General features: G+C 66.3%; 48 protein-coding genes (1 of these 48 running past the window's edge). 16 read left to right on the plus strand and 32 right to left on the minus strand.

Annotated elements, in window-relative coordinates:
• Positions 1-257: 257 nt before the first annotated feature.
• Entirely contained in the window at positions 258-1592 is a 1335-nt protein-coding gene (locus ACQR1Y_RS25440) for a dihydroorotase (protein WP_434876915.1), read from the minus strand.
• Positions 1593-1789: 197 nt separating this feature from the next.
• On the opposite strand from ACQR1Y_RS25440, the gene ACQR1Y_RS25445 reads away from it, so the two are divergent.
• The 7 genes from ACQR1Y_RS25445 to ACQR1Y_RS25475 all read left to right on the plus strand — a co-directional run bounded on the left by ACQR1Y_RS25445 (position 1790) and on the right by ACQR1Y_RS25475 (position 8028).
• Entirely contained in the window at positions 1790-2674 is an 885-nt protein-coding gene (locus tag ACQR1Y_RS25445) for a YgfZ/GcvT domain-containing protein (RefSeq protein WP_434876916.1), read from the plus strand.
• Between the two features lie 9 nt (positions 2675-2683).
• The gene (locus tag ACQR1Y_RS25450) at positions 2684-3310 is read left to right on the plus strand and encodes a DNA-3-methyladenine glycosylase I (RefSeq protein ID WP_434857015.1); all 627 of its coding nucleotides are present in this window, start codon (positions 2684-2686) and stop codon (positions 3308-3310) included.
• The gene (locus tag ACQR1Y_RS25455; protein ID WP_434857016.1) at positions 3307-3921 is read left to right on the plus strand and encodes a YfbR-like 5'-deoxynucleotidase; all 615 of its coding nucleotides are present in this window, start codon (positions 3307-3309) and stop codon (positions 3919-3921) included. The genes ACQR1Y_RS25450 and ACQR1Y_RS25455 overlap by 4 nt, the downstream gene beginning before the upstream one ends.
• Before the next feature lie 5 nt (positions 3922-3926).
• Positions 3927-4166 (plus strand): hypothetical protein, encoded by a 240-nt coding sequence (locus ACQR1Y_RS25460; protein WP_434857017.1) that lies wholly within the window; start codon positions 3927-3929, stop codon positions 4164-4166.
• Positions 4163-4387, plus strand: coding sequence for a hypothetical protein (locus ACQR1Y_RS25465; protein ID WP_434857018.1), 225 nt, complete (start codon positions 4163-4165; stop codon positions 4385-4387). The genes ACQR1Y_RS25460 and ACQR1Y_RS25465 overlap by 4 nt, the downstream gene beginning before the upstream one ends.
• Positions 4388-4487: 100 nt before the next feature.
• Positions 4488-4994: a tyrosine phosphatase family protein gene (locus tag ACQR1Y_RS25470; protein ID WP_434857019.1), complete on the plus strand. Its 507-nt coding sequence runs from the start codon at positions 4488-4490 to the stop codon at positions 4992-4994.
• Between the two features lie 355 nt (positions 4995-5349).
• Positions 5350-8028: a DUF2339 domain-containing protein gene (locus ACQR1Y_RS25475; protein WP_434876917.1), complete on the plus strand. Its 2679-nt coding sequence runs from the start codon at positions 5350-5352 to the stop codon at positions 8026-8028.
• A gap of 3 nt (positions 8029-8031) precedes the next feature.
• Here ACQR1Y_RS25475 and ACQR1Y_RS25480 read toward each other — a convergent pair whose 3' ends face one another.
• The 6 genes from ACQR1Y_RS25480 to ACQR1Y_RS25505 form a co-directional block, all read right to left on the minus strand.
• On the minus strand, positions 8032-9717 hold the full coding sequence (locus ACQR1Y_RS25480; protein ID WP_434876918.1) for a methyl-accepting chemotaxis protein: 1686 nt from the start codon (positions 9715-9717) through the stop codon (positions 8032-8034).
• A 199-nt stretch (positions 9718-9916) separates the two neighbouring features.
• Positions 9917-11605: a methyl-accepting chemotaxis protein gene (locus ACQR1Y_RS25485; protein ID WP_434876919.1), complete on the minus strand. Its 1689-nt coding sequence runs from the start codon at positions 11603-11605 to the stop codon at positions 9917-9919.
• A 649-nt stretch (positions 11606-12254) separates the two neighbouring features.
• Positions 12255-12488: a DUF6894 family protein gene (locus ACQR1Y_RS25490; protein WP_434876920.1), complete on the minus strand. Its 234-nt coding sequence runs from the start codon at positions 12486-12488 to the stop codon at positions 12255-12257.
• Between the two features lie 181 nt (positions 12489-12669).
• Complete coding sequence (locus ACQR1Y_RS25495) at positions 12670-13284, minus strand: hypothetical protein (RefSeq protein ID WP_434876921.1); 615 nt, start codon at positions 13282-13284, stop codon at positions 12670-12672.
• A gap of 114 nt (positions 13285-13398) precedes the next feature.
• Positions 13399-14385 carry an acrylyl-CoA reductase (NADPH) gene (gene acuI, locus ACQR1Y_RS25500; RefSeq protein WP_434876922.1) on the minus strand — a complete coding sequence of 329 codons (987 nt, stop codon included), beginning with the start codon at positions 14383-14385 and terminating at the stop codon, positions 13399-13401.
• Positions 14386-14449: 64 nt separating this feature from the next.
• Positions 14450-15694: an MFS transporter gene (locus tag ACQR1Y_RS25505; RefSeq protein WP_434876923.1), complete on the minus strand. Its 1245-nt coding sequence runs from the start codon at positions 15692-15694 to the stop codon at positions 14450-14452.
• Between the two features lie 335 nt (positions 15695-16029).
• On the opposite strand from ACQR1Y_RS25505, the gene ACQR1Y_RS25510 reads away from it, so the two are divergent.
• Positions 16030-17628, plus strand: a complete 1599-nt coding sequence (locus ACQR1Y_RS25510; protein WP_434876924.1) for an L-aspartate oxidase — start codon at positions 16030-16032, stop codon at positions 17626-17628.
• A gap of 175 nt (positions 17629-17803) precedes the next feature.
• Here the strand turns inward: ACQR1Y_RS25510 and ACQR1Y_RS25515 are convergent, their stop codons facing one another.
• The 3 genes from ACQR1Y_RS25515 to ACQR1Y_RS25525 all read right to left on the minus strand — a co-directional run bounded on the left by ACQR1Y_RS25515 (position 17804) and on the right by ACQR1Y_RS25525 (position 23330).
• Positions 17804-19270 carry a cell wall hydrolase gene (locus ACQR1Y_RS25515; protein WP_434876925.1) on the minus strand — a complete coding sequence of 489 codons (1467 nt, stop codon included), beginning with the start codon at positions 19268-19270 and terminating at the stop codon, positions 17804-17806.
• Between the two features lie 831 nt (positions 19271-20101).
• Positions 20102-23062, minus strand: coding sequence for a pyruvate, phosphate dikinase (ppdK, locus tag ACQR1Y_RS25520; protein ID WP_434876926.1), 2961 nt, complete (start codon positions 23060-23062; stop codon positions 20102-20104).
• A gap of 112 nt (positions 23063-23174) precedes the next feature.
• Complete coding sequence (locus ACQR1Y_RS25525) at positions 23175-23330, minus strand: DUF3096 domain-containing protein (RefSeq protein WP_006613564.1); 156 nt, start codon at positions 23328-23330, stop codon at positions 23175-23177.
• 266 nt (positions 23331-23596) lie between these two features.
• Here ACQR1Y_RS25525 and ACQR1Y_RS25530 point away from each other — a divergent pair, with 266 nt between their 5' ends.
• The gene (locus tag ACQR1Y_RS25530; RefSeq protein ID WP_434876927.1) at positions 23597-23914 is read left to right on the plus strand and encodes a DUF1236 domain-containing protein; all 318 of its coding nucleotides are present in this window, start codon (positions 23597-23599) and stop codon (positions 23912-23914) included.
• Positions 23915-24313: 399 nt separating this feature from the next.
• Here ACQR1Y_RS25530 and glyS read toward each other — a convergent pair whose 3' ends face one another.
• The 6 genes from glyS to ACQR1Y_RS25560 all read right to left on the minus strand — a co-directional run bounded on the left by glyS (position 24314) and on the right by ACQR1Y_RS25560 (position 30283).
• Entirely contained in the window at positions 24314-26419 is a 2106-nt protein-coding gene (gene glyS, locus ACQR1Y_RS25535; protein ID WP_434876928.1) for a glycine--tRNA ligase subunit beta, read from the minus strand.
• Between the two features lie 345 nt (positions 26420-26764).
• Positions 26765-27709, minus strand: a complete 945-nt coding sequence (locus tag ACQR1Y_RS25540; RefSeq protein ID WP_434877152.1) for a glycine--tRNA ligase subunit alpha — start codon at positions 27707-27709, stop codon at positions 26765-26767.
• A gap of 126 nt (positions 27710-27835) precedes the next feature.
• Positions 27836-28024 carry a hypothetical protein gene (locus ACQR1Y_RS25545; RefSeq protein WP_434857032.1) on the minus strand — a complete coding sequence of 63 codons (189 nt, stop codon included), beginning with the start codon at positions 28022-28024 and terminating at the stop codon, positions 27836-27838.
• A 108-nt stretch (positions 28025-28132) separates the two neighbouring features.
• On the minus strand, positions 28133-29044 hold the full coding sequence (locus ACQR1Y_RS25550; protein WP_434857033.1) for a S49 family peptidase: 912 nt from the start codon (positions 29042-29044) through the stop codon (positions 28133-28135).
• Between the two features lie 242 nt (positions 29045-29286).
• Complete coding sequence (locus ACQR1Y_RS25555) at positions 29287-30063, minus strand: tRNA1(Val) (adenine(37)-N6)-methyltransferase (RefSeq protein WP_434876929.1); 777 nt, start codon at positions 30061-30063, stop codon at positions 29287-29289.
• Positions 30056-30283 (minus strand): DUF2007 domain-containing protein, encoded by a 228-nt coding sequence (locus ACQR1Y_RS25560; protein WP_434857035.1) that lies wholly within the window; start codon positions 30281-30283, stop codon positions 30056-30058. Before ACQR1Y_RS25560 ends, ACQR1Y_RS25555 begins: the two co-directional genes overlap by 8 nt.
• 102 nt (positions 30284-30385) lie before the next feature.
• On the opposite strand from ACQR1Y_RS25560, the gene ACQR1Y_RS25565 reads away from it, so the two are divergent.
• Positions 30386-31396, plus strand: a complete 1011-nt coding sequence (locus ACQR1Y_RS25565) for a polyprenyl synthetase family protein (RefSeq protein WP_434876930.1) — start codon at positions 30386-30388, stop codon at positions 31394-31396.
• Positions 31397-31912: 516 nt separating this feature from the next.
• Here ACQR1Y_RS25565 and ACQR1Y_RS25570 read toward each other — a convergent pair.
• The 3 genes from ACQR1Y_RS25570 to ACQR1Y_RS25580 form a co-directional block, all read right to left on the minus strand.
• Complete coding sequence (locus tag ACQR1Y_RS25570) at positions 31913-32815, minus strand: 4-(cytidine 5'-diphospho)-2-C-methyl-D-erythritol kinase (protein ID WP_434876931.1); 903 nt, start codon at positions 32813-32815, stop codon at positions 31913-31915.
• Positions 32816-32978: 163 nt separating this feature from the next.
• On the minus strand, positions 32979-34775 hold the full coding sequence (locus ACQR1Y_RS25575; protein WP_434876932.1) for a tetratricopeptide repeat protein: 1797 nt from the start codon (positions 34773-34775) through the stop codon (positions 32979-32981).
• A 245-nt stretch (positions 34776-35020) separates the two neighbouring features.
• Positions 35021-36679 carry an electron transfer flavoprotein-ubiquinone oxidoreductase gene (locus ACQR1Y_RS25580; protein WP_434876933.1) on the minus strand — a complete coding sequence of 553 codons (1659 nt, stop codon included), beginning with the start codon at positions 36677-36679 and terminating at the stop codon, positions 35021-35023.
• A 306-nt stretch (positions 36680-36985) separates the two neighbouring features.
• On the opposite strand from ACQR1Y_RS25580, the gene ACQR1Y_RS25585 reads away from it, so the two are divergent.
• Entirely contained in the window at positions 36986-37807 is an 822-nt protein-coding gene (locus ACQR1Y_RS25585; RefSeq protein ID WP_434877153.1) for a uracil-DNA glycosylase, read from the plus strand.
• Between the two features lie 146 nt (positions 37808-37953).
• On the opposite strand, the gene ACQR1Y_RS25590 is transcribed toward ACQR1Y_RS25585, so the two are convergent.
• The 3 genes from ACQR1Y_RS25590 to ACQR1Y_RS25600 all read right to left on the minus strand — a co-directional run bounded on the left by ACQR1Y_RS25590 (position 37954) and on the right by ACQR1Y_RS25600 (position 41807).
• Positions 37954-39462: a glycosyltransferase family 39 protein gene (locus ACQR1Y_RS25590; protein ID WP_434857039.1), complete on the minus strand. Its 1509-nt coding sequence runs from the start codon at positions 39460-39462 to the stop codon at positions 37954-37956.
• 225 nt (positions 39463-39687) lie between these two features.
• On the minus strand, positions 39688-40527 hold the full coding sequence (locus ACQR1Y_RS25595) for a ribonuclease HII (RefSeq protein WP_434876934.1): 840 nt from the start codon (positions 40525-40527) through the stop codon (positions 39688-39690).
• Between the two features lie 86 nt (positions 40528-40613).
• On the minus strand, positions 40614-41807 hold the full coding sequence (locus tag ACQR1Y_RS25600; RefSeq protein ID WP_434857041.1) for a PA0069 family radical SAM protein: 1194 nt from the start codon (positions 41805-41807) through the stop codon (positions 40614-40616).
• A gap of 191 nt (positions 41808-41998) precedes the next feature.
• Between ACQR1Y_RS25600 and ACQR1Y_RS25605 the strand changes: the two genes are divergently transcribed.
• The 3 genes from ACQR1Y_RS25605 (at position 41999) to ACQR1Y_RS25615 (ending at position 46161) form a co-directional block, all read left to right on the plus strand.
• Positions 41999-44416: a phosphoketolase family protein gene (locus ACQR1Y_RS25605; protein ID WP_434876935.1), complete on the plus strand. Its 2418-nt coding sequence runs from the start codon at positions 41999-42001 to the stop codon at positions 44414-44416.
• A gap of 177 nt (positions 44417-44593) precedes the next feature.
• Positions 44594-45166: a glycosyl transferase gene (locus ACQR1Y_RS25610; protein ID WP_434857043.1), complete on the plus strand. Its 573-nt coding sequence runs from the start codon at positions 44594-44596 to the stop codon at positions 45164-45166.
• A gap of 65 nt (positions 45167-45231) precedes the next feature.
• Positions 45232-46161, plus strand: a complete 930-nt coding sequence (locus tag ACQR1Y_RS25615) for a bifunctional helix-turn-helix transcriptional regulator/GNAT family N-acetyltransferase (RefSeq protein WP_434876936.1) — start codon at positions 45232-45234, stop codon at positions 46159-46161.
• Between the two features lie 188 nt (positions 46162-46349).
• Here the strand turns inward: ACQR1Y_RS25615 and moaB are convergent, their stop codons facing one another.
• Both moaB and ypfJ read right to left on the minus strand, forming a co-directional pair.
• Positions 46350-46910, minus strand: coding sequence for a molybdenum cofactor biosynthesis protein B (gene moaB, locus ACQR1Y_RS25620; RefSeq protein WP_434876937.1), 561 nt, complete (start codon positions 46908-46910; stop codon positions 46350-46352).
• Positions 46911-46923: 13 nt separating this feature from the next.
• On the minus strand, positions 46924-47850 hold the full coding sequence (gene ypfJ, locus ACQR1Y_RS25625) for a KPN_02809 family neutral zinc metallopeptidase (RefSeq protein ID WP_434857046.1): 927 nt from the start codon (positions 47848-47850) through the stop codon (positions 46924-46926).
• Positions 47851-48236: 386 nt separating this feature from the next.
• Here ypfJ and ACQR1Y_RS25630 point away from each other — a divergent pair, with 386 nt between their 5' ends.
• A complete protein-coding gene (locus tag ACQR1Y_RS25630) occupies positions 48237-49370 on the plus strand; it encodes a site-specific DNA-methyltransferase (protein ID WP_434857047.1) in 1134 nt (377 codons plus the stop codon).
• 3 nt (positions 49371-49373) lie between these two features.
• On the opposite strand, the gene ACQR1Y_RS25635 is transcribed toward ACQR1Y_RS25630, so the two are convergent.
• The 5 genes from ACQR1Y_RS25635 to ACQR1Y_RS25655 form a co-directional block, all read right to left on the minus strand.
• Positions 49374-50414 carry a hypothetical protein gene (locus ACQR1Y_RS25635; RefSeq protein WP_434876938.1) on the minus strand — a complete coding sequence of 347 codons (1041 nt, stop codon included), beginning with the start codon at positions 50412-50414 and terminating at the stop codon, positions 49374-49376.
• Positions 50415-50726: 312 nt separating this feature from the next.
• Positions 50727-53258, minus strand: coding sequence for an HWE histidine kinase domain-containing protein (locus ACQR1Y_RS25640; RefSeq protein WP_434857049.1), 2532 nt, complete (start codon positions 53256-53258; stop codon positions 50727-50729).
• Complete coding sequence (locus ACQR1Y_RS25645) at positions 53255-53848, minus strand: biliverdin-producing heme oxygenase (RefSeq protein ID WP_434857050.1); 594 nt, start codon at positions 53846-53848, stop codon at positions 53255-53257. Before ACQR1Y_RS25645 ends, ACQR1Y_RS25640 begins: the two co-directional genes overlap by 4 nt.
• A gap of 141 nt (positions 53849-53989) precedes the next feature.
• Positions 53990-54430 (minus strand): nuclear transport factor 2 family protein, encoded by a 441-nt coding sequence (locus ACQR1Y_RS25650; RefSeq protein WP_434857051.1) that lies wholly within the window; start codon positions 54428-54430, stop codon positions 53990-53992.
• A gap of 26 nt (positions 54431-54456) precedes the next feature.
• Entirely contained in the window at positions 54457-54882 is a 426-nt protein-coding gene (locus tag ACQR1Y_RS25655; protein ID WP_434876939.1) for a nuclear transport factor 2 family protein, read from the minus strand.
• A gap of 97 nt (positions 54883-54979) precedes the next feature.
• Between ACQR1Y_RS25655 and ACQR1Y_RS25660 the strand changes: the two genes are divergently transcribed.
• A complete protein-coding gene (locus ACQR1Y_RS25660) occupies positions 54980-55912 on the plus strand; it encodes a LysR family transcriptional regulator (protein ID WP_434877154.1) in 933 nt (310 codons plus the stop codon).
• A gap of 29 nt (positions 55913-55941) precedes the next feature.
• On the opposite strand, the gene ACQR1Y_RS25665 is transcribed toward ACQR1Y_RS25660, so the two are convergent.
• From ACQR1Y_RS25665 to ACQR1Y_RS25675, 3 genes are all read right to left on the minus strand, one after another.
• Positions 55942-56559, minus strand: coding sequence for a glutathione S-transferase family protein (locus tag ACQR1Y_RS25665; RefSeq protein ID WP_434876940.1), 618 nt, complete (start codon positions 56557-56559; stop codon positions 55942-55944).
• Positions 56560-56634: 75 nt separating this feature from the next.
• Positions 56635-56973, minus strand: coding sequence for a c-type cytochrome (locus ACQR1Y_RS25670; protein WP_434876941.1), 339 nt, complete (start codon positions 56971-56973; stop codon positions 56635-56637).
• 326 nt (positions 56974-57299) lie between these two features.
• Positions 57300-57671 carry the final stretch of a pyrroloquinoline quinone-dependent dehydrogenase gene (locus ACQR1Y_RS25675; RefSeq protein WP_434876942.1) on the minus strand. 1206 nt of this gene lie beyond the right edge of the window, so only the last 372 of its 1578 coding nucleotides appear in the window; the start codon falls outside the window, past its right edge; it ends in the stop codon at positions 57300-57302.

Genomic DNA, 57671 nt, shown 5'->3' on the forward strand with positions numbered 1-57671 from the left:
CGGCGATAGGACATGCAATTGGGATTGACAAACCAAGGCCCGTTACAGAAGCCCGGATGAGCGCAGCGACATCCGGGGTCTCGCCTGCTGTATTGGTGAACCCGGATGTCGCTGCGCTCATCCGGGTTACGAGCCGATCATCCGAAGCGCCATGCTCCTTCCGCGTCATTGCGAGCGCAGCGAAGCAATCCAGGACCCAGCAAGAACTCTGGATTGCTTCGCTGCGCTCGCAATGACGGAGCACATAGTAAGCGCCGCTACGGCCGCAGCGTCTCCATGAACCTGACCGGCTCACCCGTGGCCGGTGTCAGCAGTTCGCCCTGCCACATCACGCGGCGGCCGCGGACGAAGGTGCCGACCGGCCAGCCGGTGACGCGCACGCCGTCATACGGCGTCCAGCCGGCTTTCGACGCCACCCATTTGTTGGTGATGGTCTCGCTGCGCTTGAGGTCGACGATCGTGAGGTCGGCGTCGTAGCCGGCGGCGATGCGGCCCTTGCGGGCGATGTTGTAGATGCGAGCCGGGCCGGCGCTGGTGAGGTCGACGAAACGCGCGAGCGACAGCCGGCCGGCATTGACGTGGTCGAGCATGATCGGCACCAGGGTCTGAACACCGGTCATGCCGGAGGGCGAGGCCGGATAGGTCTTCGCCTTCTCCTCTGCGGTATGCGGGGCGTGGTCGGAACCGAGGATGTCGACGATGCCCTGATGCACGCCCCACCAGATGACGTCGCGATGGTCGGCCGAGCGCACCGGCGGATTCATCTGCGCATAGGTGCCGAGCCGCTCGTAGCACTCGGGCGCTGTCAGAGTGAGATGATGCGGCGTCGCCTCGACGGTGGCGACGTCCTTGTGGTCGCGCAGATAGACGATCTCTTCCTTGGTCGAGATGTGCAGCACGTGGATTCGCTTGCCGGTCTCGTGGGCAAGATTGACGAGGCGCTGGGTGGCGCGCAGCGCCGCCTCCTCATCGCGCCATACCGGGTGCGAGCGCGGATCGTTCTCGACGCGCAGACCCTTGCGCTCGTTGAGGCGGTATTCGTCCTCGGCGTGGAACGCGGCGCGACGGCGGATGACCTGGAAGATGCGGCGGAGCGAGTCATCGTCCTCGACCAGCAGCGAGCCGGTGGAGGAGCCGACGAACACCTTCACACCGGCGCAGCCCTCGGCGCGCTCGAGCACCGGCAGTTGCTCGACGTTCTCGCGGGTGCCTCCGATGAAGAAGGCGAAGTCGCAATGCATGCGGTGCCGGCCGGCCTCGATCTTGGCGGTGAACGCCTCCTCGGTGACCGTCAGCGGGTTGGTGTTGGGCATCTCGAACACGGCGGTGACGCCGCCCATCACGGCGCTGCGCGAGCCGGTTTCGAGATCCTCCTTGTGGGTCAGGCCGGGCTCGCGGAAATGCACCTGGGTGTCGATCACGCCGGGCAACACGTGCAGGCCCTTGCAGTCGATGATCTCGGCGGCCGAAGCCGCGCCGAGATCGCCGATCTCGACGATGCGGCCAGCGGTGATGCCAATGTCGCGAACGCCCTCGCCGTCCTGATTGACCACCGTGCCGGATTTCAGAATGACGTCGAACCGCTGGCTCATGAACCCCTCTAGGATTTCATTCTCCGCATTCATCGGAGACAGATCGATCATGCTGCGCGCCTGCCCATTTGCTGGCCTGCCAGGCCTCGCGCGGCTTGATCTTTAGGATGAAGCCACCGCAGTGCAGCGTTTCAGCCTTGTGGTTTAAGCCAGGGCGGCTTACGTTTCGGTGCGGCGTGTCGCAAGAGGTTTTTCGAATGAAAGCGACGTTTCTCGACGACCGGGGCGTGGTCCAGGTCAGCGGCGACGATGCACGCAAGTTCCTCAACGGACTGGTCACCACGGACGTCACCAAGCTCGTTCCGGGCGAGGCCCGGTTCGGGGCATTGCTGACGCCGCAGGGCAAGATCATCATCGACTTCCTGGTGGCGCAGGCGCCCACGGGCGAGGCCGGTGAACGCTTCCTGCTGGATTGCCCGCGCGCGCTGGCGCAGGCGCTGGCGGACAAGCTCAATTTGTACAAGCTGCGCGCCAAGCTGACGGTCGCCAACCTGTCGGATCAGGTGGGTGTCATCGCAGTGTGGGACGGCACGCCCGGTGCGGCGCTAGATCTCTGCTTCAGAGATCCGCGTCACGAGGCGATGGGTGACCGCGTCATCGCGCCGCAGGCCGAGCTCGCCGAGATCGCGGCGGGACTCGGCGCCGACATTGTCGCGGCCGCAGACTACGAGGCGCATCGGATCGATCATGCCGTGCCGCGCGGCGGGCTCGACTTCATGTATGGCGACGCCTTTCCCTACGAGACCAACATGGACCGCCTGCACGGCGTCGACATCGGCAAAGGCTGCTATGTCGGCCAGGAGGTGGTGAGCCGCATGCACCATCGCGGCACCACGCGGACACGCACCGCCAAGGTGCTGATCGACGGCCCGAGCCCGGAGCCGGGCACGCCGATCTTGGCCGGCGAGAAGAGCATCGGCACGATGGGCTCGGCCGCTGCGCAGAAGGGCCTGGCGCTGCTGCGCATCGATCGCGCCGCGGAAGCCATGGAGGCTGGCACGCCGCTCACTGCTGGCGGGCTGACGCTGCGCATCGCCGATCCCGACGCGCTGCAGGGCGCGCCGAAACAAACGGTCGCCTGAGCGGATCGTATGGGCCGCGCCGCCGTCGTCCATCCTGATGGTCTGACGCGCTGCCCCTGGCCGGGCAGCGATCCGCTCTATGTCGCCTATCACGACACCGAGTGGGGCGTGCCCGAGTATGACGACCGCGCCCTCTACGAGAAGCTGATCCTCGACGGCTTCCAGGCCGGGCTGTCGTGGATCACGATCCTGCGCAAGCGCGACAATTTCCGCCGCGCCTTCGATGATTTCCAGCCGGAGAAGATCGCGCGCTACAGCGACAAGAAGATCCATGCGCTGATGAACGATGCCGGCATCGTCCGCAACCGCGCCAAGATCGAGGGTGCCATCCTCAGCGCGAAATCCTGGCTCGACATCCAGGACAAGGGCCCCGGCTTCTCGAAGCTGCTATGGGGCTTCATGGACGGCGCGCCGAAGGTGAATCAGTTCAAGACCACGGCGAGCGTGCCGGCTTCGACGCCGCTCTCGATCAAGATGTCGAAGGAGCTGTCCTCGCGCGGCTTCAAGTTCGTCGGACCCACGATCGTCTACGCCTTCATGCAGGCGACCGGGATGGTCAACGACCATCTCGTCACCTGCTTCTGCCACGAGACCTGCAGCGGCAAGCGCCGCGCCCCGCGCCTCAAGATCAAATGACGACCAAGACGCCCGACAACGGGCACGACCGCGTCTGGCAGCGCATGCTGTCCGGCCGCAGGCTCAACCTCATCGATCCCTCGCCGCTCGACGTCGAGATTGCCGATATCGCGCACGGATTGTCGCGCGTGGCGCGCTGGAACGGGCAGACGTCCGGCGCCCACATCTTCTCGGTCGCGCAGCACACGCTGCTGGTGGAGACGGTGATGCGCGCGAAGAAGCCGAACATCGATGCCAAGCTGCGGCTCGCTGCGCTGCTGCACGACGCGCCGGAATACGTCATCGGCGACATGATCTCGCCGTTCAAGGCGGTGCTTGGCGGCAGCTACAAGAGCGTCGAGAAACGGCTGCTCGGCGCGATCCACATCCGCTTCGGCCTGCCGGCGGAGGTCGCGCCCGAGATCGAGCGCCAGATCAAGGCGGCCGATCGCGGCGCGGCCTATCTGGAGGCGACACGACTGGCCGGCTTTTCCGAGAGCGAGGCGAGGAAGCTGTTCGGCCGCGACCCCGGCCTGCCGGAGGCGACCGTCACGGAATATCTGACGCCGTGGAGCGCGGCCAAGGCGGAGAAGCGGTTCCTGACCCGGTTCAACCTGGTGCTGGGGTCCTGACGGCCATGCCGTTGACGCCGGACGAACGCCGCAACGAACGGCTGAAGCTGACGGCCAACTGGCTCAACACGCTGGCGACCGCCATCGTCACCGCCGGAACGTTCGTGCCGCTCGCGCAGTTCGTCTACGGCGTCCTGCCGCAGAATACCCCGGCCGGCCTGATCTACGGCTCAGGCGTGGTTTGCATTGTGACCGGAGTGCTCTTACATTTGCTGGGCCAGTGGATCCTGGGAGGTCTTCGATGACCACGCACCAGCTTTTTGCCATGAGCTTCCCGCTCCTGACCGCCGTGGCCGTCGCCATGGTGGCCCTGCTCGTGCGCCGTCCCTGGTCGGAGAAGCCGGTCGAGATCGCCTCGCCGAGCCGGGAGCGCGTGCTCGAGCAGGTCGAGCGCCTCAATGCCGAGATCGAGGTCAAGGCGCATCTGGTCCGCCAGGAGCTGCGGCAGCTCAGGAACACGCGCTGACGGCCGCCCGCCCCCGCTGCGCCGGCCTGACGGCAGCCATCTCGAAGCCGCTTTTGCCCCGCCGCTTCCGATCGTATAATCGAGCTTTCAAAGGCCCGATATGATCCACGTCTGTTCGCTTGCCGCATTGCCCGAGACCGTGCGCCTGACCGGCGCCAGCCACGTGCTGACCATCATGGCCAATGTCGAGCAGGTGCGGCGGCCCGAGACGATCCTTCCCGAGAACCATCTCCGGGTCTCCGTGGACGACATCACCGAGCACATGCCGGGCTTCGTCGCGCCGTGCGACGAGCACGTCACGCAGGTGCTGGAGTTCGTGCGCGGCTGGGACCGCGCGGCGCCGCTGGTGATCCACTGCTACGCCGGCATCAGCCGCTCGACCGCGAGCGCCTTCGCCGCGGCCTGCGCGCTCAACCCGCACCGCGACGAGCTCGACATCGCCTGGGCGATCCGGCAGGCCTCGCCGATCGCCTCGCCCAACCGCCTGCTGGTCAGCCTCGCGGATCGGGCGCTGGGGCGCGAAGGCCGCATGATCCGGGCGCTGGAAGCGATCGGACCCGGCGCGATGATGGTGGACAGCACGCCGTTCCGGATCGATCTGGAGTGAGCTTGGTCCCGTCATTCCGGGGCGCCGCGTCAGCGGCAAACCCGGAATCCCGAGATGGCTGATCTCATCGCGGTATCCACCAAACCACCAACCTCTGGGTTCCGGGTTCACGCTTCGCGTGCCCCGGAACGACGGTGCATCGGCAGGGCGCGCGCAGGGGCGAAAGCCGAGTATCTGCGCACCGGCGCCGGTTGAACTTGCGCCGCGCCGTTTGACACTCATGGAACTGCAGCCATCGTGGCGGCGCGCGCGGGCCGGCCGTCGATTCGCTGCGCATCCCTCCGGGGCCGACATGGCCTCTCTCTCCTCTCCCATGACGCCGGCGGGCGCCATCGACTCAGGACTCCCAGGCGTGATGTTTGATTGGCCACTGGACTGGATTGCCCTCCTCATCGCGTTCGCGGCGCTCGCCTTCGCGCGCAAGACCTCCGATCGACTGAGGGAGGTCCAGGCGCGTCTCGCCAAGCTCGAGGCCCGCTCCGGCGAGGCACCGCTGGCGGACGGACCGCCGCTGAGCCCGCTGTGGGACACCCACGCAGCCCCGCCCGTGCCGCCTCCGCTGCCCGAGGTGACCGAGCCCACGCTGCAGCCTGCGGCAATGAGGGACGACGAGACCGTCGCCGAGGCCCCGCCGCTCGCGCCGCCGCCGCTGCCGCAAGCCTCGGCCGGCTTCGAGGAGCGCATCGGCACCCGCTGGGTGGTGTGGATCGGCGGGCTCACGCTGGCGCTCGGCGGCTTCTTCATGGTGCGCTATTCGATCGAGGCCGGCCTGGTCGGCCCCGAGGTCCGCGTGGCGCTCGGCGCGCTGTTTGCCGCAGCCCTGCTCGCCGCCGGCGAATGGACCCGGCGCAAGGAAAGCATCTCGCAGATCGCGGCGCTGCCGATCGCCAACATCCCGGCGATCCTGACCGCGGCCGGCACGGCCGTCGCGTTTGCGACCATCTACGCGGCCTATGCGCTGTATGAATTCCTGGCGCCGGCGATTGCCTTCGTGCTGCTCGGCGCGGTCGCGCTCGGCACGCTGGCCGCGGCGCTGCTGCACGGCCCGGCGCTGGCCGGGCTCGGCCTCGTCGCCGCTTTCACCACGCCGGTGCTGGTGTCCACCGGACAGCCGAACTACTGGGCGCTCTACATCTATCTCGCCATCGTCACTGCGGCTGCGTTTGCGCTGGCGCGGGTGCGGCTGTGGCGCTGGCTGGCGATGACCACGATCGGGCTGTCGTTCCTGTGGACCCTGCCCGGCCTCGACGCGGGCGTCGAGACCGTCGCGCCGCATGTCTTCCACGTCGTCGCAGGTTTTGCGCTGACCGCGCTGATCGTCGTCTGCGGCTTCCTGTTCGGCCCGGCGGCCGACAATGACGAGGTCGAGCCGATCTCGTCGGTGGGTCTCGCCGTCTATCTGCTCGGCGCGATGCTGGTCGTGCTGTCGAGCTTCCATGATGGCCTGGCGCTGATCGGCTTCACCGTGCTGATCGCGGCCACGCTCGTGGTGGCCTGGCGTGCGCCGAGCGCGACCGGTGCGGTCGCGGCAGCGGCCGGAACCGTGTTCCTGGTGTTCGCCGAATGGGCGTTGCGCGACAATCCGGACCTGCTGGTGCTGCCCGGCGGCGCGCTGCCCGACATGGGACCGAACCCGCTCGGCGCATCCGTGTCGTGGCACCTGGTGACCGCGGCGATCTTCGCGATCGGCTTCGGCTGCGCCGGCTTCCTGGCGCAGGGGCGCTCGCAGAATGCCGCCGTGCCGGTGGTGTGGTCGGCGGCCGGCTTGTTCACGCCGATCGCATTGCTGGTCGCGCTCTACGCCCGCATCGCTCATCTCGACCGCTCGATCCCGTTCGCGATCGTCGCGGTCGTGCTGGCGGCTGCGTTCGCGGTCGCCACCGAGCTCCTGACGCGGCGCGAGGAGCGGCCGGGACTCTCCGCCTCGATCGCGCTGTTCGCCACGGGCACGCTGGCGGCGCTGGCGCTGGCGCTGACCTTTGCGCTGGAGAAGGGCTGGCTGACGATTTCGCTCGCCTTGATGTCGCTCGGCACCGCCTGGATCTTCGAGAACCGGCCGATCCCGTTCCTGCGCACGCTGGCCGCCGTGTTCGCCGGATTGGTGGTGCTCCGGATCGGCTACGATCCGCGCATCGTCGGCGCCGATGTCGGCACCACGCCGATCCTCAACTGGCTGCTGTGGGGCTATGGCGTGCCGGCCGCCTCGTTCTGGGGCGCGAGCATTCTGATGCGCCGCTATGGCGACGATGCGCCGTTGCGCGCGGTCGAGGCCGCGGCCATCCTGTTCACGACGCTGCTCGCGTTCCTGGAGATCCGCCATGCCGTCAATGACGGCGACATGCTGGCGGTGCCGTCGCTGGCCGAAGCGGGGCTCGACGTCTGCGTCGCGCTGGCGCTCGCGATCGGGCTGGAACGGCTGCGCGTGCGCAGCCAGAGCATCGTGCACAATGTCGGCGCCGTGATGCTGACCGGCTTCGCCGGCGGCGCCACACTGTTCGGATTGCTGCTGTTCGAGAACCCGATGATCTCGGACGTCACCATCAAGGGCGGCGTGCTCAACATCCTGATCCTGGCCTACGCCTTCCCCGCGGTGCTGATGCTGCTGCTATCCTACGCGGTCGCGGGCCGGCGTCCGCCGGCCTATGGCAATACGCTGGCCGCCGGCGCGCTGATCATGGCGCTGGCCTATGTGAGCCTGGAGATCCGCCGGATCTATCACGGACCGGATCTGACCAGCGGCGTCACCAGCGCGGCCGAGCAGTATACCTACTCGATCGCCTGGCTCGCCCTTGGTGTCGTGCTGCTCGGCATCGGCATCGTGGTGTCGTCGCAGCGGGCGCGACTGGCCTCGGCGATCGTGATCGCGCTGACCATCCTGAAGGCCTTCCTGGTCGACATGTCCGCGCTGACCGGCGTCTGGCGGGCGCTGTCCTTCATCGGCCTCGGCCTGGTGCTGGTCGCGATCGGCTGGCTGTACCAGAAGGTGCTGTTCCGCCGGCAGCAGCAGGCGCCGCCTGCTGCGCCGGCCGGATGATCGTCAGGCCGCGCGCACCGACTGCAGGAACGAGGCGACCTCGCGCTTGAGCCGGTCGCTGTCGGTCGCCAGCGACTTGGCGGCGTTGAGCACATGCGCCGACGCCTGGCCGGTCTCGGTCGCGCCGCGCTGCACGTCGACGACGTTCGCCGACACCTGCTGCGTGCCGTGCGAGGCCTGCTGGACGTTGCGTGAGATCTCCTGCGTCGCCGCGCCCTGCTCCTCGACCGCGGCCGCGATCGCCGAGGAGATTTCCGACAGCCGCTCGATGGTGCCGGAGATGTCGCGGATGGCACCGACGGATTCCTGCGTCGCGGCCTGAATGCTGCCGATCTGCTGGCCGATCTCGCCGGTCGCCTTGGCGGTCTGCTCGGCGAGTGCCTTGACCTCCGAGGCCACCACCGCGAAGCCGCGGCCGGCTTCGCCGGCGCGCGCCGCCTCGATGGTGGCGTTGAGCGCCAGCAGGTTGGTCTGGCCCGCGATCGAGTTGATCAGTTCGACCACGTCGCCGATGCGTGCCGCGGCCTTCGACAACTCACCGACGCGATCGTTGGTCTGGCGCGCCTGCGAGACCGCCTCCTGCGCCATGCGCGCGGATTCCTGCACCTGGCGGCTGATCTCGGTGACCGAGGACGACAGCTCCTCGGTGGCCGAGGCGACCGACTGCACATTGGTCGACGCCTCCTCGGACGCGGCCGCGACCTGGGTCGAGATCTCCTGCGAGCGCGTCGCGGTCGAGGACAGCGCGCCGGCGGAATGCTCGAGCTCGGTGGACGCGGACGATACCGTCTGCACGATCTCGCCGATCGTATTCTCGAACTGCCGGGTGATGTTGTCGACGCGGCGGCCCCGCTCGATCTTGGCCTCGGCGTCGCGCGCGGCGAGCGCATCGGCGTCCCGCTTTGCGATCAAGGCCTCCTTGAACACCTGCAGCGTATCCGCCATCGCGCCCATCTCGGTCGGCTCGCCACGATGCGGCACCTCGGCGGAGAGATCGCCCTGCCCGAGCGCCTGCATCGGCCTGATGATCGAGGCGATGCCGGACGAGACATCCTGGACGAGATAGATGCCAACGGCAACGCCCGCGGCGACTACGGCGAGAACCATCGACGTCACGACCCAGAAGGTGCTGTTGTAGTCATCGGCGGCGCTGCGCGTGGCCGCCTCCGCACCGTTGTCGTTGTAGTCGATCGCCTTCAGCAGCAGCTCTTCCAAGGCGGCGGAGGCGATGCCGGCCGGCTTGAAGAGCGCTTCGACGTCATCCGGTACCTTGCCCACGTTCTTGCGCGAATAATCGATCACCTTGTCGGCTTCTGCCGAGTACCTGTCCCAGGCTCGCGTCCAGGCTTCGTAGATGCCTCGCTCCTCGGCGGTGGAAACCAGCGGCTCGTAGGCCTTGATGTCCTTCTTCACCTTGGCAAGCGCGTCGGCCATGCGCTTGTCGTTGCTGGCCTTCGCCTCGGGCGTCTGCGCCATCACATGGGCGCGGAGCGTCAAACGGTAGACATTGATATCGGCCCGCAGATTGCCGAGCGCGCGCACGCTGGGCAGCCAATTGGTGGCGATGTCGACTGTCCGCGCGTTGATGCCCCGCATGCTGTGCAACGAAAACACGCCCATGCCGGACATCACGATCAGCATGAACGCGATGACGGCGATGATCTTGATGCGAATGGAAAGCTTGGACACGTCCGTTGATCTCCCGAGAGAATCGTCTCTAACAACCGGCCGTATCTGCCAGGTCACGACGTCGTCGTGGCGACCGGTGCATCTGCGCAAACAAAAAGCGGCATCTGCTGTCGCGCAGATTGCCGCTTTCTCCGCAAACTTATGTTAATGGTCCGCCACGTACTACTACGGAACAATGGCGACGAGAGCCGCCGAATTGTTAGGCCGCGCGCACGGACTCCAGGAACGAGGCAACCTCGCGCTTCAGCCGGTCGCTGTCGGTGGCGAGCGATTGCGCCGCTGAAAGAACATGCGACGATGCTTGACCGGTCTCCGACGCGCCGCGCTGCACGTCGACGACGTTCGCCGAGACTTCCTGCGTGCCTTGCGAGGCCTGCTGCACGTTGCGCGAAATCTCCTGCGTCGCGGCACCCTGCTCTTCCACCGCCGCGGCGATCGCAGACGAGATCTCCGACAGCCGCTCGATAGTGGTGGAGATCGCGCGGATGGCACCCACCGACTCCTGCGTCGCCGCCTGAATGCCGGAGACCTGCTGACCGATCTCGTCGGTCGCCTTGGCGGTCTGCTCGGCCAGTGCCTTCACCTCGGAGGCGACGACCGCGAAGCCGCGGCCAGCCTCGCCGGCGCGCGCCGCCTCGATGGTCGCGTTCAATGCGAGGAGATTGGTCTGGCCGGCGATCGTGTTGATCAGTTCGACGACGTCGCCGATGCGGGCCGCGGCCTTGCTCAGCTCGCTGACGCGATCATTGGTCATGCGCGCCTGGTCCACGGCTTCCGTCGCCATCCGCGCCGATTCCTGCACCTGCCGGCTGATCTCGGTGATCGACGACGACAGTTCCTCGGTGGCGGACGCGACCGACTGCACGTTGGTCGAAGCCTCCTCCGAGGCGGCGGCAACCGCAGTGGAGATCTGCTGCGAGCGCGTCGCCGTCGAGGACAGAGCCCCCGCCGAATGCTCGAGCTCGGTCGAGGCCGACGATACCGTCTGCACGATCTCGCCGATGGTCGCCTCGAACTGCCGCGTGATGTTGTCGACGCGGTGGCCGCGTTCGATCTTCGCCCGGGCATCAGCAGCGGCGTGATCGTCGGCTTCCTTCTTGGCGATCAGCGCTTCCTTGAACACCTGCAACGTATCGGCCATGGCGCCGATCTCGGTCGGCTCGCCGCGATGTGTCACCTCGGCGGAGAGGTCCCCCTTCGCGAGCTCCTGCATCGGCTTGATGATCGAGGCGATACCCTGCGAGACGTTCTGTACGAGATAGAAGCCGACGGCGACTCCGGCGATCACGGCCGCGACGATGATCGACACCACCAGCCAGATCGCGCGCGAGAAGCTCTCAGCGGCCTGGCGCGTCGCAGTCTCCGCGCCCTTGTTGTTGAACTCGATGTCCTGGATGAAATACTTGTCGGCGTCACGCGCGATCGCCGCCGCGGATTTCTCCAGCAGCTCGGTCGCCTCGCGCGGCATCCTCCCGACGCTCTTGTTCGATTCGTCCATCACTTGCTTGACGGCGACGACATACTTCTCCCAGGCCTGTACCCAGTTATTGTAGATCGCCCGCTCCTCGGCCGAGGTGATCATCGGCTCGTAGGTCTTCCGATCCTTGTTGATCGTTTCGAGGATCCCGTTCACGCGCTTCTCGGCGGCCTGCTTGGTCTCCGCCGTATCCGACATGACATGCGCGCGTAGTGCGATACGCAGGAGGTTGATATCTGAGCGCAGCTCGCCGATCGCGCGCACGCTCGGCAACCAGTTGGTTGCGATGTCAACCGTGTTCGCATTGATCGATTGCATGCTGACGACGGCCAGCGCTCCAAGCCCGCCCATTGTCACGAGCATGAACGCGATGACCGATATAATCTTCGAGCGAATGGACATTCTGGACACGGGTGACCTCAGCTGGCTGCGGGTTCGACCGCTTTCTTTGCAGTGCAAAAAAGACTGCCTGAAACGACCAGGTCTGCACTGCGTCGACGTCAGAGCACTTCGAATCGATCGAAGCTCCGGTTCCGATCTGACGATGCCATTGGGCGCGAAAGCGCCTTATCGGAGGTTAATGGGGAAGCCGTAGGACTACTGACAATGCAAATAAAACAATCACCGTCGCGACGCGAGCGGTGTTTGATGACCGTTTCTTGTTCTACCATCGTGGCACACGGATCCTCATGAGTTACAACTCGCAGATCCGAGCCCGACGCTCTTGCAACATCTGGTATACCAACCTTGATGAAGCGAGAGTTAATAGTACAACCAGAACAATCACTGGGTTCGCGAACATGTCAGATCAGGACGTCTGCGACGGTCACGATCGCAGTTCGCCGGTTGCTCCAAACAAGCTTTGGAAGATCTCAGCGATCGCACCGACGGCGACATCGACGTGGCGCCGTCGCGGTGACCTCGAGAGAGATAGGAGAAAGGAGAGGGGCGTCGAGACGTCCTCGACGACATCACATCGCGGAAGCCGCTGGCGCAGAGCAACAGCGTCCCGGCGCACCGACGATCCGCATGACGCGGCGCGCGCGATCGCTGCTTGAACTCAGGTGACGGCCTCGGAGACGAGACGGATTCGGAACACGGGCTGCTTGGCCTCGTCCAGCAGTTCCATCTGCCATTCGGTGCCCTGCTGCAACGTCTTGGAGATGCCGCCGATGAGATCGGAGCAGACGGCCGTCAGTTCGTTCCAGGCGGATTCCCGGTTGGCGAATTCGTAAGGCTGATCAGCAGCACCAGAATATCGGCCCTGGCTGATCCGGAAGAAATAAAGCGACATTACCGACCCTTTCGATTGGGCCACCCCCCCGGTCGCAAACTGCAGAATGAGTCGCTACCGAGGCATGAATCCAACTGTCCGTACGACTACGGCGCAATGACCACTAGCGTGCGCTAGCGTCGTCGCAGATTGACCCATGTTAATCCGCGACGTGTTTTTCAATCGATGAGTGAACTAACAACTAATCGGTAGAGCGACGCAGTTCAGACGCACCGTCAGCATTCGCGTTTTCAGACTTACTCGGCGCGGACTTCGCGGATTCGGTTTTCACCGGTTCCACCTTGCTGCGCTCGACGCGCGGCGTCTCCACCCGCGCGGCAACCTCCGTGTGCGACGGATCGGCAGCAGGCGCGGCTGCACGCGCCGCGCGTGGGCGGGCCACGGCGCGCGCCATCAGCATGGTGGCACCGCCCTGGTGCTGGAAGTCGCAATACGCGAAGGCGCCGAGTCCGGAGACCGAGCCGCGGAAGCTGCGCTCATCCTTCTTGTCGAGGTTGAAGCAGGGCTCGAACGGCATGCCCTTGATCGAGGCACAAACGTTCTGGCCACGGATCTGCAGCGTGTTGCCGGGCAGGCGAATGTGACGGACCGGGCCCGAGCCCGAGAACTGCACAGCGCCGGCGGCGCCCATGTCATCAAGAATGCGGCCCGCGCCCCGCGTGCCGTCGACACAGGTGAAGGCGAACACCTTTCCGGCGACGAACTTGCGTGCCTCGTCGGCCGTCATCGACCCCGCCAGCGCGGGAGCGACCACGGCGCCAGCCGTCAGGGTTCCCAGCAAAAATCGCCCGAGCATGCATCAAACTCCCACTTAACCCCACACAGCGGGTAAGGCGGTATCTTTACCCCATGCTTACCATACCATTCATGGCAACAATGGAGCAGCATGGTTTGAAAAGTCTGAACAAGTTCAGGATATCCTTACCACGGTGCGGCCGCGAACCTGGCCGGCGAGAATCTGCGGGCCCAGCGAGGCGACCTCATCCAGGGCGATTTCGCGAGTAATTTCAGACAGTTTTGACCGGTCCAAGTCGGTTGCGAGGCGCGACCAGGCAGCCTTGCGGGCCGGCAACGGGCACATCACCGAATCGATGCCGAGCAGGCACACCCCGCGCAAAATGAATGGGGCGACCGAAGACGGCAGATCCATGCCGGCGGCCAGGCCGCAGGCTGCGACCGCGCCGCCATATCTGGTCATCGACAGCAGGTTCGCCAGCGTGTTGGAGCCGACGCTGTCGACGCCGCCGGCCCAGCGCTCCTTCGCCAGCGGCTTGGCGGCTCCGGAGAGCTCGTTGCGGTCGATGATCTCGGCCGCGCCGAGCGACCTCAGGTAGTCCGATTCAGTGGAGCGCCCGGTCGAGGCGATCACGTGGTAGCCGAGCTTGGCGAGCACCGCGATCGCCACCGACCCGACGCCGCCCGCGGCCCCCGTCACCACCACCGGACCGCTCGCCGGCGTCAGCCCGTGCTTCTCCAGCGCGAGCACCGAGAGCATGGCGGTGAAGCCGGCGGTGCCGATCGCCATCGCGTCGCGGGCCGAGAGACCCTGCGGCAGGGCCACCAGCCAGTCGCCCTTGACCCGGGCCTTCTCGGCATAGGCGCCGAGATGCGTCTCGCCCATGCCCCAGCCGGTACAGATCACGGCGTCACCGGGCTTCCATGCGGGATGGCTGGACTGTTCGACCGTGCCGGCGAAGTCGATACCGGCGATCATCGGGAAACGGCGGACCACCGGCGCCTTGCCGGTCAGCGCCAGCCCGTCCTTGTAGTTCAGGTCGGACCATTCGACCTTCACGGTGACGTCGCCGTCCATCAGCTCGGCTTCGTCGAACTGCGTAAGCGTGGCGGTCGTTCCCTTGTCGGCCTTGTCGATCCGGATCGCCTTGAACGTTCCCACAGCGTCACTCCCTGAGCTCTTGAAGATTCAGGCCATGTTTAGCCGATCGGATCGGACGCGCAACTCAGGTCGCTGCGACTGCGCGCGCCACCGGCTTCTCGACGATCGGCAGGTTGATTAGGGCCGACAGCACGCCGAACAGGATCGAGAGCCACCAGATCGGCGTGTAGGAGCCGTAGCGCTCGAACACCAGGCCGCCGAGCCAGACGCCGAGGAATCCGCCGACCTGATGGCTGACGAAGGCGAAGCCATAGAGTGTCGCGAGCCAGCGGGTGCCGAACATGATCGCGACCAGCGACGAGGTCGGCGGCACGGTGGAGAGCCAGGCGAGACCGGAGACGGCGCCGAACGCGATCGCGCTGGCCGGCGTGACCGGAAACGAGATGAAGGCGAGCGTCGCCAGCGCGCGGGTGAAATAAATGAAGGACAGGATGTAGCGCTTCGGCAGCCGGCTCTGCAGCCAGCCGACGCTGAGCGAGCCGATGATGTTGAACAGGCCGATCGCCGCGATCACCCAGCCGCCGACCTGTGCCGACAGGCCGCGATCGACCAGGAAGGCGGGCAGATGCACGGTGATGAAGGCGAGCTGGAAGCCGCAGGTGAAGAAGCCGAGCACCAGCAGCACGTAGGAGCGATGGCCGAACGCCTCCATCAGCGCCGTCGTGAACGACTGCTGCTCGGCCTCCGTCGGCTTGGCCTCGCTGGCCGGCGGCGTCGCCACCGCAAGCGACAGCGGCACGATGAACAGCATCAGCGTCGCGAACACCATCAGCGCGCTCTGCCAGCCGAATTGGTCGATCAGGGCCACGCCGAACGGCGCGAACAGGAACTGGCCGAGCGAGCCGGCTGCCGTGCCGGCGCCGAGCGCGACGCCGCGCCGCTCCGGCGGCAGCAGCTTGCTGAACGCTGACAGGATGAGATTGAACGAGCAGCCCGACAGGCCGAAGCCGACCATCACGCCGGCGCCGATGTTCAGCGACAGCGGCGACGAGGAATAGCGCATCATCAAGAGGCCGCCGGCATAGAGCAGCGCACCGACGCAAATCACGCGCATGACGCCGAAGCGGTCGGCGATGGCGCCGGCGAGCGGCTGGCCGAGCCCCCACAACAGGTTCTGCACGGCGACCGCGAGCGCGAACACGTCGCGGCCCCAGGCGAATTCCCGGCTCATCGGCTGCACGAAGAAGCCGAGGCTGGAGCGTGGGCCGAAGCTGAGCAGCGCGATGGCGCAGCCGCAGACGATGATGACGAGCGGCGTACGCCAGCTCTGGGTCCGGGCTGATGCGAGATCGCCTGCCTGTATCGACATGAATGTCTCCCCCGAATGCGCCGCGTCATCCGGCTGCTCGCTCCGGATTAATGCATTTGCATTGATCCCCCAAGCTCAAAAGCCGGAACCCAGCCATGAAAAAAATCATGCGGAGCCTCTTCATGAGCGGACGTCATGCGAGGTGAGTTCCAACGGCGGAACATTCGGCTCTTGCAACGCGAGTGCTTGCCGATGATTCAGCCCTTGCGCGAACGACCTTCAGAACGGCGGCGTTTTATCGCCAAACACGGCTAAACAGCGAGGGAAGTCTCTGAAGAAGAACTAACAGGTGCGGAGGTACAGATGCGCACGCAATGTGGAATTTGGACTGCCTCATGGACCACGATCGGATCGAGACCTCAGGCCACATCGTGATCGTCGGCGCAGGTGTCGCTGGACTGTCCTGCGCGCTGGCACTCGCACCGCAACCGGTCACGCTGATCTCGGCGACATCCCTTGGCGAGGCTTCGTTCGGCGCGACGATGCAGGCCGATATTGCCGCCGCGATGGCGGCCGGCGACAGCCCCGAGGCGCACGCCGCCGACATGATCGCGGCCGGCGGTGGCCTGGTCGACGCGACCGCCGCGCTGGACCTCGCGCGCGAGGCTGCGGAGCGGATCGAGCACCTTGCGCGCCTCGGCGTTGCCTTCGATCGCGATCACAACGGCAGGCTGGCGACCTCTCGCACAGCGGCCCATGGCACGCCGCGAATCCTCAGTGTGCGCGGCGACTTCACCGGACAGGCGATCATCGCCGCCTTGTCGCAAGCCGTTCGCACGACGCCTTCGATCCGGGTGATCGAAGGCCACGTCGTGGACGCGCTGGTCACGGAAGATGGGGTCGTGCGCGGCGTGCAATTGCGCCGCGCGGATGAGAAGACCTCCCCGCCGCTGCTGATCGCTGCGCCGGCGGTCGTGCTGGCCACCGGCGGCATCGGGCATCTGTTCTCCGTGACGACCAATCCGCCGCACGCGAATGGCGCCGGCCTCGCGGCCGCGGCACGGGCCGGCGCCGTGATCGCCGATCCGGAGTTCGTCCAGTTCCACCCGACGGCGATGGCGAGCGGTCACGATCCGGCACCGGTCGTGAGCGAGAGCCTGCGCGGCGCCGGCGCCATCCTGGTCAACCGGCGCGGGCAGCGCTTCATGCTGCCGCGCCATCCGCTGGTCGATCTCGCTCCGCGCGATACGGTCGCGCGCGGCATCATGGCCGAGATCATGGCCGGGCGCGGTGCTTTTCTCGACGCGCGCGACGTGCTCGATGACGATGTCGCCGAGCGCTATCCGATGCTGCACCGGGCATGTGCTGCCGCCGGCCTCGATCCCACCCGGCAGCCGATTCCCGTGGCCCCTGCCGCGCATTTCCACATGGGCGGCATCGCGGTCGATGGCCGCGGGCGCAGCTCGATCGAGGGCCTGTGGGCCGCGGGCGAGGTTGCGGCCACCGCGACCGATGGCGCCAACCACATTGCCGGCAACGCGCTGCTGGCGGCCCTGGTGTTCGCCAGGCGCATCGCGGAGGACATCGCGGGCCGGACCTTCGCGCCTCCCCCCGCGCTGCATGACGCCGCGCTCGTCCAGTCCGGGGACGCGGCGTGCCCGCTGACGGAGAAGGCGCTGCGCGAGATGATGACCGCTCAGGTCGGCGTCCTCCGCGACGAGGAGCGGCTGGCGGAGGCCATCACCCTGATCGCCAAGACGGAGCGGGACAGCGCCGATCCGGGCCTGGGAAACATGGCGACGGCAGCGCTGCTGATCTCCACGGCCGCCTGGAGCCGGCGCGAGAGTCGCGGCGCGCATTGCCGGGTGGACTGTCCGGCGGAGAACCCGAGTTTCGCGCACCGGACGATGACGACGCTGGCCGCCGCACGCGAGATCGCCGACGAGATCGCAGCGCGTCCCTCGGCGCGACTGCCGCGATCGCTCAGCGCTTAGTAGAGACCGACCTCTTCTCGCGGAACGACGGTCGTTCCGAGGCAAGGCCGCAGGCCTTGAACCCGGAACCTCGAGCTTGTCTTGCGCAAGCCAATCTCGAGATTCCGGGTTCGATCGTCCACGCGCGGCGCGCGCGGACGATCGAACCCGGAATGACGAAGGTGTTGATAGAGGCTTACCGCCGGGTCCAATTCGGATTGATCTCGGCTTCGCTCTTGGCGGCTTCGGTCAGCTCGGCGGAAATGGCCGCGGTCTGCTGCGGCGTGCCCCAACTCGGCGCGTCGCTGCCATCGCCCCAGCGCTTCGGCCGGTAGAAGGTGTGGACCCCAAACTTGTACATGCGCTTCATTTCGGCGACCCAGGACGGCCGCACCCAATAGGCATGATAGTGGGTCGACTTGCCCACCTCCGGCAGCCAGATCTCGCCGTCGAGCATCGCCTTGGCGATCTTCTTGGCGCGATCCCACATCTCGGGCTCGCGAATCACGTCGGCATTGTTGTCGCAGGCGAAGGTGAACTGGCAGGCGAAGTGGCGGTATTTGTTCTGGTAGACGACGCCGCACACCGTGGTCGGATAGTAGCCGGAGAAGGCGCGGTTCAGCACGACCTGCGCCACCGCGATCTGGCCGCGCACGGCCTCGCCGCGTGATTCGAAATAGACCGCTTCCGCAAGGCACTTCTCGGACTTGAAGCGCGACTTCTCGCTGGTCAGGCCAAGCCGCTCGGCCGGCGTCTTGGCGCGCTGGTTGTCGGCGTTGACCTCGCCCTTCGGCGCGATGCTCTCGCCGCCGTCGCCGGACTTCGTGACATCCTCCGCCGGCTGCGACAGCACCGCCATCGATTTGAGTTCGGGATCCGGCATCACGATCAGCGGCGCCTCGCCGGGCTGCCAGGTTTCGATCATACCGGCGGCGCCGCCGAGCGACGCCGTGCCGAAATACAGGCTGGAGGTTTTGATGTTGAGGCCGTCGGTGCCGGCGGCGGCCTCTGCGGAAGCGGGACCGACCGCGGGCTTGAGCTCACCCGAGGGCTGGGTCTCCGCCTTCGCGGCGTCGTACTGCACGAGCGGCGGCGCGCGCAGCGCCTCCTGCAATTCGGGATCGAGCGTTGTGTGCTGCGGCGCTTGAGTGGTCTTGGCGCCGAACACCGAGGAATTCGAATCAGGCTGGGTCGACGGCGTCGGTGACGGCTCGGCGGGCATCGGCTCCATGGGAGCGGCAGACTCCGTCGGCTGCTCCGGCGGCGCGGGGGGACGTACGACGAGACGATCGCCCTTCAGCGTGCGGTCGACCTTGGGAAAGTCGGAAGCCTGGTAGCGCGGCGGAACCTGCAGCGCCGGATTGCGCGGCGTCGTGCTGCCGGTGATGTCGAGATCGCGTCGATCGAGGCTGGCAAAGCGGATGCTGACCGCAGGCGGCGCCGACGTGCCGATCGGCAGGCCGAAGCTGTAGGTCGCCACCTGCACCGAGGCCGCGGCAGAATACACACGCTTCTGCCAGCGTTCGGCAACGCCCGGCTGGCGGGCGAGCAGTGACGCGATGTCTTGATATCCGGTCTCTGTCGGCATCAGAGCGAAGACGCAGAGACCGAGTCCGAAGGACGCATAACGCGCGCCCTTCGGACCGGGACGCAGAACTAACATCGATACGCTCAACGCAACGCTACGCTACTCACTCGATCGAACGACAGTGCTTCCGTGACAATTCGATCTGTCATGTTCGTATCGGGTTTAGGTTGCTGAGCGGTTAACCCGCGTTGCAGGAACGAAACATGCAAGCGGCGAGGTTGCAGCGCGCGCTGCGATCGCTGTGCGTGGTAAACAGCGGCGTGGCCAGAGTGGTGAAGATTCCGTCAATGAAGGTGGTGGATGAAATCCCAAGCTCGCCTGAATGAAGCGGAACTCGTGCACACTCTCCAATCGTCATTCTGGTCATCCAGTACGCCGCGGCCTCGGTGGACTCACAATCGACTCGGTGGACGGGATCGCCCGGTCAAGCCAGCGATGACAGCTGTGGTGAGACGATCAAGCCTGCCCACGCGTCATTGCGAGGCGCTCTTGCGCCGAAGCAATCCAGGGGCCGTGGAGGCAGACCGTGTGTGTGGCCCCTGGATCGCTTCGCTGCGCTCGCGATGACGGCTGTGGCTCGAGCTCCGCTGTCATGCCCGCGCAGGCGGGCGCGCGAAGCTCGAGCCCGGAATCCATAGCCACGACTGGACATGAGGAGACGAGATGCGCATGACGTTTGTCTTCGATAAGCCACGGCCTGTGGTTATGGATTCCGGGTTCATTCGCGCTGCTTCAAAATGGCTGCGCCCTTTTGCGCGCGAATGCCCCGGAATGACGGCGGTGGGGATGAGACTTCCCCCTTCGTTCGCTTGCTAAGCGAGCACAAATCGAGCGCCGCTCATCCCAAACGAAAAAGGCCGGCAGTTCATGCCGGCCTTCATCAATTCACGTCAATCACCACAAGCATCACGCCTGGCTGGCGATCTCCTTGCCGAGCGCGGATTGCGCGGCGGCGAGGCGGGCGATCGGCACGCGGTAGGGCGAGCACGAGACGTAGTTCATGCCGACCTTGTGGCAGAACGCGACCGAGGCCGGATCGCCGCCATGCTCGCCGCAGATGCCGACCTTGAGCGTGGGCCGCGTGGCGCGGCCGCGCTCGACGCCGATCTTGACCAGTTCGCCGACGCCGTCGCGGTCGATCGAGATGAACGGATCGATCTCGAGGATGCCCTTGGCGACGTAGGCGCCGAGGAAGCTGCCGGCGTCGTCGCGGCTGATGCCGTAGGTCGTCTGCGTGAGGTCGTTGGTGCCGAACGAGAAGAACTCGGCGGCTTCCGCGATCTGCCCGGCCATCAGGGCGGCGCGCGGCAGCTCGATCATGGTGCCGACCTGGTACTCCAGCTCGGCGCCGGTCTCGCGGATCACGGCCTGCGCCATCGCGTCGATGCGCGCCTTGACGAGATCGAACTCCGCCTTGGTCGCGATCAGCGGCACCATGACCTCGAGGCCGACGGATTCGCCGGTGCGCTTCTCGGCCTCGACCGCCGCCTCGAAGATCGCGCGCGCCTGCATCTCGGCGATCTCCGGATAGGCGATCGCCAGACGGCAGCCGCGGAAGCCGAGCATCGGGTTGAACTCGGACAGCTCACGGGCGCGGTCGGCGAGCCGGCGCGGATCGGTATTCATCGCGCGCGCGACTTCCTCGACCTCGGCCTGGGTGTGCGGCAGGAACTCGTGCAGCGGCGGATCGAGCAGACGGATCGTGACGGGAAGTCCCTTCATGATCTCGAACAGTTCGACGAAGTCGGCGCGCTGCATCGGCAGTAGCTTGGCGAGCGCGGCGCGGCGCTCCTGCTCTTCCTCCGAGAGGATCATCTCGCGCACCGTGCGGATGCGGGTCTCCTCGAAGAACATGTGCTCGGTGCGGCACAGGCCGATGCCCTCGGCGCCGAACTTGATCGCGGTGCGCGCGTCCTCCGGGGTGTCGGCGTTGACGCGCACGCCGGTCTCGCGCACGGCGTCCGCCCAGCCCATCAGGGTGCCGAACTCGCCGGACAGCTCCGGCTCGATCATCGGCATCCGCCCCGCTAGCACCTGGCCGACGGAGCCGTCGATGGTGATGACGTCGCCGGTCTTGAAGGTGCGCGAGCCGATGCTCATCGTGCCCCGGCCGTAGTCGACGCGGATGGTGCCGCAGCCGGAGACGCAGGGCTTGCCCATGCCGCGCGCGACGACAGCCGCATGCGAGGTCATGCCGCCGCGCGTGGTCAGGATGCCTTCGGCGGCATGCATGCCGTGGATGTCCTCCGGCGAGGTCTCGATGCGGACCAGGATGACCTTGCGGCCGTCGGCCTGCAGCTTGGTGGCTTCATCCGACGAGAACACGATCTCGCCGGACGCAGCCCCCGGCGACGCCGGCAGGCCGGTCGCGACGACGTCGCGCTTGGCGGCGGGATCGATGGTCGGATGCAGCAGCTGGTCGAGCGAGGCCGGATCGACGCGCAGCACGGCGTCGTTCTGCGAGATCAGGCCCTCATGGGCGAGCTCGACGGCGATGCGCAGCGCCGCCTTGGCGGTGCGCTTGCCGCTGCGGGTTTGCAGCATCCAAAGCTTGCCGCGCTCGACCGTGAACTCCATGTCCTGCATGTCGCGGTAGTGCTTCTCGAGCAGCGTGTAGATCCGCGTCAGCTCCTTGAAGGCCTCGGGCATCGCGACTTCCATCGAGGCCTTGTCGGAGCCGGACTCGATGCGCGCGTCCTCGGTGATGTCCTGCGGGGTGCGGATGCCGGCGACGACGTCCTCGCCCTGCGCATTGATCAGGAACTCGCCGTACAGCTTGCTCTCGCCGGTCGAGGGATTGCGGGTGAAGGCGACGCCGGTCGCCGAGGTGTCGCCCATGTTGCCGAACACCATGGCCTGGACGTTGACGGCGGTGCCCCAGGATTCCGGAATGTCGTGCAGCTTGCGATAGGTCACCGCGCGGGCGTTCATCCAGGATGAGAACACCGCCCCAATGGCACCCCACAGCTGGTCATGCGGGTCCTGCGGGAAATCCTTGCCGGTCTCGGTGGCGACGGCATCCTTGTACTTGCCGACCAGCATTTCCCAGTCTTCCGACGAGAGGTCGGTGTCGAGCTGATAGCCCTGGCTGTCCTTGAAGCTGTCGAGGATGTCCTCGAAATGATGGTGCTCGAAGCCGAGCACGACATCGGAGTACATCGTGATGAAGCGGCGATAGCTGTCGAAGGCGAAACGGCGGTCTCCGGACAGCTGTGCCAGCGCTTCGACCGTCTGGTCGTTGAGGCCGAGGTTGAGCACGGTGTCCATCATGCCCGGCATCGAGGCGCGGGCGCCCGAGCGCACCGAGACCAGGAGCGGGTTTTCCGGATCGCCGAACTTCTTGCCGGTGAGCTTGCCGATGTAGTCGAGCGCCTTGTCGACCTGCGACTGCAGCTCCTTCGGATAGGTCTTGTCGTTGGCGTAGAAGTAGGTGCAGACCGAGGTCGGGATGGTGAAGCCCGGAGGCACGGGCAGGCCGAGATTGGCCATCTCGGCGAGGTTGGCGCCCTTGCCGCCGAGCAGATCGCGCAAGCCCGCTTTGCCCTCGGCCTTGCCGTCGCCGAAGGTATAAACCCACTTGTTCGGCTTGATTGCGGTGACCGTGCTCTTTGCTGCGGGCTTCGCGGTCTTGGCCGCAGCCTTCGCAACCGGCTTGGCGGCAACCTTGGCCGGCTTCTTCGGAGCGGTTTTCACTGGCGCTTTCGGCGCCGTCTTCGCAGCAGACTTGGCAGGCGCCTTGGCCGGGGCTTTGGCAGCCGTCTTCAGCGCCTTGCGCGGTGGAGCGAGCGGAGCGGCCTTGGCCTTACCCTGCTTGGAAGGCTTTGATTTCGCTGCGACTTTTTTAGACTTCGCTACCGCTTTGGCCATGAGATGCTTCGATCCGCAAATGGGAGGAGAAATCGCGCGCCTTACACCACTTTGGGCGCTGCGGCGCAAGCACAGAGGTTCCCGACCTTGGGCTGAGGCGCCCCTCGGAAAACTAGAAGTGGAGCCACTTCAGCAGCCCCATGCCGATGAGGCCGTTCAGAATGAGAAAGATCGCGACGATGAAGTTCAGCAGCCGCGGCATGATCAGGATGAGGACTCCGGCGATGACGGACATGATCGGCGAGATATGGGCAACGGTCAGGTGCATCCGCGAACTCTGAATGGGATTGAAAGAGGAGGTTGGGCGATTCGATCGGGCGGGACCTTATCCCGGCTGATCGTGGCGGAATAGGAGACGCGCGGCGCGGGTTCCGGTTCCCAAAAGCGAGGAACTGCCGCGAAAATGCCCAGTGTTCCCGTGGGAACGATGGCTGAAGGGCAGCATTGGGGAGCAGGTACCCGGCGCGTGCCGGCCTCTCACTTGAGCGTTCAACAGCCAAGGAGTCCTGCTCATGCGAACCCAACTCACCCCTCGTGGCTGCAGTCGTGATCCCGGCGGCCGCGCAGGCGCAGTCCTATACGGTCGGCCGCAGCGTCGTCGTGGAGGATGACGCGCCGCTTATCACCGTGGAGCGGCGTCCGGAATTCCGCGAATACGTCGTGCGCGAGCGTGTTCCCAACTATGTGATCCCCGATCGCGTCGTTGTGGGGACCGTTCTGCCGGAGTCAGGTGTTACATATTACGACGTTCCGCAGCGCTTCGGTGCGACACCTTATCGCTACACGGTGGTGAACGGCGAAACTGTTCTGGTCGAACCGCGATCGCGGCGGATCATTCAGGTGGTTGAGTAGTTATAGAGACGCATTTGGTCGCCAACGCCCCCGCAAGCGGCCAGATGTAAAGGCCCTGCCCGGTTCCCCCCGCCGGGCGGGGCTTACTTTTTTGGCGCTGTCATAGCTTAGCTCGTCATCGCGAGCGCAGCGAAGCGATCCAGGGGCGACACTGACAGTCTGCCTCCACGGCCCCTGGATTGCTTCGGCGCAAGAGCGCCTCGCAATGACGCGTGTGGCAGGCCTTGTCACCGTCACCACAGCTGTCATCGCCCGGCTCGACCCGGCGATCCCGTACGCCGAGACGACTGTGTGTCCACCGAAAAGCCGCGGCGTACTGGATTGCCTGCCTGCGCCGGCATGACAGCGGAGTTCGAGCCACAGACGTCATCGCGAGCGCAGCGAAGCGATCCAGGCTGCTCAGCCCTCGATCTTCGAGAAATCCGCCACCGCGCGGGTGGCGCTGCGGATCTCGTTCAAGAGCTTCAACCGGTTCTCGCGGATCGCGGCGTCGTCGTCATTGACCTTCACCTTGTCGAAGAACGCATCGACCGCCGGACGAAGCTTCGCCATCGCGCTCATCGCCGCGGCGAAATCCTCCTTGGCGACGGCAGCGCCCGCTTCGGCAGCCACCTCGCCGATCGCCTTCGCCAGCGCCTTCTCCTCGTCGAGCTTGTACAGCGCCGCGTCGGCAGCGCCCTCGAATTTGCGCTTGTCCTTCTTCTCCTCGATGGCGAGGATGTTGGAGGCGCGCTTGGTGCCGGCGAGCAGGTTCTTGCCGTCGTCGCTGTCGAGGAATTTGCCGAGCGCCTCGACGCGGCGGACGACCATCAACAGATCATCCTGGCCGCCGAGCGCGAACACGGCGTCCACGAGATCGTGACGCGCGCCCTGCTCGCGCAGTTGGACTTTTAGGCGGTCAGCGAAGAAGGAGAGCAAATCGGCCGTGAGCTTGTCAGGCTCATGCGCGCTCTTCACCTGCAGGCCCGTCAGCGCGGAAGCAGAGACTTGCAACAACGACAGGCGCAGCACATTCTCGGTGATCAATCTGATCACACCCAGCGCCGCACGGCGTAGCGCGTACGGGTCCTTCGAGCCCGTCGGCTTCTCGTCGATGGCCCAGAACCCGACCAGCGTATCGAGCTTGTCGGCCAGCGCCACCGCCACCGCAACCTTGTCGGTCGGCACGCGATCGCCCGGCCCCTGGGGTTTGTAGTGCTCCTCGCAGGCCGCGGCAACCGACGCGTCCTCGCCTTGGGCGAGCGCGTAGTACCTGCCCATCAGGCCCTGCACTTCCGGAAACTCGCCGACCACCTCCGTCAAGAGATCGGCCTTGGCGAGCTTTGCCGCACGCGCGGTCTTCGCGGCATCGGCGCCGACCAGCGGCGCGATCTCGGCGGCGAGCCGCTCGATGCGAGCGATCCGCGCGGCCTGCGTCCCCAGCTTCTCGTGGAACACGATCTGCTCGAACTTCGGCAGCCGATCCTCGAGCCTCGTCTTCAAGTCCGTCTCATAGAAGAACTTCGCGTCCGACAGCCGGGCACGGATGACGCGCTCGTTGCCGGCGATGATGGTCTTGCCGCCGTCGGTCGCCTCGATGTTCGCCGTGAGAATGAACTTCGGCGCGAGCCCTTCGGTCTTAGGGTCGCGCACCACGAAGCATTTCTGGTTGTTGCGGATGGTGGCGCGGATCACTTCGCCGGGGACCTTCAGGTACTCCGGGTCGAACGAGCCCATCAGCACGACCGGCCATTCGACGAGGCCGGAGACCTCGTCGAGCAACACCTGGTCCTCGACCAGCTCATAGCCTTGCGCGAACGCCAGCTGCTTGGCGTCGGTGACGATGGTGTCCTTGCGGCGCTGCGGATCGAGCACGACCTTGGCGTCGAGCAGTTTGGCCTCGTAGTCCTCGAAGCGGCGCACGTTGAACGCAGCCGGCGCCAGGAAGCGGTGGCCATAGGTGGTCTGCCCGGCCTCGATGCCGTCGACCGCGAAGCTCACGACATCGGGCTCCTCGGTCTCCAGCCCGAAGGTCGCGGTGATCGCGTGCAGCGGCCGCACCCAGTTCAGCGCGCCCGGCTTTTCCGAGCGCTTGCCCCAGCGCATCGATTTCGGCCACGGGAAGGTGCGCACGATCACCGGCAGCATCTCGGCGAGCACGTCGAGCGTGGCGCGGCCGGGCTTCTCGATCAGCGCGACGTAGAAATCGCCCTTCTTCGGATCGCGCTGGATCGTCGCCTCGTCGAGCGAGGACAGGCCGGTGGCTTTCAGAAACCCCTGGATCGCCGCATCGGGACCGCCGACGCGCGGGCCCTTGCGCTCCTCTTTCAGGTCCGCCTGTCGCGCGGGAATGCCGTGCACCGTCAGCGCCAGCCGCCGCGGCGTCGCGAACGCCTTGGCACCCTCGTAGACGAGGCCCTCGGCGACCAGCTTGTCGGTCACCATGCGGCGCAAATCCTCGGCCGCCTTGGCCTGCATGCGCGCGGGGATTTCTTCGGAGAACAGTTCGAGGAGAAGATCGGGCATTAGTTGAACTCGTTGGTCGGGCTGGCGCTGCTGCGCTCCCCTCCCCCACGCCGCAATCGCGCAGCGATTGTCGGCAGCGGGGAGGGGTTGGGGGTGGGGGTCGGCGCGCGCTGAAGGTGGTGATGAGCGTCGTCAGGACTGACGAGGACTTTGTTGTGGGCGATCGAGCGCGCGGCTTGATGCAAAGGCGTGTGGCGCCCCATCAGGCATATCGCCCGGAGACCCCCACCCCCGCCCCCTCCCCGCAAGGGGGAGGGGGGCAGAGGCACCGCGTGTGTTGCGACGTTCGACGGCACGAAAGATCTCGATTCATATCAAAATGAGGACGACTTCAGCGGCGCGCGCTCAGCCAGCTGTCGCAGCCCCCGCCCCGCCCGCTTCCGTGTGCAGCCAGGCTTCGCCGCAGGCTTTCGCCAGTTCGCGGACGCGCAGGATGTAGCTTTGGCGCTCGGTGACGGAGATGACGCCGCGGGCATCGAGCAGGTTGAAGACGTGGCTGGCCTTGATGCACTGGTCGTAGGCCGGCAGCGCCATCAGGTGCTCCTTGCGGCCCTCGCGCCAGCCGGCGTCGAGATACTTTCGGCAGGCGCCTTCGGCCATCTTGAACTGCTCGAACAGCATGTCGGTGTCGGCATGCTCGAAATTGTGCCGCGAATATTCGCGCTCGGCCTGCAGGAAGACGTCACCATAGGTGACCTTCTGATCACCGTCCCGGCCGTTGAAGTTGAGGTCGTAGACGCGGTCGACGCCCTGGACGTACATCGCCAGGCGCTCGAGGCCGTAGGTCAATTCGCCCGCGACCGGCGCGCATTCGAAGCCCGCGACCTGCTGGAAATAGGTGAACTGCGACACCTCCATGCCGTCACACCAGCACTCCCAGCCGAGGCCCCAGGCGCCCAAGGTCGGGCTCTCCCAATCGTCCTCGACGAAGCGGATGTCGTGCACGGCGGCGTCGATGCTGATCGCGGCGAGCGACTTCAGGTACAAGTCCTGAAGGTTCGGCGGCGACGGCTTCATGATCACCTGGAACTGGTAGTAGTGCTGCATCCGGTTCGGATTCTCGCCGTAGCGGCCGTCCTTCGGCCGCCGCGACGGCTGCACATAGGCCGCGTTCCACGGCTTCGGCCCGAGCGCGCGCAGGGTCGTCGCGGGATGGAAGGTGCCGGCGCCCATTTCCATGTCGTAGGGCTGCAGGATCACGCAGCCCTGCTCGGCCCAGAACCGTTGCAGGGCCAGGATGAAGCCCTGGAACGAACGTTCGGGGCGCATGTGCGGAGGCAGCTCGTCCATCGTCGGCATCGGTCTTTCGCGCAGGTCTGAAAAGCGCGCGGACCGTATCGGCGAGGGCATCAGGAATCAAGGCAATAGGCCGATGACGGCGGCCTAGTCAGCCGCCGATTCGAGGCGCGGACGAGGTCAGACCGGCCGGTAGGCGCCGGTGACGGGATCGCGGCGCAGGGTCTTGATCTCCGCCGGAGCGGCCTCGGCGACGCGCGACAGCCGCGCCTCTTCGAGCTCGTGATTGATCTTCTGCGCGGTCCTGTAGGCCCAGCGAACCACGGCAAGCCCGCCCAGCATTCCCGCGAAAGCAACGAACGGCGGCATTGGTCGATCCTTGTTCATGAGGAGTGCCACCCCCGACTCATATTGTCGCTCATCCGTGTTCCCCTCGCAATCCGGATTGCGAGGGGCGAAATGACGCGAAGCCGGGCTCTAGAACCCGAAACGGGCCCAGATTGCGCGGGTTTCGGCGGCGGAGATCAGCTCCTCGGCCAGCCCCGCCCAGCCGCCTCCGAGTGCAACGCTGCCGGCGCCCCCCGGGGAGCGGCGGCCGAGCAGGCCCGACAGCAGGCCCGCGGCCGGCGCCACCACGGGCATCCCCACCTTGTCGCCGAAGCGCGCCCGCAGCACCGAGCGAAGATCGCCGATGGCATCCGCCAGCCCGAGCGACACGGCGGTATCGCCGGCCCAATATTCGCCGGTGAACAGCACGTCGTCGGCGCCCTTGAGTTTCGTGGTGCGGCTCTCCTTGACCAGCGAGATGAACAGCGCGTGGATCTCGCGCTGGATCTTCTTGAGCCGCGCCACGTCATCGGGATTTTCGGGCAGGAACGGATCGAGCATCGCCTTGTGCTCGCCGGCCGTATAGAGCCTGCGCTCGATGCCGATCTTCTTGATCAGGTCCTGCAGCCCGAACGAGCCGCCGACCACGCCGATCGAGCCCAGGATGGACGAGGGATCGCAGAAGATCTCGTCGCCCGCGCAGGCGATCATGTAGCCGCCGGACGCCGCCACGTCCTCGACGAACACCAGCACCGGCAGCTTCTTCTCGGCCGCGAGCTGGCGGATGCGCAGATAGATCTGACGCGACTGCACCGGTGAGCCGCCGGGCGAGTTGATCACCAGCGCCACCGCCTTGGCGTTGCGCATCGAGAACGCCCGCTCCAGCATCTTGGCGACGCCGGCAAGCGTCAGCCCGGGACGCAACGGCGTCACTGCGCCGATCACACCGGACAGGCGGACCACGGGCACCACCGGCGCACCGCGCAGCCTGGCCGGGAGCAGCGCCTTCAACCGATCGAGCGGCCCCTCTGCAGCGGCAGGTTGTGTCAAATTGTCCACCATCCAGTTACCTCGAATTTACCATTTTTTATCGCCCCACTGCCATTCAATGGGCTGGAACGCGCCTTGCTATGCCCTGGGCAATGGCACGGCGAGCGAAGTTGCAGAGTGCGGCGGAGGAATCCATGAAGGTCTACCTGTTGATGCTGCTGATCGGTACTCTCTTGACTGCGATCCGTTTCACGGCGGTAACCGAACGCCAGTCCGAGGCGCAGACGCAGTAACGCGCGACCCCGATCACCCGTTCAGGGAGCCGGCCAAGGCCAGCTCAAGGCCAGCTCCCCCTTCCCTTCCAACACCCGTCTCGCGTCCTCATTCGGCACACCTGCTGCCTCATTCAGCACCACGCTTGCGAAAATTTGCGTCGGCGCCCGGCCTCCCTTAACGGCCCGGACCAGGATACGGATTGCCGGCTTTCCGGCTTGGCCATGCACCGGCTGCAGCACCAGGCTGCCGAAGCCCCGCGCCAGCGCCGCCAGCACCTCTGACAGCCCATCCGCCCGCCAGATCAGCGTCAGCGCTCCTCCCGACTTCAGCATCCGCCGCGCCGCATGCGTCCAGGTCTCCAACGTCGTCCCGGTCGCCATATGCGCCGTCGCGCGCGCCTGATCCGGCGAGGCGCGATGCCGGACGGCATCGTGGAATGGCGGGTTCATCAGCACGACGTCGACGCTGTCAGGTCCGAGCCCGGCCGCCGCAAACGCCGCCGCGTCAGCGGCGACGTCCAGCACGGCCACGTCCGCCTGCAGATCGTTGGCATGCGCATTGTCGCGCGCGAGGCCGGCAAGATCTGGCGCGCGCTCGACCAGGGTCAACGCAAGCCCGCCGACGCGCCGCGCCAAAGCAAGCCCCGCGGCCCCTACGCCAGCACCGAGATCGACCACGCGATCACCCGGACGGGCGGCCGTGGCGGCGGCCAGCAGGATCGCATCGTGGCCGGCGCGATGGCCGCGCGTGGGTTGGCGCAGGCGCAATTGCCCGCCGAGAAAGGCGTCCTCGGTGAGGTCGGCGGCGTCACTCATCCGGACGCAATTCATGCGCGAGCCCGGCCTCGGTCAGCAGCCGCCGCGCCTGCAGATTGTCGTCCTCGTGCACCAGGATTCGCCGCGGCAGGATGCCGAGTGAGCCCTCAATGATGCTCATGTTCTGGTCGAGCACGAGATGATGGATGTCGGCGCCGTCCAGCAGCGCCCCGACTGCCGAAACCAGCACGATGTCATTGGTCCGAACCAATTCCTTCAATCGTTATGTCTCCGTGCAGGTCAAGGTTCCGTGTCCCGCCCTTGCCGCCTGCGGCCGCAGTTTCTATTGTCGATCCCTAGGATAGCAAAATTGGAGACCAGCGTGGCGGTTATCGTACCTTTCGAAAGTCCATCGGGCGCTTCGATCGATGGGCTGGTCGGTCTGGTCGCGGCCGACATGGAACGAGTGAACGCCACGATCATTTCGCGGACCGGCTCAGACGTCACGATGATTCCGGAGGTCGCCAATCATCTGATCTCCTCGGGCGGCAAGCGGCTGCGGCCGATGCTGACGCTCGCGATGGCGCATCTCACCGAGTACGGCGGCGACGGTCACGTCAAGCTCGCCGCGGCCGTCGAGTTCATGCACACCGCGACGCTGCTGCATGACGACGTGGTTGACGAAAGCGAAATGCGCCGCGGCAAATTGTCCGCGCGCATGCTGTGGGGCAACGAGGCCAGCGTGCTGGTCGGCGACTTCCTGCTCGGCCAGGCGTTCCGCATGATGGTCGAGGTCGGCTCGCTGCGCGCGCTCGACATTCTCTCGGCCGCGGCCGCCACCATCGCCGAGGGCGAGGTGATGCAACTCGCCGCCGCCAAGAACACCGCGACCACCGAGGACGAATATCTCGCCGTGATCCGCGGCAAGACCGCCGAGTTGTTCGCCGCCGCCTGCGAAGTCGGCCCGGTGCTCGCTGATCGTCCCAAGGCCGAGCAGACCGCGTCGCGCTCCTTCGGCATGAATCTCGGCATCGCCTTCCAGCTCGTCGACGACGTGCTCGACTATGGCGGCAAGGCCGCCAAGCTGGGCAAGAATGTCGGCGACGATTTCCGCGAGGGCAAGATCACCCTGCCCGTCGTGCTCGCCTTCCGCCGCGGCAGCGACAGCGAGCGCGCGTTCTGGATCAAGTCGCTGGAGCGCGGCGAGATCAACGATCATGATCTCGACCACGCCATCGGCCTGATGAACAAGCATCGCGCGCTGGAAGACACGATCAGCCGCGCGCATCATTATGGTGCGATGGCGGTGGATGCGCTGGCGCTGTTTCCGGGATCACCGATGAAGACGGCGCTGGAGCAGGTCGTGGCGTTCTGTCTGGCACGGTCGCATTAGTTCGCGGGGGTGCGTCTCCACCCTATGGTGTCATGCCCGCGCAAGCGGGCATCCAGTACACCGCGGCTTCTCGTGGACTCACGATCGTCACGTAGTACCGGATAGCCCGGTCAAGCCGGGCGATAGCAGCGGTGGTGAGGCGACCAAACCTGCCACACGCGTCATTGCGAGGCGCTCTTGCGCCGAAGCAATCCAGGGGCCGTGGAGGGGACTGTCCGTGTCGCCCCTGCATCGCTTCGCTTTCGCTCGCGATGACGGCTGTGGTTTGAGCTCCGCTGTCATGCCCGCGCAGGCGGGCATCCAGTACGCCGTGGCTTATCGGTGGACTCACAATCGTCTCGGCGTACTTGATCGCCTGGTCGAGGCCGGGCGATGGCAGCGGTGGTCAGGCGATCAAGCCTCCTACACGCGTCATTGCGAGGCGCTCTTGCGCCGAAGCAATCTAGGGGCCGTGGAAGAGACTGTCCGTGTCGCCCCTGCATCGCTTCGCTTTCGCTCGCGATGACGGCGGAGCAGCTAACTCAGCGTGCCCGCGTGCACCCACCACTCCGGATGCGCGGCGGCGATCGCAGCACCCGCCACCTTCGCATCCACCTCGCTGCCATAGATCGCGAAGCACGTCGCGCCCGAGCCCGACATCCGTGCCAGCAACACGCCCGTGCTCGCACGCAATGCCTCAAGCACGGTGCCGATGACCGGCTCCACCTTCAGTGCTGGCGGCTCGAGATCGTTCTTCACCTGATCCAATGCGCTGACCCAATCGCCGATTGACGAGCCAGCCTTCGGCCACGCCGGCGCAGCGAGCACGTCGGTCACCCCGACCAGCAGATCACCCGGCTTCAGCCCGAGCGCCTGGAACACGTCCTTGGTCGCGACCGGCACGCGCGGATTGATCATCACGCAAGGCAAGACCGGCAGCGCGAGCGGCTGCAGGTTTTCACCGACGCCAGTCATGGTGCAGGCGCGCGAGGGCACGCAGACCGGCACATCGGCGCCGGTCTTCAGCGCCACCGCCTGCAGGCGCGGATCATCCAGCGCCAGGCCGTTCAGCGTCGCCAGCAGCCGCAGCGCGGCTGCTGCATCGGCCGAGCCGCCGCCGATGCCGGCAGCCACCGGCAGCACCTTCTCCAGGGTGAACGCGCCGAGCTTCAGGCCCGGCACGGCCTCCGCCAACAGCCGCGCCGCCTTGAGCACGAGGTTGTCCGACGTGTCGCCGCAGGCGTCCGCCAGCGGCCCGGTCGTGGTCAGCGTCAGCCCCTCGCCCGGCAGCAAGGTGAGCTGATCGGCGCAGTCGGCAAACGCGACAACGCTTTCGAGATCATGATAGCCGTCGACGCGGCGGCCGACGACGCGCAGCGTGAGATTGACCTTGGCGCGGCCCTGCTCCTGCAGCGCGCCGGTGACCGTGGACGCCAACATCGGCGCTTTGCCCCCAACATCTTCCGTGGCGCAGGCCGGGATCGCACTCGGCCCGCAGCCGAAGCGAACGTGGCCGTCACCACCACACCTTCATCAAAATCAATCCGGGCTCCTCGGCAAGCCGAGGAGCCCGTGATGGCTCTCACATCGTGATCGGTAGGACCTAACCGCCCTTGCCGTCGTCCTTCTTGGCGTCGGCCGGCGTGTCCTTGGTATCGTTGCTGGCCGCCGCAGGCGCCGGATCATCGGCCAGGCCGTTCTGGATCTTGGCCTCGATCTTCGGCAGCTCTTCCGGCTCCGGCTTCAGGTCGCGAGCGTGCGCCCACTGAAACTTGGCTTCCAGCTTACGGCCGATCTTCCAATAGGCGTCGCCGAGATGGTCGTTGATGGTCGGATCCTCGGGCTTCAGATCGATCGCGCGCTCGAGGTTCTTCACCGCCTCTTCGTAATTGCCGATGCGGAAATAGGCCCAGCCGAGCGAGTCGACGATGTAGCCGTCGTCGGGGCGCTGCTCGACGGCGCGCTTGATCATCTTCATGCCTTCGTCGAGATTGACGCCCTGGTCGATCCAGGAATAGCCGAGATAGTTCAGCACGTGCGGCTGGTCGGGCTGCAGCTCGAGCGCCTTGCGCATGTCGGCTTCGGCCTTCGGCCACTGCTTCGAGCGCTCCAGGCAGATGCCGCGATAGTAATAATAGACGCTGTTGGCCTTGTCGTTGTTGGCGGGCAGCGAATCGACGCCGAGCGAATAGGTCTTGGCGCAGTCGGCGAACTTCTTGCGGCCGCGCTCGATGTTGCCGAGCGCCATGATGGCTTCGAGATCCTTTGGATCCTGCGCGATCACGTCCTTGAGGATCTTGATCGCCTCGTCGCTGCGGTCGGCGGCATCGAGATCGGTCGCGAGCTGGATCTGCGCGTTGCGCTTCAGCGGCGAGCTTGCCGGCACCCGCTCATACACCTTGATCGCCATCTGCGGCTTCTTCACCGTCTCGTAGAGATCGGCGAGCGACAGCAGCGCCAGCGGATGATTCGGCTGCAGGTGCAGCGCGAGCTGCAGATAGACCAGCGCGAGGTCCTCGCCGCCGCGGCGGCTCAGGGTGGCGCCGATGCCGTAAAGCGCCTCGGCGGCGCCGGCCTGCGGCGAATCGACCAGCGGCGGGATCTTCTTGCCGGCCTTGGTGTCGCGCAGGCCTTCCTGCACCAGCGGATGGCGCGCGAGCTTCTTGTCGAAGGCCTCATAGATCGCGGTGGCGGAGGCCGCGTCCTTGTTGCGCGACAGCCAGTGCGCATAGGCCTCGGTGATGCGCAGCATCGAATCGTCGAGCTTGTAGGCGCGCTCGAAGCGGGCGCCCGCCTCCTTCTCCTTGCCGGCGAGCTCGAGGATCATGCCGGCATGGAGGTCCTTGAACAGCGGGTACCAATCCGGACCGGTGAGCTTGTCGATGTTGGCGACGGCGCCCTTGGAGTCGCCGGCGCCGGCCGTGGCCCAGGCCGACAGCAGGGTGGCGACGAGGTCGGTGATCGGCCCGCGCACCGACTGGTTGATGTTGTTCTGCGCGGCCGCGTATTTCTTCTGCTTGATGTCCTGCACGCCCATCACGAGACGCGCGATGCGGTTCGACTTGTCGACCGCGAGCACACGCTCTGCGAGCTTCACCGCTTCGTCGATGTCGCCGTCGGCGACCGAGGAGATGAAGGCGCGATCGAGCAGCTCGTTGTTCTTCGGATCGGTGCGCAGCGCGGAGCGGTAGAACGCCGCCGCCGAGGCCGCGTCGCGCTCCACGCTGGCGTGGCGGGCGGCGAGATAGCTGCCCGAGGTGGTGAGCGACTTCAGATCGACGCTGGTCGGAAACTTCGCGGTGTTATCGGCCGGGTGATCCGGCGTCTGTGCCAGAACGGTACCGGGAAGCAGCAAGGCGGCAACGGCAATTGCGGTCCAGCGATTGCGAATGGATAACATCACGGTGCGCTCTGGTTGTTGGAAATGACGGATCGGCACGGACGAGACCCCGATCGGCAGCTCTTCAGCGCGCCGACAATGCCGCGTTTGGCGGCCAACCGCAAGGATTTGCAGGATATTCGGGTCAGCCGGAAGCCCCTTTGGCAAAGCTGACCTGCGTCAAACCGCGCCAGTATGGCCGTATCGTGACCGGCCGCCCCTCCCGGGGCAGCCGACTCACGCAATCGTGCGCAAAAAGGCGCGACTTACATCGCCTCGTAGTTCGGGCCGCCGCCGCCCTCCGGAGGAACCCAGGTGATGTTGCCGTTGGGGTCCTTGACGTCGCAGGTCTTGCAGTGGACGCAGTTCTGCGCGTTGATCACGAAGCGCGGGCTCGCGCCGTCCTCGACCCATTCGTACACGCCGGCCGGGCAATAGCGGTTGGAAGGCCCGGCATAGACGTCGTGCTCGGAGCTCTTCTGCAGCGCCATGTCGGCAACCTTCAGGTGTACCGGCTGGTCTTCCTCATGGTTGGTGTTCGACAAGAACACCGAGGACAGCTTGTCGAAGGTCAGCTTGCCGTCCGGCTTCATCGCAGGCTTCGGCTGGTGCGCCTTGGCGGGATCCAGCGTGGCGCGATCCGGCTTGACGTGCGACTGGGTGCCGAACAGCGAGAAGCCGAGCGTGTTGCACCACATGTCGAAGCCGCCGAGGACGACGCCGAGCACGGTGCCGAACTTCGACCACAGCGGCTTGACGTTGCGGACCTTGAACAGGTCCTGCCCGACCGGCGAATCCCGCCAGGCTTTCTCATACTCCACCAGTTCGTCATTGGCCCGGCCGGCGGCGAGCGCGGCGTTCATATGCTCGGCCGCGAGCATCGCGCTGCCCATCGCATTGTGCACGCCTTTGATGCGCGGCACGTTGACGAAGCCGGCCGCGCAGCCGATCAGCACGCCGCCGGCGAACGACAGCCGCGGCACCGACTGATAGCCGCCCTCGGTGATGGCGCGCGCGCCATAGGCGAGACGCTTGCCGCCCTCGAACACCTCGCGGATCGAGGGATGCGTCTTGAAGCGCTGGAATTCCTCGAACGGCGACAGATAGGGATCGTCGTAGTTCAGATGCACGACGAAGCCGACCGCAACCAGATTGTCGTCGTAGTGATAGAGGAACGAGCCGCCGCCGGTCTTCATGTCGAGCGGCCAGCCGAACGAATGCTGGATCAGGCCCTTCTTGTGCTTGGCGGGATCGATCTGCCAGACTTCCTTGAGGCCGATGCCGAATTTCGGCGGCTCGCTCTTGGCGTCCAGCGCGAACTTCGAAATCAGCTGCTTGGAGAGGCTGCCGCGCGCGCCCTCCGCGAACAGCGTGTACTTGCCGAGCAGCTCCATGCCGCGGGTGAACGAGGCCTTCGGCTTGCCGTCCCGGCCGATGCCCATGTCGCCGGTGGCGATGCCGCGCACCGCGCCCTGCTCGTTGTACAGCACCTCGGTCGCGGCGAAGCCCGGATAGATCTCGACGCCGAGCGCCTCGGCCTTGCGCGACAGCCAGCGGCAGACATTGCCGAGCGAGCCGATGTAGCAGTGATGGTTGTCCATCAAGGGCGGCATCGCGAAGGCCGGCAGCGAGACCGCACCGTTCTCGGTCATCCAGTAGAACTTGTCGACCTGCACCTGCGTCTTCAGCGGACAGTCGTCATCCGTGCGCCAATCGGGAATGAGCTTGTCGAGCGCGGCCGGATCGATCACGGCACCGGACAGGATGTGCGCGCCGACCTCGGAGCCCTTCTCGACCACGACGACGTTGAGATCGGCATTGAGCTGTTTCAGCCGGATCGCAGCCGTCAGGCCCGAGGGGCCTGCGCCGACGATCACGACGTCGAACTCCATGGATTCGCGCTCGGGTAATTCTTCGGTGCTCATGTCTCTCGATCTCAAGGCCCGGCTGGTGCAGTGGATGTGGCCCCTGCCGCCCCCTGGCGCAAGCAAAGGTCAAACCCGAGAGCTGCAATAGCGACAATGACTTAACTAGGGTTCCTCAAGGCGTTCGCGTTTCGCTGGAGGTGGGTCCTGAGGGGAGCGAAGGCGGCCGCCGGAACACTAGGGCGTTCCGTCCCTTTTTTGGGTTATTCCAAGCTCTTGTTTCCGATTTTTCGGGGCAGGACAACCACGTAAATGCATTCCGCCATGCGCCGGGACAGCGTAGACTGTCTTGAGTTGACGATGATGATGACCCCCGAGCCCCTCCCCGACGTCCGGCAGCTGCTCGCCTTCTATCTGGAGGCCGGGGTCGATTGCGCGCTTGCGGACGAGCCGATCAACCGGCTGGTCGAGCCAGAGCCCGCGCCCGCGGCGGTGGCTCCTGCCGCGCGGCAGGCCGCGGCGCCGCAGCCCGGCCGGCCGGCCTCGCCTGCGATCATTCCGCCGCGCGGAGAACCGCCGCCGCCTCCGGATGCCGCGATCGCCTCGGCGCGCGAGGCGGCGCGCACGGCGCCGACGCTGCAGGCGCTGCGTGAGCTGCTGGAGAATTTCGACGGCTGCGCGCTGAAACAGACAGCCTCGCGGCTGGTGTTCGCCGACGGCAACCCGGAGGCGCGCATCATGCTGGTCGGCGAGGCGCCCGGCCGCGACGAGGACATCGAGGGGCTGCCGTTCGTGGGCCGCTCGGGCAAACTGCTCGACCGCATGATCGGCGCGATCGGGCTCGACCGGACGAAGGTGTACATCGCCAACGTGATTCCGTGGCGGCCGCCCGGCAACCGCACGCCGACGCCGCAGGAGACGCAGATCTGCCTGCCCTTCATCCGCCGCCAGATCGAGCTGGTCGATCCCGACGTGCTGGTGACGCTCGGCAACCCGTCGACCCAGGCGCTGCTCGGCACCACCGAGGGCATCATGCGCGTGCGCGGCAAATGGCGCGAGTACGATACCGGCAAGCGCACCATCCGCGCGATCTCGACGTTTCACCCCGCTTATCTGTTGCGCTCGCCGTCCTACAAGCGGCTGTCCTGGCAGGATCTGCGCGCGATCGCGACGGTGCTGGCGGTTTGAAACGCCTCTCTCCGCGTCATTGCGAGCGAAGCGAAGCAATCCAGAGTCCCGCTCACGACTCTGGATTGCTTCCGCCGTCGCCCTCCGGGCTATGGCGGACAAGTCGTCGCAACTGCTCCTCGCAATGACGGAGAACGTGGATAGACCTACGTCCCCTTCGGCCGCACGATCGCCCAGCCGATGCGCAGCACCGGCTGGCGGCCGTTGATCAGCCAGTCGAAGCTGCGTGGCACTTCCGGCACCAGGCCGGGGAAGCGCTGGACCAGCTCCGGCGGCGGCGTGCCCGCGGTGTCGGAGGCGCGCCAGACCACGATGCCGCCGGTCTCGGCGAATTTCGCCGGCGTGATCCAGGGCGTCCGCTGCGGCGTGGCGTCGAGCAACAGATGCGCGCGGCGGCGGCCGAGGGCAACGAGGCTGGCGAGCCGCGGATCGCCGGCGACCGCCTGCAGCCGCTGATTGGTGCGGCGCTCGAAGCTCTCGACGAAGAAGCGCGAGATGTCGCGGGCCGGCATCGAGGTCGCGACCTCGCCGTCGCCCGTCAAAGGCTGCACCACGGCATTGCCGGCGACGAGGATGGCGGGCGCCGCGACCGCGGCCGCCCAGACCACGCGTAAGAGGCGCTGCCGGCGCAGATAGATCAGGTCGCCGGAGGCGACGACCAGGGCCAGCCCGACCATGGTCAGGCTGACCGCGGTGCCGCCGAGCACGCCAGGAAGACCGAACAGGCCGGAGATCAGGCTGCCCGCGAGCGCCGGTGCGATCGCGAAGCAATAGACGAAGTCGCGGGCGAGCGGCGGCACGGAACGGCGGTAGATGATCGGCGCCTCGGTATCGCCGCGGCTGACCCAGGAGGCATCGAGCACGACCAGCAGCAGCATCGCGGCGATCGCCAGCAGCAAGCCGCCGACGAGCGCAAGCCAGTGCCAGCCGCGCAGCGAGAGGTCCGCGAGCAGCGGCAAGGCCGGCAGGCCGACGCTGTCGGAGCGCAGCACGAAGATCAGGTAGGGCAGCGCCAGCGCCAGCACGACGAGCAGCGCGAACAAGGGATCGAACGAGCGCAGCACGCGGCGGCCCTGCGCGGTCGAGACCACGAAGCCGGCGAGCAGCAGCAACAGGAAGGCGGCCGCTGGCGTGGTCAGCAGCAGCAGCCCCGCCTCGATCGACCAGGCGAACCAGGCGTTGCGCCGGCCCTGCCCGAGAATCCGCCAGCTATGCAACAGCAGCAGCGCCCACAGCGGCCGTGCCAGCACCTCGGGACCGAATTCGAGCGTGGGCGCGCCGAACGCGGTGATGGTCATCGTGAGCAGCACCGCAAGCACGGCCTGCTGGCCGCCGACGATGGCACGCGCCAGGAGATAGATCACCCAGAGACTCAGCGCCGAACACGCCACGGCCAGCACATAGACGCCGAACAGATGGTTGCCGGCGATGCGGTAGGCGATGTCGGACAGCCAGAACGACAGCGGCGGTCCGAGATCGGTGCCGACCTGGTACTCGCGGCCGAAGGCGATGGCGGTGGCGAGCTGGCCGGGCGGGCTGCGGTAGAACAGCACGGCAAGGCCGAGCCACATCAGGGCCTGGCAGAGCACCACGATGACGACGACCAGCCGCGGTCTTGCGCGGATCAGTTCGACAACCAGGGACGTGAAACGCATGAACGGCTGGATCGCTTAGCTGGGATCGCTTTGAAGCTGGGATCGCTTGGGACGTCGGGGATGCCGGCAGGACCGCCCCTCATGCGCAGCAGCCTCGCTGTCCGACGCCCGCAATCGATACCGCACGACTGGGCGCACAACACCGCCCCCGCTGCGAGGAGTGACACTTCGTGCTGGCTGGCTGCCTCAAGCTTTAAGACCGTGGCGCGGTCGAGGCAACCGGCATCAGGTGCCAAGCGAGATTTCGGTGGACGTGACCAGCGTGATCTCCGCGAACAGATCCGGCTTGGGCTCGACCGCCAAAGGCTGATGCTTCTGCCGGGCCGCCACGACCGGGGCAAACAGGCTGCGATGATGCACCGAGGGGCCGAGCCGGTCCAAGGCGGCCAGATGCTCCGGCACGCCGTAGCCCTTGTGCTGCTCGAAGCCGTAACCGGGGCAATCCTGCGCCAGCGCGCACATCAGCCGGTCGCGCGTGACCTTGGCGACGATCGAGGCCGCCGCGATCGACATCACCAGCCCGTCGCCGCCGATCACCGCCTCGCAGTTGCAATCGACGTCGATACGGTCGCGGCCATCGACGAACACGTGCTTCGGCGCCTCCGGCAGCGCCTTCACCGCGCGCGACAGCGCCCACAGCGACGCGCGCAGAATGTTGTCGCGATCGATTCGCGACGGCGAGGCGAAGGCGACAGCAAAGGCCGATGTCTTGCAGATCTTGTCGAACAGGACTTCGCGCTGTTCGGCCGTCAGCCGCTTGGAATCATCGAGCCCCTTCGGGATGCGATTGGGATCGAGAATCACCGCCGCCGCCACCACGGGACCCGCGAGCGGACCGCGGCCGGCCTCGTCGCAGCCGGCGACCGGCCAGATGCCCTGCTTCAACAGCGCCCGCTCGCGCCGAAAGCTCGGCGGCGCCACCGCGATGACGCCCTTACCGAGCTTGCCGCCAGCGCTCGCCGCGCCTGTCTTGGCCGTGGCCTTCGCAGCGACGCTCTTCTTCGCAGCACCGGCCGCGTTCGCCCTGCCCGGCTTGTTCGCTTGGTCCCGAATCATGCGCCGCATCGTGCGGAACGGTCCAACGCAGCGCAACCGCAGCGGACCTCAATTCCCCGCTATTCCCATACGCGGGGTTCCCAATTGAGGTCGCCTCAGAACAGACTCAACTGCTGCCCGCCGCCCTTCGGCCGCACGAAATGATCCGTGGTCAGCTTGGTCCGCCGCTTGTTCAGGCCGAGCTTCTCGCACGCGATCTCGAAGCGGCGTCCGATCATCCAGGCCATCGGTCCCGTGCCCTTCATGCGCGTGCCCCATTGCGAGTCGTAGTCGCGGCCGCCGCGCATGTCGCGGATCAAGGTGAACACATGGCGATAGCGGTCCGGATAGTGCTCCAGCAGCCATTCGCGGAACAGGTCGCGCACCTCCAGCGGCAGCCGCAACAGAACATAGGCCGCTTCCTTGACGCCGGCATGAGCAGCGGCATCGAGGATGCGCTCGATCTCGCTGTCGTTGAGCGCCGGGATCACCGGCGCCACCATCACCGTGGTCGGGATGCCCGCCTTCGACAGCGCCTGCAAGGCCTCCAGCCGCTTCGACGGCGTCGAGGCCCGCGGCTCCATGGTGCGGGCCAGCTTCGGATCCAGCGTGGTCACTGATATCGCGACCTTTGCCAGATTCTTCTTGGCCATCCGCGCCAGAATGTCGGCATCACGCATCACCAGCGCCGACTTGGTGACGATTCCGACTGGATGGCCAACCTTTTCCAGCACCTCGAGGATGCCGCGCATGATCTTCCGCTCGCGCTCGATCGGCTGATACGGATCAGTGTTGGTGCCGATCGCGATCATCCGCGGCTCATAGCCGCTGGCGGCAAGCTCCTTCTCCAGCAGCGCCGGCGCGTCGGGCTTCACGAACAGCTTGGATTCGAAATCCAGCCCCGGCGACAGGCCGAGAAAGGCGTGGGTCGGGCGCGCGAAGCAGTAGACGCAGCCATGCTCGCAGCCGCGATACGGATTGATCGATCGGTCGAAGCCGATGTCAGGAGAATCGTTGCGCGTGATGACCTTGCGCGAGGTGTCGGTCGCGACCGTGGTCTTGAACGGCGGCAAGTCCTCGAGGCTCTGCCAACCATCGTCGAAGACAACACGCGCCTCCGCCTCGTAGCGGCCGCTCGCATTGGATTGGGCACCCCGGCCGCGGCGCCGGCCCCGTTCGATGGCGACCGCGAGTTCGGGAAAGTCCTTGTCAGGACCAGTCGTATCAGGACCAGACGAAGGCGCGCCCACCGGCTCGGAGGGCACCGGGACCGGCGGGCGCTTGAGGGCATGTGAAGATGCTCGGCTCATGGCCAAGACATAGCACAAAAAGAGAACATAACAAGATCAAAATTGAACAAGCTCGGAGGATCGGTTCTGAGCCTGCGCAAGGCCAGCCATCACATTCCCGTTCTATGCTGCGGCCGCGTTGGAACGGGACGGTGCGGCGTTACTCTCCTGTACTCTCCCGCAGGCGCGAAACGGACGGCAAGCGAGGTCCCATGCAGCTCAGTTCTCCCCAACCGACCCTTCCCGCTGACGATCTCGACCTGCTCGACCGCTATTGGCGGGCAGCCAACTATCTCTCGGTCGGCCAGATCTATCTGCTCGACAATCCGCTGCTGCGCGAGCCGCTGAAGCCGGAGCACATCAAACCGCGCCTGCTCGGCCATTGGGGCACCACGCCGGGTTTGAACTTCATCTACGCCCATCTCAACCGCGCCATCGTCGCCCAGGATCTCGACGTCCTCTATGTCTGCGGTCCCGGCCATGGCGGTCCCGGCATGGTCGCCAACACCTATCTCGAAGGCAGCTACAGCGAGATCTACCCCGATATCGGCCGTGACGCGGACGGCTTGCGAAAGCTGTTCCGGCAGTTCTCCTTTCCCGGCGGCATCCCGAGCCACGCGGCGCCGGAGACGCCGGGCTCGATCCACGAAGGCGGCGAACTCGGCTACGCGCTGGTTCACGCCTACGGCGCGGCGTTCGACAATCCCGATCTGATCGTCGCCTGCGTGATCGGCGATGGCGAGGCCGAGACCGGCCCGCTGGCGGCGTCCTGGCACTCGAACAAGTTTCTGAACCCGGCGCACGATGGCGCCGTGCTGCCGATCCTGCATCTCAACGGCTACAAGATCGCCAATCCCACCGTGCTCGGCCGCTTGGGCGATGCCGAGCTCAAATCCCTGTTCGAAGGCTATGGCTACGCGCCGTTGTTTGTCGAAGGCGACGAGCCCAAGGCGATGCACCGGCAGATGGCCGACGCGCTCGACGTCGCCCTCGCCAGCATCCGCTCGATCCAGCAGAACGCGCGCCAGCCGGATGCGGCGATCCAGCGGCCGCGCTGGCCGATGATCGTGCTGCGCAGCCCGAAGGGCTGGACCGGGCCTAGGGAAGTCGACGGCCTCAAGGTCGAGGGCTTCTGGCGCGCGCATCAGGTGCCGATCGCAAATCCGCGCGGCAAGCCGGAGCACCTCGCGCTGCTCGAAGCGTGGATGAGGAGCTACCAGCCGGAGACGCTGTTCGATACGAACGGCCGTCTCGTGCCGGAGTTGCAGGCTCTCGCGCCAAAGGGGACGCGGCGCATGGGCGCCAATCCGCATGCGAATGGCGGCTTGCTCAAGCGCGAGCTGAAGCTGCCGGATTATCGGGCCTTCGCGGTCGAGGTCACCTCACCCGGCGAGACCATCACCGAAGCCACGCGCGAACTCGGCAAGTTTCTGCGCGAGCTCGTGAGGCTGAACGCGGACACAAGGAACTTCCGCATCATGGGCCCGGACGAGACCGCCTCGAACCGGCTCGACGCGGTGTTCGACGTCACCGAGCGCGTCTGGATGGAAGGCATCGAGCCCTATGACGTCCATCTCGCCCATGACGGCCGGGTCATGGAGGTGTTGAGCGAACATCTCTGCCAGGGCTGGCTGGAGGGCTATCTGCTCACCGGCCGTCACGGCCTGTTCTCCTGCTACGAGGCCTTCATCCACATCGTGGATTCGATGTTCAACCAGCACGCCAAATGGCTGAAGGTCTCGCGCGAGCTGCCGTGGCGGCGTCCGATCGCGTCCCTGAACTATCTGCTGACGTCGCATGTCTGGCGGCAGGACCATAACGGGTTCAGCCACCAGGATCCCGGCTTCGTCGATCTCGTCGCCAACAAGAAGGCAGACATCGTCCGCATCTACTTTCCGCCGGACGCCAATACGCTGCTGTGGATCGCCGACCACTGCCTGCGGACCTATGACCGCATCAACGTCATCGTCGCCGGCAAGCAGCCCGCGCCGCAATTCCTGTCGATGCGGGAGGCCGCGGTTCATTGCGACGCCGGCATCGGCATCTGGTCATGGGCCGGCACCGAGCCGGCCGGCGAGGAGCCCGACGTGGTCATGGCCTGCGCGGGCGACGTCCCGACGCTGGAGACGCTCGCCGCCGTCGACCTGCTGCGCCAGGAGCTGCCGGGCCTCAAGATCCGCGTCGTCAACGTCGTCGACCTGATGACCCTGCAGCCACGGTCCGAGCATCCGCACGGCCTCAGCGATCGCGATTTCGACAGCCTGTTCACGACCGACAGGCCTGTCATCTTCGCCTATCACGGCTATCCCTATCTGATCCATCGGCTGACCTACAGCCGCACCAACCATGCCGGCATGCATGTGCGCGGCTTCATCGAGGAAGGCACCACGACGACGCCGTTCGACATGGTCGTCCTCAACGAGCTCGACCGTTTCCATCTCGCCATCGAAGCGATCGAACGGGTGCCTGGGCTCAGCGTCGCGGCGGCGCATGTGAAGCAGAAATTCCGCGACGCGCTGATCGAACATGCCCGCTACATCCGGGCGCATGGCGAGGACATGCCGGAGATCCGCGACTGGGTGTGGCCAAACAGCGCCGGTGGAACGACGCCGGCGCAGCCGGGCGACTGAACCAGCCGAGCGCGCATGTCTGCGCCAAGGCATCTTGAAATAGCACCCGCCGTGCATTGCCCGAACGGATCGCCGCGTGCCCGCTGCTGCAAAATTCCGCAGTGCAGCGGGCTGATTTGATTGTGACAAGATGCTAACAACCAGACCGGAGGCGCTGCAAACGAAGATGCCAGGTTCATGCTGAGCGTGATCATCCCGACCGAGGGCGTCGAGCAGACCGCCGTGGCCACCCTGTCCGCGCTGGTGCCGGGGGCCGCGGCCGGAGTCGTCACCGAGGTCCTGCTGGTCGACCGCTCCGCCGATTCCAGCGTGATGGAGCGCGTCGCCGACGTCGCCGGCTGCCACTTCATGAAGTTCGAGGGGTCTCATGCCGCCGCGCTCGCCGCCGGCGCCGCCAAGGCCCGCGCGCCCTGGCTGATGTTCCTTCCCGCGGGCGCCGTGCTCGATCCCGGCTGGATCGACGAGACCATGCAGTTCATCCAGAGCGTCGGGGCGGGCGGCCGGCCGCTCGCCGGCGTCTTCCGCTATGCTCGCTCACCCTACGCCCCTGTCAGCCTGCGCGACCGGCTGCGGGCGGTGAGCCGCGCTCTCTTCGGTCCGCTCGGCGACCAGGGCCTGCTGATCGCCAGGGACCACTACCGCCAGGTCGGCGGCTACAGGCCGGAGGCCAGGCGCCCCGAGACGCGGCTGCTGCGCCAGCTCGGCCGCTCCTCCCGCACCATGCTGCGCAGCCGGATCGTCATGATCTGAGCGCCGTCTCGATACTTGCCAAAGTCAACCATATGTTTGACAATGGCAAGCATTGGAGACGAGCCATGATTCCAGCGCCATCCGACACCCAGGTCACCGCCGTTCGCGCCTTCAACCGCTTCTACACCCAGAAACTCGGCGCGCTCGATCAGCACCTGCTCGACAGCCCGTTCTCGCTGGCCGAGGCCCGCGTGCTCTACGAGCTCGCCCATCGCGAGGCGGTGTCGGCCAAGGAGATCGGGACCTATCTCGGCCTGGATGCGGGGTATCTGAGCCGCATCTTGCAGAGTTTCGACGAAAAGGGCCTGATCACCCGGACGCCGCTGCCATCCGATCGCAGGCAGCAGCAGCTCGCACTCACCGCGAAGGGACTGCAGGCCTTTGCCAGGCTCGACCGCAGCTCGCAGAAGGAGATCGCAGCGATGATCGCGCCGCTCACGCCGGCGCTTCGCGAGCGGCTGGTCGGCGCGATGGCGAGCATCGAGAGCACGCTGTCGCCCACGCCGCCGTCGCGCGCACCGGTCGTGCTGCGCAGCCACCGGCCCGGCGACATCGGCTGGGTGATCGCCCGCCATGGCGCCGTCTACGCCGAGGAGTATGGCTGGAACGCCAGTTTCGAAGCGCTGGTGGCCGAGATCGGGGCGCAGTTCATCCGCAACTACGACCCGGCGCGCGAGCATTGCTGGATCGCCGAGCTGGCCGGCGAGCCGGTCGGCTCGATCTTCCTGGTCAAGGGCGGCGATGACATCGCCAAGATCCGCTTGCTGCTCGTCGAGAAGTCGGCCCGCGGGCTCGGTGTCGGCCGGGCCCTCACCGAGCAATGCATCCGCTTCGCGCGCGAGAAGAATTACCGGACCATCGAACTGTGGACGCAGAGCATCCTGACGGCCGCGCGCGACATCTATGCCCGCGCCGGCTTTCGCAAGATCGCCGAGGAGCCGCATGCGATGTTCGGCGTGCCGCTGATGGGGGAGACTTGGCGGCTGGAATTGTAGACGCACGGCGCCGGCGGCCAGCAAACTGCGCTGAACCGCAACCACCGTCATTCCGGGACAAGGCCGCAGGCCTTGACCCCGGAATCTCGATATTGGTTTGCACGCGCCTGCAAGCTCGGGATTCCGGGTTCAATCGCCAGACGCGGCTGCGTCTGTCGATTGCCTCGGAATGACGGAGACATTCCCGGCTAAGCCGTCGCGCCCTGCGCCTTCGGCCGGCGCAGATGCTCGTCGAGGCGCGGCATGATCTCGACGAAATTGCAGGGCCGCGTGCGGTAGTCAAGCTGGGCGGCGAGGATGCCGTCCCAGGCGTCGCGGCAGGCGCCGGGCGAGCCCGGCAGGCAGAAGATATAGGTGGCGCCGGCGACGCCCGCGGTGGCGCGGCTCTGGATCGTCGACGTCCCGATCTTGGCGTGGCTCAGCATGTGGAAGGCGATCGAGAAGCCGTCCATCCGCTTCTCGAACAGCGGCTCGATCGCCTCCGGCGTGACGTCGCGGCCGGTGAAGCCGGTGCCGCCGGTGGTGATGATGACGTCGACGCCGGAATCGGCGATCCATCCCTTCACCACGCCGCGGATCTTCTCGACATCGTCGGTGACGATGTCGCGCGCGGCGAGCGTGTGGCCCGCCGCAGTCAGGCGATCGCTCAAGGTGTTGCCGGACTTGTCGTCGGCGAGCGCACGCGTGTCGGACACCGTCAGCACGGCGATGTTCAGGGGGATGAAGCTCTTGCTCTCGTCGATCGCCATCTCGCCACCACCCTTACAGCTGCGCGTTCGCGGCGAACGTATTGCAGGCCTGCACCGTGCCCTGCTGGTAGCCGATCATGAACCAGCGCTTGCGCTGCGCGGCCGAGCCATGCGTGAACGAATCCGGCACCACGCGCCCGGTCGCCTTGCGCTGCAGGGTGTCGTCGCCGATCGCGGACGCCGTCGTCAGAGCAGCGTCGATGTCGCCGTCCTCCAGGAAGCCCGGACGTTTCTTGGCTTCGCGATTGACCCAGACGCCGGACAGGCAGTCCGCCTGCAGCTCGACCTTGACCTGCAGCGCATTGGCCTCCGCCTTGCTGCCCGCCTGCTCCTGCATCCGCGTCACCCGCGGCAGGATGCCGAGCAGGTTCTGGATATGGTGCCCGGCCTCATGCGCAATGATATAGGCCGCGGTGAACTTGCAGGCATTGCCCTGGCAGCCGCGGAAGCGCGTCTCGACCTCGCGGAAGAAGTTGGTGTCGAGGAAGATCTGCCGGTCCGGCGGACAATAGAACGGACCCATCGCCGACTGTGCCATGCCGCAGCGGCCGCCATTGGTGCTGTTGCGAAACAGTACGATCTTAGGGCCGGTGTAATTCTGGCCCGAGGCCTGGAAGATCTCGCTCCAGCGGTCGTCGATCTCACCGAGCACGCCGGCGATCATGTCGCCCATCTCGTCCTTCGGGGCGCCGGTCTTGCCGGACGACCGGCGATCAGCCTGGTAGCTTGGCGCGCTGCCGTGGCTCAGCATCTCGGCGCCGCCGATCAGGATGCGCGGATCGATGCCGAAGGCGTAGCCGATCAGGCCGAGCACGATGATGGTGCCGATGCCGAGGCCGCCGCCGCCGATCGGCAGACCCATACCGCCGCCCATGCCGCCGCCGCTATCGTCGCGACGGTCGTCGATGTCGTCGCTGCGACGGAAATCATCGTAACGCATGGCGGCCTTTCCTCACTGTCCTTGCGCGGCTCTGCGCGAAATGCCTAACGCGGCAAACAGGTAAAATTTCCACTGTGTTAATCAATAACCCGGCGGGCAAAATTTGCCTAGCGTGGCGCGAAAAATCCGCAGCGCGCATGCCGGCCGAAAACCCGCGCGCCCGCGCGCACGCGGCTGAAAAGCCATTCACATCGCGACGTTGTGCGGCGAGCATCGTGAATGAACGCGCGTCTCGCCATGACCGGTGCGTGTGATGAACATGCTTGCTGAAATGCGAAAAATTTTCCCGGTTAAGTCCATTTTTACTTTGCCGGGTCAATGTGTGGGCAGTCGGTTGTTAGGTCCCGCGTCGCCGACAGCGTCGCCTGAGTCAGAGTTCTTGAGTCATGGTAGAGTCGCGTCGCGGGGCGTCTGCAAAGGCGCCCCGCACTAAATTCCAGCCCCTTGCAGAGCATCAAGTCATCGTCGGCGACTGCGTCGCCGAGATGTCGAAGCTGCAGGCCGCATCCGTCGACCTCGTGTTTGCGGATCCGCCCTACAATCTGCAGCTCAAGGGTGAGCTCAAGCGTCCCGACGAATCGCAGGTCGATGCCGTCAACGACGATTGGGACAAGTTCTCCTCCTTCGCCGCTTATGACGACTTCACCCGCGCCTGGCTGCTCGCTGCGCGCCGCGCGATGAAGCCGAGTGCGACGATCTGGGTGATCGGCTCCTATCACAACATCTTCCGCGTCGGCGCGATCATGCAGGATCTCGGCTTCTGGATCCTGAACGACATCGTCTGGCGCAAGTCCAACCCGATGCCGAACTTCCGCGGCCGCCGCTTCACCAACGCGCATGAGACCATGATCTGGGCGGCGCGCGACGAGAAGGCGAAGGGCTACACGTTCAATTACGAAGCGCTGAAGGCATCCAACGAGGATGTGCAGGCGCGCTCGGACTGGCTGATCCCGCTGTGCACCGGCGAGGAGAGGCTGAAGGACGGCGACGGCAAGAAGGTTCATCCGACGCAGAAGCCGGAAGGCCTGCTGGCGCGGGTGCTGCTGTCATCATCCAAGCCGGGCGATCTGGTGATCGATCCGTTCAACGGCACGGGCACCACCGGTGCCGTGGCAAAACGCCTCGGCCGCCGCTACATCGGCTTCGAGCGCGACAAGACCTACGCGGCAGCTGCCGAGCGGCGAATCGCCGCGGTCGAGCCGCTGCCGGAAGCGACGCTCGCGCCGTTCATGACCGCCCGCGAGGCGCCGCGCGTCGCCTTCTCCGAGCTGATCGAGCGCGGCATGATCTCGCCGGGCACCAAGCTCGTCGACTCCAAGCGCCGCCACGGCGCGCTGGTGCGCGCCGATGGGGCCATCATGCTCGGCGACAAGGTCGGTTCGATCCACCGCATCGGCGCGGTCGCCCAGGGACTGCCGGCCTGCAACGGCTGGACGTTCTGGCATGTCGAGACCAAAGGCGGCCTCAGGCTGATCGACGAGCTGCGCGCCGAGATCCGCTCCGAGATGAGCGCCGCCTGACGCTCAGCCGTTGCGGCGCGGCTGTCCCGAATAGCGCGCCAGCAGGTCTTCGACCTCGTATTGCTCGTCGTAGCGAGCATCGTCGCGCGGCACGACCTTGACTTGCCGCACGGCCGGCGGCCGGCGCTGCGCCAGACCCGGATAATAGTTCTCCACCGGCGGCAGGTGCATGCGGTCGAGCTGCGGCTCCTCCGGCCAGCGCGGCACGCGGCGCGCCGCCACCGGCTCGAGTCGAAGCTGGCGCCGGGCCCGCGCGCGGGCAAACAGCACGCTGGTCGAGAAACCGGCGACCGCGATAGCGCCGAGGAATGCGAACATCCGCGTCTTCGATGCGTCGTCTGCGGCCATGCCGATCGTCGCGGCCGGTGCCGCATCGGCGGCGGCGAGCTCCGGAGTGACAGTGGCGGTCGACGCCGGAGCGGGCTCGCTCGCTGCGGCGAGCTGATAGGACGACGCGCGGGGCGTCGGCTCGGCCGAGGATTGCAGCGCATCGGATGAATCGGGCCAGCGCGTCGCGACGGCCGATTCACTCGCGGACACGCGGGGAGACTCGGGCACCGTCGTCACCGGCGCAGCTGCGACCGGTGCAGCCGCCATCGGTGCAGGCGCTGCAGCCGCAGGCGGCGCAGCGGGGAAAGCTGCAACGGACGGGAAGGCCGAGGTCGGCGGCAGCGACGTCGCGGTCGGCGTCGACGAGATGACCTTCACCTCGTCGCCGGACTCCCTTGACGACGACGTCTGGATTTCGGCCCGCGCATTGGCGGCCGTCGACGACAATTGCGAACGATCCCGGTGCGAGGCCAGCTTGCGCGTGACGAGAGACGCACCTTGCGATTCACGATCGTCCTCACGCAGATACCAGCATTGCTTCTTGGTCGCACGATCGATCCGATAGAACCAATGCTTCCCCGCAGGCGTCGCCCCTGGCTTGGCCAGGCATTCGTCAGCAGCCGATGCCGGTGAAAACTCGATTGTCGCCGCCGCCGTCCCCGCCAGCACAGCGACAGCCACACACGGCAACAAATTCGCCGTTCGATTCGTCATCAGTCCTCCGACGATTCAACGCGCCCCCGATGGGCCGTTTCGGCGATGACTTCGTTCGGAATAAGGCTGCCGTGGTTCCATTTGTCGAAACAATGTTAGAACAGCGGTGTACCTTTGATGCGTTCTAATATTTTCGGGCTGTTTTGTCGCAGCAACAGCCGGAATAGGCGTCGAAGTCTCCGTCCATCGACGCGTGTCGCGGTTGCGACAACACGCGGATGTGAGCTGGAGGACGGCCATCGCATCCAACCTTACGATGAGATGTTGGATGCCAGCGTCGCGCAACGCGTGGAAACGCGCACGCATTGCCGTTCATGTCAGCTTCGACAGCGCCTTCTCGACGAGTTCGCGCGTGTACGGTTTCTGGATCACCGGCGCATCCGAGAGCTCTGCGGGAATCGGTGCGCGCTCGCCATAGCCGGTGGCGAACATGAAGGGCACGCCGAGCTCCTTCAATTTGTGCCCGACAGGGAGGCTGCTCTCCGCGCCCAGGTTGATGTCGAGCAGCGCAAAGGTCGGCACCGCACGCTCGATGGCCTTGAGCGCCTGGCTCACCGATGCGGCCGTATCGATATGACGCGCGCCCAGTTCGAGCAGGATCACCTCGGCACCCATCGCGATGATCAGATTGTCCTCGACGATGAGAACGTTGCCGGACAGGCGCGGCGTCTGCTCCTCCGCAGGCGCGACACGCAGCAGCGCCCCGCCCATCGCCTGCACCATCTGCACGAAATTGGCGGGGATGACGAAGCGCGCCTGCACGCCGAGAAGGTCGAAGCGAATCTCGGCATCGCCCTTGAGATCGAACGGCACCGAACGCTCGATGATGGTGGTGCCGAAGCCGCGCCGCGACGGCGGCTGCACCGGCGGCCCACCGCTTTCCTTCCAGTCGATGACGAGGCTCGACCCGGAGTCGAGACGCCACAGCACCTCGACCTGTCCGGTCGAATCGGCCAGCGCGCCGTATTTCGCCGAATTCGTCATCATCTCGTGCACGACGAGCGCGAGCGTCGCAAACGCCTTGGGGTCGAGCGCGACGTCCGGACCTTCCATGCGCACACGCCCTGCGCGCGAGCCGAGATAGGCGCCGGCTTCGGATTCGAGCAGCGAGCGCAGCGCGACCGGGGCCCAGTTCAGGTTCGTGATCTGGTCATGCGCGCGCGCCAGGGCCTGGATGCGGCCGCCGAGCACGGCGGCGAAGTCCTCCACCGAGGTCGACGTCTCCTTGCTCTGCGCGACCAGCCCGCGCACCAGGCTGAGGATGTTGCGGACGCGGTGATTGAGCTCGGCGATCATCAGTTCCTGCCGCTCCTGCGCGCCGCGGCGCTCGCGCGCGGCGAGCTCCGACAATTGCAGGATGACTTCCAGCAGCGTGACGCGCAGGCTCTCGGCGATGCGCAGGTCCGCGGCGGTCCATGGCTTCGACTGGCCGGCCACCGTCTGCTGCCAAAGTTCGAAGCTCTTGCGCGGCGTCAGCCGCGGCCCGAGCGGACCCTCGGCATAGGTCTTGTTAGGATCGCCGGCCCAATTGACCGAGCGCAGCACCTCGCGGCGGAAGAAGATCAGGCAATCGCGCGGCGCGCGCGAGATCGGGATCGCCAGGAATCCGGCGGCGCGATCGCGGAACGCCTCGCCCGCCGCATAGACCTTGGCGATCTCGGCGCTGGCGCAGATGCGGCCCGGCGATGTCCTATTGATGAAGCCGATGAGGTCCTGCACCTCGTCCTCGGTCGGCGTCTCGCCGTCGAGCGTGATCTCGTCGTCCGACCACACGGCCAGGCCATCGCATTCGATCATCTGGCGGTAGTCGGCGACGAAATCGAGGATCGCCCGCTTGCTGTGCGCCAGCGCGGCGGCGCGCTCGATCAGCCGCTCCTGGATCTGGTGCGCCCGCGTCTCATAGGCGACATCGGTCTCGCGCTCGCGCGCCTCGAGCAGCCAGGAGTACATCTGCCCGAACAGCTCGGCCGCGGTGCGCTTTTCGAACGACAAATGGCGCGGCGAATAATGGTGGCAGGCGAACAGCCCCCACAGCTTGCCGTCGCGCAGGATCGACACCGACATCGAGGCGGCCACGCCCATGTTGCGGAGATATTCGATGTGGACCGGCGACACCGCGCGCAGCACGCTCATCGACAGATCGAGCAGCCCGGCATTGTGCGCCGGCATCGACGTCAGCGGCGACGGCGTGGCGTTGATGTCGGCGATGATGCGCAGCCAGTTGCGCTGGTAGAGCTGCCGCGCCTGGCGCGGAATGTCGGACGCCGGATAGTGCAGGCCGAGGAACGGCTCCAGGCCGGAGCCCGCGGTTTCCGCGATGACCTCGCCCGACCCATCCGGATGGAAGCGATACACCATGACGCGGTCGAAGCCGGTCAGGAGCTTGAGCTGGCGCGCGCCCTCCTGCGCAAGCTCGGTCATGCCCGCCGTCTTGCGGATGCGGCCCAGCATCAGCCGCACCAGCTCGCCGGAATTGACGCCGGTCTCGATCAGGCTCGGCTCCGCCTCGACCACCAGGTAGGCGCCCGAGAAGTGGATCGCGAGATCGAACAGCCGGCCCTGCCCTTGCAGATCGATGCCGAACGCGCGCTCGACCGCGTCCGGTCCGCTCAGATAGTCGACCCGCGCACGGATCGTCGCCACCGCGGCCTCGGAAAGGACGACGTCGAGCGGCCTGTGCAGCAGCCAGCCGAGATCGCCGCCGAGGAAATCCGGCGCATTCTCCGAGGCCATGCAGATGGTGAAGTCGGACACCAGCGCGAGCAGGAAGCCGAACGGCTGCACGTTGCCGGGGACATGGATCGGCTCGCGATCGCAATTGGTGAGGTTGACAGGCTCGTTCATGATGCGGCCATCGCGGTCGCAAACACCGCGAACGCCTCGCGCGCGCTTGTCATCACCCTGATGTCCTCGCCTGGCGGAAGCCGCTCTGCGGCAAGCACCGACAGGAAGCTGCGCCACAGCCCCTGCCCGGCGCCATGACGCAGATAGCGCGTGGCGCGTCGCACCCGGGGATCGGGCGACGCCGCCACGATGCGCAGCAGATACACGGCGCCGAGACGCGATCCTTCCAGGACATAGAGCGTGCCGAGGACGGCGGAACGGTCGAGCGGCCGGGCTGGCAGCTCCATCGGAGCGGCGCGGCCGTTGAGCTCGGCGAGATCGGCGCAGATCGCCTCCGAGCGCCGCCGCCGGGTCCAGTCGCCGAGCATCGCGCCGGCACCGGCGCGGTCGAGCATCTGCTCCAGCGGCAACAGCGCGGCCGCGCTCGCCTGCAGAAACCGGCGATAATCCGCGGTGGTCGTCAGGTCGAAGCGGCTGAGGCGCTCATCGAGGGCATGGTGAGCCGCTGCCGTGGCGGCCCTCAATCTGTCGCGAATGCCCTCGTTGCCGTCAGCGAGAAATGGGTCATCGGAAATGGCTGCCAGCGACATCAAGGGGCTCAGAAAAAGGAAAGGGGCCGCAGGGGCGCCACGGCCTCATGCAACGTCACTGGAACGGGTGGGTTCCCGCTCCAGCTCGCTTTTTTCTGGCACGATGATGCGGCCCTGCCGCGCCGGGTTCCGGTCGCCGCCTCAGCGGTCGTCGCGCAGGGCCGCCGACGGTGGCGGCCCCAGCGCGGTCTCGATCAACAGCGTGTCGCAATACTCCACCCATTCGGTGATGCGGCCATTGTCGAGCCGGAGCACGTTGCAATAGTCGTTCTCATAGGCGCGGCCATCGGTGGTCGTGTTGCGACCGCGCGCCTGGACCACGACGTGGTCGCCGTCCGCGATCAGACGTACCGGGATGGTGGTGATGCGGCCGAGCCGCGCCCGCAGCGGCGCGAACAATTCGGCGAGAACGGTCTCCTTGCCGTCATAGCTGCGCGACCATGATCCGCTGCCCATGATGACGAAACGGAAATCGTCCGCGAGATGCGCCAGCAGCGGCTGCGGGTTGCTCCTGGCCAGCTCGTCGAAGACGTGCTGCACGATCTGCTTGTTGTGCCGGCTCGTGGTGTCCACGGTGCTCATCGGTGCGTCTCCCCCGGCTCTTGCCATCAGTTCGCCTGCCGCAGCGACGCTGGGTACGATCCCAGCACCGCCTCCGTCAGTGCGGAATCGCAATATTCGCGGATCTCGACGATGCGCCGCTCGTGCAGGCGAAAGATCAGGCAGTAGTCGTTGTTGTAGGCCTGCCCGGACTTGGTGCGCATCTCGCCCTTGCCTTCGACCACGACGAGATCATCCTCGGCGATGAAGCGGTGGGGGACGGTGCGGCGGCCCTCCGCCAGCAGGCTGGCGAGGTGGCCATGGAGATTGCGCAACAGCGCCTCCTTGCCCCTGATGGTCTGCGACCATGAATATTGCCCCGTGATCACCATGGTGACGTCGTCGGCGATCGCCGAAAGATAGGCCGCGCGGTCGCCGGCGGCGGCCTTCGCGAGCAGCTCCTGCATCCATTGCTTGTTGGCGCTGGCGGTCATGAGATCGTTCCTCCTGAATTTCCCGGGTTCGACGGGGAGGATGGAGCACGGCCGGACATTCTTCCAATCGATATGAAATATGATATCCATTCGCCTGATGAATTTAGCCGCGCTCGATCTCAATTTGCTGGTGGCGCTGGACGCTTTGCTTCGCGAGAGCAGCGTCAGCCGCGCGGCGTTGCGGATCGGCCTGTCACAGCCGGCGACCAGCCATGCGCTGCAGCGGCTGCGCGATCTGCTCGGCGATCCCCTGCTGGTCCGAACCGGCGCGCGCATGGAGCTGACGCCGCGGGCGCTCGCGCTGCAGGCGCCGCTCGCGCTGGCGCTGGACCAGGTGCGCGGCCTGTTCACGCCCGATGTCTTCGACGCCGGCCGAAGCGAGCGCCAGTTCCGGCTGATGATGCCCGATCTCGCGGTCGAGCTGCTGATGCCGTCGCTGATGGCCAAGGTGACGCGCGCGGCGCCCAACATCCGCATCGACGTCGTGCCGTGGCGGGGGCCTGCGATCTTCCACGCCGAGTTCGCGCGCACCATCGACATGGTGATCTCGATCGGCAACGCCTTCAAAGGCTTTCACCGCCAATTGCTCTACACCGACAGCGACGCGCTGGCGGTGCGCCGCGGCCATCCGGCCGGCGCGCGTCTTTCGAAGCGCGAGACGTTCCTGTCGGCGCGGCATGTCGCGGTCGTGCTGCGCGGCCAGAGCGAGGACCTGATCGACAACTGGCTGCGCAGCAAGGGCTGGGAGCGGCGGATCGCGCTGGTGGTGCCGAGCTATATCGAGGCGCTGCATGTCGCCGCGCGCACCGACCTCGTCGCCTTCGTGCCGCGCCGCCTGATCTCGGCGCTGGCGCGGCCGCTGGGGCTGACGACCGTCGCGCCGCCGCTCGATCCCGGCGTCGACGAGCAGTACATGTTCTATCCGACCCGCGCCCAGGTCGAGCCGGGCTCGATCTGGCTGCGCACGCTGATGCTGCAGACCGGCCGCGAGCTCGGCGGCGGGCCTGTGCGAAAAACGGCGGCCTCATGAGCCGCCGCCGCACGACGCAGACGCGCTCGTCAGGCCAGTTCGGCGAACGCCTGCTTCACCGCCGGCCGTTCGGCCATGCGCTTGAAGTGGTCGGCGACCTTCGGGAAGGCGTTGATGTCGACGCTGTCGCCTTCCAGCCATTGCGCGATCGTGAACAGATAGGGATCGCAGATCGTGTACTGCTCGCCCATCACGAAGGGACCGCGCAGCATCTTGCCTTCGATCAGCGAAAAGCAGGCGCTCATCGTCTCCGGCACCTTCCTCTTCATGTCGGCGAAAGACGACTCCTCGTTGGCCCAGCGATGGCCGCGCATCTTGTGCGCATGGGCGATGTGGACCGTCGAGCAGAGATAGGCGGTGAAGGACTGCACTTCCGCGAAGGCGAAGATGTCGTCGAGCGGCGCAAGCTGCGCCTTCGGGAAGCGCTGCGCGATGTAAGCGAGCATGGCGGGCGTCTCGGTCAGGATGCCCTGCTCCGTCACCAGCGCCGGCACGCGGCCCTTCGGATTGATCGCGAGATAGTCCGGGCTGTTCTGCTGGTTGGTCTTGAAGCTGAGCTTCTCAACCGTGTAGGCGGCGCCGGCCTCGGCGAGCGCGATGTGTGAGGCAAGCGCGCAGGTGCCTGGCGCGACATAGAGCTTGAGCATGGTGACCCCCTCGAAATTGACGGCGGACCGTAGCGGCGCCGGCTCGAGCCGTCCACCCCTGCCCGTGCGCGCCTGTCATTCATGCTGGCTGGCAAGGAACTCGACCAGCGCCTCGCGATCGGCGGCATTCTTGACGCCGGGAAACGCCATCAGCGTGCCCGGCACCATCGTCTGCGGATCGGCCAGATAGACGTCGAGCGTCTCGCGCGTCCAGATCAGGCCGGAGCTCTTGTTGGCCGAGGAGTAGTTGAATCCGGCCACCGTGCCGGCCTTGCGGCCGAGCACCCCGAACAGCGACGGCCCGAGCTTGTTGCGGCCGGGCTCCAGCGAATGGCACATCGCGCAGGATTTCTTGAACTGGGCCTCACCGAGGTCGGAGGCCGGACCGGCAAAGGCGAGGTCGCACGCGACCACGAGCGCGCTTCCGCTCAGGATCCAACACAAGGCTGGCGCACGCATTCGCGATCGACGCGCCACTTTGCCTCTCGCCTCCTTCGATTGCTGTGCGACTGTCCGAAGCGCCGATGGTCCAAGTTGCTTCGTCATTCCGGGGCATTCGCGCGCAAAATGGCGAAGCCATTTTGAAACAGCGCGAATGAGCCCGGAATCCATAGCCACGACATCAGCTGTGAGGCGAGATGCCCACCGCGCGCGTGCCCCACACGACATCCTGTGGGTATGGGTTCCGGGCTCGCGCTGCGCGCGCCCCGGAACGACGACAGAGGCGAGAGTGCGCTCACTCAATTCGGCAATCCCAGGATGATCAGCGTCGGGTTGCCGAGTTCGCCGAAGGTGAACCGCGAGACGTTGCCGGAGGTCAGCGCGACGTATTGCTTGCCGCCGGTCTGATAGGTGACCACGCCGCCGGCGATCATGCCCTGCGTCGCCAGTTGATACAGCGGCTTGCCCGTCTGGCTGTCGAGCGCGAAGAAATTGCCGCCGGTGTCGCCGCCGAAGACGAGACCGCCCGATGTCGCCGTGATGCCGCTGACCACCGGCTTGGCCGCCTTGTACTTCCACTTCACCTCGCCGCTGACCGCGTTCAGGCTGGTCACCCAGCCGGCGGCCTTGTCCGGCGGATCGAGCGTCGGCTCGCCGCCGAAGAAGAACTC

This window comes from Bradyrhizobium sp. HKCCYLRH3099 (assembly GCF_051167855.1).
Lineage (GTDB): Bacteria > Pseudomonadota > Alphaproteobacteria > Rhizobiales > Xanthobacteraceae > Bradyrhizobium.

Excerpts from the sequence above, each read along its gene's own strand:
- ACQR1Y_RS25540 (WP_434877152.1), bottom strand. The coding sequence starts at position 27,709 with ATGGACGAGCTGCCTCCGCACATGCGCCCCGAACGTTCGTTCCAGGGC.
- ACQR1Y_RS25655 (WP_434876939.1), bottom strand. The coding sequence starts at position 54,882 with ATGACCGCCAGCGCCAACAAGCAATGGATGCAGGAGCTGCTCGCGAAG.
- ACQR1Y_RS25465 (WP_434857018.1), top strand. The coding sequence starts at position 4,163 with ATGACCACGCACCAGCTTTTTGCCATGAGCTTCCCGCTCCTGACCGCC.
- ACQR1Y_RS25450 (WP_434857015.1), top strand. The coding sequence starts at position 2,684 with ATGGGCCGCGCCGCCGTCGTCCATCCTGATGGTCTGACGCGCTGCCCC.
- ACQR1Y_RS25470 (WP_434857019.1), top strand. The coding sequence starts at position 4,488 with ATGATCCACGTCTGTTCGCTTGCCGCATTGCCCGAGACCGTGCGCCTG.
- ACQR1Y_RS25570 (WP_434876931.1), bottom strand. The coding sequence starts at position 32,815 with ATGTTGGCGTCCACGGTCACCGGCGCGCTGCAGGAGCAGGGCCGCGCC.
- ACQR1Y_RS25615 (WP_434876936.1), top strand. The coding sequence starts at position 45,232 with ATGATTCCAGCGCCATCCGACACCCAGGTCACCGCCGTTCGCGCCTTC.
- ACQR1Y_RS25490 (WP_434876920.1), bottom strand. The coding sequence starts at position 12,488 with ATGTCGCTTTATTTCTTCCGGATCAGCCAGGGCCGATATTCTGGTGCT.
- ACQR1Y_RS25495 (WP_434876921.1), bottom strand. The coding sequence starts at position 13,284 with ATGCTCGGGCGATTTTTGCTGGGAACCCTGACGGCTGGCGCCGTGGTC.
- ACQR1Y_RS25635 (WP_434876938.1), bottom strand. The coding sequence starts at position 50,414 with ATGACGAATCGAACGGCGAATTTGTTGCCGTGTGTGGCTGTCGCTGTG.
- moaB (WP_434876937.1), bottom strand. The coding sequence starts at position 46,910 with ATGGCGATCGACGAGAGCAAGAGCTTCATCCCCCTGAACATCGCCGTG.
- ACQR1Y_RS25555 (WP_434876929.1), bottom strand. The coding sequence starts at position 30,063 with ATGAGTGACGCCGCCGACCTCACCGAGGACGCCTTTCTCGGCGGGCAA.
- ACQR1Y_RS25640 (WP_434857049.1), bottom strand. The coding sequence starts at position 53,258 with ATGAACGAGCCTGTCAACCTCACCAATTGCGATCGCGAGCCGATCCAT.
- ACQR1Y_RS25650 (WP_434857051.1), bottom strand. The coding sequence starts at position 54,430 with ATGAGCACCGTGGACACCACGAGCCGGCACAACAAGCAGATCGTGCAG.
- glyS (WP_434876928.1), bottom strand. The coding sequence starts at position 26,419 with ATGCCCGATCTTCTCCTCGAACTGTTCTCCGAAGAAATCCCCGCGCGC.
- ACQR1Y_RS25605 (WP_434876935.1), top strand. The coding sequence starts at position 41,999 with ATGCAGCTCAGTTCTCCCCAACCGACCCTTCCCGCTGACGATCTCGAC.
- ACQR1Y_RS25455 (WP_434857016.1), top strand. The coding sequence starts at position 3,307 with ATGACGACCAAGACGCCCGACAACGGGCACGACCGCGTCTGGCAGCGC.
- ACQR1Y_RS25660 (WP_434877154.1), top strand. The coding sequence starts at position 54,980 with ATGAATTTAGCCGCGCTCGATCTCAATTTGCTGGTGGCGCTGGACGCT.
- ACQR1Y_RS25550 (WP_434857033.1), bottom strand. The coding sequence starts at position 29,044 with ATGGTGGACAATTTGACACAACCTGCCGCTGCAGAGGGGCCGCTCGAT.
- ACQR1Y_RS25580 (WP_434876933.1), bottom strand. The coding sequence starts at position 36,679 with ATGAGCACCGAAGAATTACCCGAGCGCGAATCCATGGAGTTCGACGTC.
- ACQR1Y_RS25630 (WP_434857047.1), top strand. The coding sequence starts at position 48,237 with ATGGTAGAGTCGCGTCGCGGGGCGTCTGCAAAGGCGCCCCGCACTAAA.
- ACQR1Y_RS25460 (WP_434857017.1), top strand. The coding sequence starts at position 3,927 with ATGCCGTTGACGCCGGACGAACGCCGCAACGAACGGCTGAAGCTGACG.
- ACQR1Y_RS25585 (WP_434877153.1), top strand. The coding sequence starts at position 36,986 with ATGACCCCCGAGCCCCTCCCCGACGTCCGGCAGCTGCTCGCCTTCTAT.
- ACQR1Y_RS25445 (WP_434876916.1), top strand. The coding sequence starts at position 1,790 with ATGAAAGCGACGTTTCTCGACGACCGGGGCGTGGTCCAGGTCAGCGGC.
- ACQR1Y_RS25575 (WP_434876932.1), bottom strand. The coding sequence starts at position 34,775 with ATGTTATCCATTCGCAATCGCTGGACCGCAATTGCCGTTGCCGCCTTG.
- ppdK (WP_434876926.1), bottom strand. The coding sequence starts at position 23,062 with ATGGCCAAAGCGGTAGCGAAGTCTAAAAAAGTCGCAGCGAAATCAAAG.
- ACQR1Y_RS25645 (WP_434857050.1), bottom strand. The coding sequence starts at position 53,848 with ATGTCGCTGGCAGCCATTTCCGATGACCCATTTCTCGCTGACGGCAAC.
- ACQR1Y_RS25505 (WP_434876923.1), bottom strand. The coding sequence starts at position 15,694 with ATGTCGATACAGGCAGGCGATCTCGCATCAGCCCGGACCCAGAGCTGG.
- ACQR1Y_RS25545 (WP_434857032.1), bottom strand. The coding sequence starts at position 28,024 with ATGCCGCCGTTCGTTGCTTTCGCGGGAATGCTGGGCGGGCTTGCCGTG.
- ACQR1Y_RS25510 (WP_434876924.1), top strand. The coding sequence starts at position 16,030 with ATGGACCACGATCGGATCGAGACCTCAGGCCACATCGTGATCGTCGGC.
- ACQR1Y_RS25440 (WP_434876915.1), bottom strand. The coding sequence starts at position 1,592 with ATGAGCCAGCGGTTCGACGTCATTCTGAAATCCGGCACGGTGGTCAAT.
- ACQR1Y_RS25610 (WP_434857043.1), top strand. The coding sequence starts at position 44,594 with ATGCTGAGCGTGATCATCCCGACCGAGGGCGTCGAGCAGACCGCCGTG.
- ACQR1Y_RS25665 (WP_434876940.1), bottom strand. The coding sequence starts at position 56,559 with ATGCTCAAGCTCTATGTCGCGCCAGGCACCTGCGCGCTTGCCTCACAC.
- ACQR1Y_RS25515 (WP_434876925.1), bottom strand. The coding sequence starts at position 19,270 with ATGTTAGTTCTGCGTCCCGGTCCGAAGGGCGCGCGTTATGCGTCCTTC.
- ACQR1Y_RS25600 (WP_434857041.1), bottom strand. The coding sequence starts at position 41,807 with ATGAGCCGAGCATCTTCACATGCCCTCAAGCGCCCGCCGGTCCCGGTG.
- ACQR1Y_RS25590 (WP_434857039.1), bottom strand. The coding sequence starts at position 39,462 with ATGCGTTTCACGTCCCTGGTTGTCGAACTGATCCGCGCAAGACCGCGG.
- ACQR1Y_RS25595 (WP_434876934.1), bottom strand. The coding sequence starts at position 40,527 with ATGCGGCGCATGATTCGGGACCAAGCGAACAAGCCGGGCAGGGCGAAC.
- ACQR1Y_RS25475 (WP_434876917.1), top strand. The coding sequence starts at position 5,350 with ATGTTTGATTGGCCACTGGACTGGATTGCCCTCCTCATCGCGTTCGCG.
- ACQR1Y_RS25525 (WP_006613564.1), bottom strand. The coding sequence starts at position 23,330 with ATGCACCTGACCGTTGCCCATATCTCGCCGATCATGTCCGTCATCGCC.
- ypfJ (WP_434857046.1), bottom strand. The coding sequence starts at position 47,850 with ATGCGTTACGATGATTTCCGTCGCAGCGACGACATCGACGACCGTCGC.